This window comes from Pseudomaricurvus alcaniphilus, from assembly GCF_011440395.1.
Classification (GTDB): domain Bacteria; phylum Pseudomonadota; class Gammaproteobacteria; order Pseudomonadales; family Cellvibrionaceae; genus Pseudomaricurvus; species Pseudomaricurvus alcaniphilus.
The window spans coordinates 346,029-403,699 of the sequence record NZ_JAAOIX010000003.1; the positions used below are offsets into that span (position 1 = coordinate 346,029).

30 protein-coding genes (2 of these 30 cut by a window edge) are annotated in these 57,671 nt (G+C 55.7%); 27 read left to right on the forward strand and 3 right to left on the reverse strand.

Features of this window, described 5'->3' with window-relative positions:
• From G8764_RS09875 to G8764_RS09945, 15 genes are all read left to right on the forward strand, one after another.
• On the forward strand, positions 1-3,221 hold the 3' portion of the coding sequence (locus tag G8764_RS09875) for a glycosyltransferase (RefSeq protein WP_166164455.1). Its footprint begins 1,492 nt before the window's first position; 3,221 of the gene's 4,713 nt are visible here — the last part of the coding sequence; its start codon lies beyond the left edge, outside the window; it ends in the stop codon at positions 3,219-3,221.
• Positions 3,222-3,275: 54 nt separating this feature from the next.
• On the forward strand, positions 3,276-4,271 hold the full coding sequence (locus G8764_RS09880; protein WP_166164456.1) for a sulfotransferase family protein: 996 nt from the start codon (positions 3,276-3,278) through the stop codon (positions 4,269-4,271).
• Between the two features lie 56 nt (positions 4,272-4,327).
• Positions 4,328-5,362 carry a hypothetical protein gene (locus G8764_RS09885; RefSeq protein ID WP_166164457.1) on the forward strand — a complete coding sequence of 345 codons (1,035 nt, stop codon included), beginning with the start codon at positions 4,328-4,330 and terminating at the stop codon, positions 5,360-5,362.
• A 47-nt stretch (positions 5,363-5,409) separates the two neighbouring features.
• Positions 5,410-6,138: a hypothetical protein gene (locus G8764_RS09890; RefSeq protein WP_166164458.1), complete on the forward strand. Its 729-nt coding sequence runs from the start codon at positions 5,410-5,412 to the stop codon at positions 6,136-6,138.
• Positions 6,125-7,201 carry a GSCFA domain-containing protein gene (locus G8764_RS09895; protein WP_166164459.1) on the forward strand — a complete coding sequence of 359 codons (1,077 nt, stop codon included), beginning with the start codon at positions 6,125-6,127 and terminating at the stop codon, positions 7,199-7,201. The genes G8764_RS09890 and G8764_RS09895 overlap by 14 nt, the downstream gene beginning before the upstream one ends.
• A 208-nt stretch (positions 7,202-7,409) precedes the next feature.
• Entirely contained in the window at positions 7,410-8,453 is a 1,044-nt protein-coding gene (locus G8764_RS09900) for a hypothetical protein (protein WP_166164460.1), read from the forward strand.
• 72 nt (positions 8,454-8,525) lie between these two features.
• Entirely contained in the window at positions 8,526-10,307 is a 1,782-nt protein-coding gene (locus G8764_RS09905) for a glycosyltransferase family 2 protein (protein ID WP_166164461.1), read from the forward strand.
• Entirely contained in the window at positions 10,294-11,565 is a 1,272-nt protein-coding gene (locus tag G8764_RS09910) for a glycosyltransferase family 4 protein (RefSeq protein ID WP_166164462.1), read from the forward strand. The genes G8764_RS09905 and G8764_RS09910 overlap by 14 nt, the downstream gene beginning before the upstream one ends.
• 21 nt (positions 11,566-11,586) lie before the next feature.
• Complete coding sequence (locus tag G8764_RS09915; RefSeq protein WP_166164463.1) at positions 11,587-12,729, forward strand: polysaccharide pyruvyl transferase family protein; 1,143 nt, start codon at positions 11,587-11,589, stop codon at positions 12,727-12,729.
• 51 nt (positions 12,730-12,780) lie between these two features.
• The gene (locus tag G8764_RS09920) at positions 12,781-14,484 is read left to right on the forward strand and encodes a hypothetical protein (protein WP_166164464.1); all 1,704 of its coding nucleotides are present in this window, start codon (positions 12,781-12,783) and stop codon (positions 14,482-14,484) included.
• A 409-nt stretch (positions 14,485-14,893) separates the two neighbouring features.
• Positions 14,894-20,797 carry a DUF11 domain-containing protein gene (locus G8764_RS09925; protein ID WP_166164465.1) on the forward strand — a complete coding sequence of 1,968 codons (5,904 nt, stop codon included), beginning with the start codon at positions 14,894-14,896 and terminating at the stop codon, positions 20,795-20,797.
• Positions 20,798-21,338: 541 nt separating this feature from the next.
• Positions 21,339-24,506, forward strand: a complete 3,168-nt coding sequence (locus G8764_RS22940) for a thrombospondin type 3 repeat-containing protein (protein ID WP_166164466.1) — start codon at positions 21,339-21,341, stop codon at positions 24,504-24,506.
• A gap of 163 nt (positions 24,507-24,669) precedes the next feature.
• The gene (locus G8764_RS09935; RefSeq protein ID WP_166164467.1) at positions 24,670-29,280 is read left to right on the forward strand and encodes a hypothetical protein; all 4,611 of its coding nucleotides are present in this window, start codon (positions 24,670-24,672) and stop codon (positions 29,278-29,280) included.
• 245 nt (positions 29,281-29,525) lie between these two features.
• The gene (locus G8764_RS09940) at positions 29,526-30,167 is read left to right on the forward strand and encodes a hypothetical protein (RefSeq protein ID WP_166164468.1); all 642 of its coding nucleotides are present in this window, start codon (positions 29,526-29,528) and stop codon (positions 30,165-30,167) included.
• 8 nt (positions 30,168-30,175) lie between these two features.
• Positions 30,176-33,094, forward strand: a complete 2,919-nt coding sequence (locus G8764_RS09945; protein WP_166164469.1) for a matrixin family metalloprotease — start codon at positions 30,176-30,178, stop codon at positions 33,092-33,094.
• A 196-nt stretch (positions 33,095-33,290) separates the two neighbouring features.
• Here the strand turns inward: G8764_RS09945 and G8764_RS09950 are convergent, their stop codons facing one another.
• Together G8764_RS09950 and G8764_RS09955 are read right to left on the reverse strand one after the other, a co-directional pair.
• Positions 33,291-34,445, reverse strand: coding sequence for a glycosyltransferase family 2 protein (locus G8764_RS09950; RefSeq protein ID WP_166164470.1), 1,155 nt, complete (start codon positions 34,443-34,445; stop codon positions 33,291-33,293).
• A gap of 152 nt (positions 34,446-34,597) precedes the next feature.
• Positions 34,598-34,909 (reverse strand): hypothetical protein, encoded by a 312-nt coding sequence (locus G8764_RS09955; protein ID WP_166164471.1) that lies wholly within the window; start codon positions 34,907-34,909, stop codon positions 34,598-34,600.
• A 61-nt stretch (positions 34,910-34,970) separates the two neighbouring features.
• Here G8764_RS09955 and G8764_RS09960 point away from each other — a divergent pair, with 61 nt between their 5' ends.
• The 12 genes from G8764_RS09960 (at position 34,971) to G8764_RS10015 (ending at position 57,135) form a co-directional block, all read left to right on the forward strand.
• Positions 34,971-37,058: a hypothetical protein gene (locus tag G8764_RS09960; RefSeq protein ID WP_166164472.1), complete on the forward strand. Its 2,088-nt coding sequence runs from the start codon at positions 34,971-34,973 to the stop codon at positions 37,056-37,058.
• Between the two features lie 47 nt (positions 37,059-37,105).
• The gene (locus G8764_RS09965) at positions 37,106-38,068 is read left to right on the forward strand and encodes a sulfotransferase family 2 domain-containing protein (RefSeq protein ID WP_166164473.1); all 963 of its coding nucleotides are present in this window, start codon (positions 37,106-37,108) and stop codon (positions 38,066-38,068) included.
• A gap of 92 nt (positions 38,069-38,160) precedes the next feature.
• Positions 38,161-40,440, forward strand: a complete 2,280-nt coding sequence (locus G8764_RS09970; RefSeq protein ID WP_166164474.1) for a glycosyltransferase family 2 protein — start codon at positions 38,161-38,163, stop codon at positions 40,438-40,440.
• Between the two features lie 16 nt (positions 40,441-40,456).
• Positions 40,457-41,374 carry a glycosyltransferase family 4 protein gene (locus G8764_RS09975; protein ID WP_166164475.1) on the forward strand — a complete coding sequence of 306 codons (918 nt, stop codon included), beginning with the start codon at positions 40,457-40,459 and terminating at the stop codon, positions 41,372-41,374.
• Positions 41,371-42,381, forward strand: a complete 1,011-nt coding sequence (locus G8764_RS09980; RefSeq protein WP_207951803.1) for a capsular polysaccharide export protein, LipB/KpsS family — start codon at positions 41,371-41,373, stop codon at positions 42,379-42,381. Before G8764_RS09975 ends, G8764_RS09980 begins: the two co-directional genes overlap by 4 nt.
• 589 nt (positions 42,382-42,970) lie before the next feature.
• The gene (locus G8764_RS09985; protein WP_166164477.1) at positions 42,971-50,461 is read left to right on the forward strand and encodes a type I polyketide synthase; all 7,491 of its coding nucleotides are present in this window, start codon (positions 42,971-42,973) and stop codon (positions 50,459-50,461) included.
• Positions 50,458-51,777: an aminotransferase class I/II-fold pyridoxal phosphate-dependent enzyme gene (locus G8764_RS09990; RefSeq protein WP_166164478.1), complete on the forward strand. Its 1,320-nt coding sequence runs from the start codon at positions 50,458-50,460 to the stop codon at positions 51,775-51,777. Before G8764_RS09985 ends, G8764_RS09990 begins: the two co-directional genes overlap by 4 nt.
• A 77-nt stretch (positions 51,778-51,854) precedes the next feature.
• Complete coding sequence (locus G8764_RS09995; protein ID WP_166164479.1) at positions 51,855-52,640, forward strand: SDR family NAD(P)-dependent oxidoreductase; 786 nt, start codon at positions 51,855-51,857, stop codon at positions 52,638-52,640.
• Positions 52,630-53,721, forward strand: a complete 1,092-nt coding sequence (locus G8764_RS10000) for a capsular polysaccharide export protein, LipB/KpsS family (RefSeq protein WP_166164480.1) — start codon at positions 52,630-52,632, stop codon at positions 53,719-53,721. Before G8764_RS09995 ends, G8764_RS10000 begins: the two co-directional genes overlap by 11 nt.
• Before the next feature lie 111 nt (positions 53,722-53,832).
• Positions 53,833-54,564 carry a sterol desaturase family protein gene (locus tag G8764_RS10005; RefSeq protein ID WP_166164481.1) on the forward strand — a complete coding sequence of 244 codons (732 nt, stop codon included), beginning with the start codon at positions 53,833-53,835 and terminating at the stop codon, positions 54,562-54,564.
• A gap of 37 nt (positions 54,565-54,601) precedes the next feature.
• The gene (locus tag G8764_RS10010) at positions 54,602-55,879 is read left to right on the forward strand and encodes a capsule biosynthesis protein (RefSeq protein WP_166164482.1); all 1,278 of its coding nucleotides are present in this window, start codon (positions 54,602-54,604) and stop codon (positions 55,877-55,879) included.
• Positions 55,880-55,923: 44 nt separating this feature from the next.
• A complete protein-coding gene (locus tag G8764_RS10015; protein ID WP_166164483.1) occupies positions 55,924-57,135 on the forward strand; it encodes a capsule biosynthesis protein in 1,212 nt (403 codons plus the stop codon).
• 9 nt (positions 57,136-57,144) lie between these two features.
• Here G8764_RS10015 and G8764_RS10020 read toward each other — a convergent pair whose 3' ends face one another.
• Positions 57,145-57,671, reverse strand: the 3' portion of a protein-coding gene (locus G8764_RS10020; protein ID WP_166164484.1) for a phosphotransferase. It continues 496 nt past the right edge of the window; the window shows 527 of its 1,023 coding nt (coding positions 497-1,023); the start codon falls outside the window, past its right edge; its stop codon occupies positions 57,145-57,147.

Sequence of the window (57,671 nt, forward strand, 5' to 3'; positions counted from 1 at the left end):
AGCCGGATTGGACGGAGTTGGAGGTCGCCGGATCTACCAGGAAAGTAAAAGTTACTCGCAGCAGTCACGATCGAGAATGCAAGCGTGATGCGGCAATTATCATACTCAACTATGGACACTACGACGATGTCCAGCGTTTAGTGAGCAGTATTGAGACTGGCACAAATAAAAGCTTTGAGCTTTTTCTGGTTGATAATGACTCACCCAATCTTAGCTACTCCGATTTTGTATCTTTTACATCGAAACTTGCTTGTCCTATCACCTATGTACGAGTTGACCATAATGGCGGATATGCGCTAGGTAATAATGTCGGGATAAGTATTGCGCTCCAACAACAGTTTGATTTTATCTGGGTTTTGAACCCGGATATCGTCATGGAAAAGCAGGCTCTGGATATATTGGTCGAAACAGCCGTTGATAACCCGGAGTGTAAAGTTTTTGGTTCGGCGATTTATGTGGGAGGTGTCGATAACAAAGTTTGGTCAGCAGGTGGTCGATTGAACTTTAAAAATGGATTGGATGCTGGCCATTTGTATGGGGGAATGGATAAGAATACGCTCCCGTCGACGCCATATGCAGCAGATTACGTGACAGGCGCCAGCTTATTTTGTCGACCAGAAATATTTTCAAAGGTCGGATTGATTCCCGAGGACTATTTTCTTTACTTTGAAGAAACGGACTGGTGCCAACGAGTACGTGCTTCCGGTGAAGAGATTCTGGTGGAGCCGCGATCCGAACTTTATCACTTTAAGCGCTCGGAAAGCGGCGGTTTACCGTCTCATTATTACTTCTATTACTTTATAAGGAATGCAATTCGGTTTACTAATCAGCATGAACCCGCGGCTCTTGAGATTACGAAAGCTGCATTGAAAAATAATTTTATAACACCTTGGTTGGAAAGGATTGCGAAACGAGCACCCAATAAGCTGGAGGTTTATCAGAAAATATCTGCTGCAGCGCTTGTAGATGCTAGTGATGGTGTGTCGGGCTCGCGGGAGCTATCTGATCTTTTCGCCCCTGAAGACGCCGTAGTACCCTCAACGAGTGCCATGGGTTTTATAGATGCTATTAATAACGGCACGGTCATTGGTTGGGCATACGACGCTTTGAACCCGGAAAAGCACCTGGATTTGGCGGTTTTATTGGACGGTCAGTTCGTTGGCTTTGTTAAGGCTGAACAATACCGCGAGGATCTCGAAGCAGCGGGTTATAAAAATGGTAATTGCGCTTTTCGGTTTAAATTACCCAACCAGATTGATGACGGCGAGCGGCATGTCGTTGAAGTAAGAATGGTTAATGGGGGCTCGATAGCCAAGAGGGTTCTGATTTCTCAGGTTGGCTCCGATTATAAAGGCCGTATGGACGGTGTTTCTGGTTATATGATAAGGGGTTGGTTCTTCAATAAGGCAAACGTGAATGAGCGCCCGGTAGTAGAGGTTGTTTTTGATAACAAGGGCTCTGTTTTAGGGCGAGCAGATTCGTTTAGGGCGGACCTTTTGAAGGCAGGTATTGGTAATGGGAAGCACGGATTCGAAATTCGGCTACCTGCTGAGCTGCTCGACGGCCAGGAGCATGAGTTCAAGCTGAAATTGCCGGGGGACAATAGGGTGCTTGCGCAGCGAAAAATAAAAGCGCTAAACCCGGTTTCAAAGCTCCCGGTGAGCAGTCTTAAAACACAGCTATCCTGGTTGTCCAGGCACAGGGAGTTTGCCTATGACAACGATGAAAGTTTGGAGCTATTAAAATACTTTTGTCAGACCGAGAAATCGTTTGTTGGGCTTGCGCGAAAAATTAAAAGTGAGAAGTTGGTGTCAGTGGTAATGCCAGCTTTTAATCGAGAAACGACCATCGAGGTGTCAATTCGGTCTGTTTTAGAGCAAACCTACGAAAATTTTGAGCTGATTATCGTGGATGATGGTTCGACTGACCAGACGGTTTCGGTAGTGCGGGACTTGGTTGAAGAGCTGGGTGAGTCGCGGATAAAGCTAGTAGTATCGGAAAAGAATGCAGGAGTATCCGCTGCCAGGAACAGAGCTTTGGCCGAAGCCAAGGGTGATTTCATTGCATACCTGGACTCCGACAATACCTGGAAGGCTGATTATCTAAAGGTTATGGTGACGGCTCTATACTTGAGTCCAGAAACCGACAGTGCATACTGCGGGCAAACTGTCTTTCAAGTATTACAAACGCCTGAAGGTCCAGTTGATAATCCAGTCATGATTAGAACAGGACCATTCAGTCTCTCGTTGATGGAAAATAGAAATTATATTGATTTGAATTGTTTTATTCATCGACGGGCCGCATATGAAAAATTAGGCGGCTTCAATGAAAGTATGCGGAGATTGGTTGATTGGGAATTGATATGGCGGTATAGCTATATTAAATCTCCAAAATTTGTTCCGGTTTTGCTTAGTGATTATTTTATGGCTAAGGCAGAAAATCAAATTACCCACCTGGAAAGTTACGAAAGAAATTTTCAGGAAATTCAACGAATTTTTAATGAGGAGAGGCCGCTGCTTGATAAGCATGTGTTCTCTTCAACCTGCCCTGAGTTTGATCTCGATCTGATTATGTTGGCGGATGAGTCAGAAGGTTCATATCTTTTTGACAGTATTACCAGTGCACTACTCGCATTGAATAATAAATCAGGGCGCCTGACAGTCATGGTTCCGGATGGTAGTTCCATTGAAAAAAGTTTACGAATGGCCTTTGGTAGTCAAGATCAATTAGCTATTCGATCTTATGAAGACTCACTGCTTGCAGTTGAATTGGATGCTTTTCTTCAAAAGTGTAAAGGTGATTGTGTGCTTATGAGTGGCACCGCGCGAATTGAGTCCAATACACTGGCGCACTTAAAATATGTGTCGGACATCACTCCATCAAATGGAATGATACTAACGAGAAGGTTAAAAAAGTTAAATGGTCAAGGTTTGGCGAAACTATCACCCTACGCTTCTTGTGTGCTTTCCTATGATCAGGTTGTTACAAGCTCAGTGACTAATAAAGTGCCGTCGCTCTATGTAAACCACATCTATGAGTCGCAGGCGTCGACTTTATTTTGTTCGTTTCTGAGTGCTGAATCACTTAAAAAAATCTCATTGGAGGAATGCCTGGATACTGATCGCGATGGAGTTTATGGGTTTTTGCGTTCTCAATTTCAGTTCATGCATGAATTACCATGTTATCAAGCAGCTCGTGCAGTGGCTTATGATATAGATTGAGCGATCTCTTGACGCTAGGTTGAATTGAAGTTTTCTATATATGGAGTGACGGCAGTGTTTATTGTTAATTTGGGCTGGGGAAAGTGCGGTACGACTTTACTGGATAGATATGTTAGAACAAATCAACTGTTAAATTACCCAGGAGAAAAGAAAGAGCTTAATTTCTTTCGGGGAAATGCTGGGCTCAATATGAAAAACTATAGGGGTATGTTTTCGCAATCGAGGATTAACCCTTCCTCTTATTTTGAGTCAAGTCCATCGTATTTGACTGGTGGTAACCATCTACATAAACGAAAAATATTATCTCGGATAAAGAGTTTTTTTGGTGATAATTTAAAAATTATTATTTGTGTGAGGCATCCTGTATATAGGGCATTTTCACATTATATCCATGATATACAGGTCTTCTCTAGATTCGGCGCATACAAGTATTCGCCTAATAATTTGCAGCGTAATCAGCTTTTTAACAATGTTTACGCTAATAGCTTTCCGGAGGCGATATCTCTGCAGTCAAATGTAAATGTTTCGTATTACGAAGACCTTATGCTTTGTCTTGAGGTGTTTGGAGAAGATAGTATTGATGTTTTTTGCTTGGAAAGGGATGCGTCGAGCGTAGAGCAATATTTTTCAGGTTTAGCTGACAGGTATGGTTTTTTGTTGCCGGAACAGCTAAAAGATGTGGGTAAAGTTCTTGAGGGGGGGCGTCTGCCCACCTATTTCTATTCTGCTGATTGTGATCATATTATTTCCTGTAACAACAAGGAAATGCTCGTAAAGAAGGGCGAGATGGCGGTTGTGACAGGTAAAAATAGCATAGTTTATAGTGAGGTAACGCCCTCAGAGTTTTCACGAGTTATGAAGTCCACTGAAAAGTGGACAAGTAGTCTAAGCGAGTTGGAGTTTTCGGAGATTCATGACAAATACTTTGAGGAAGATTTTGATAGGTCGCTAAAGGTATTTGATTTGTTAGGTACCAATTTGACTGAGTTCTACTCAAGTTTTAGGTTTTCCTCGAAACAAGTTAAGCTTCATGAGTATACTCTGATTTAGTTGATGCATTGTATCGTGATTTTGAAAGCCTATTTTAGAGTAGAGTGAGTTGTTCTATGGAAAAATCTAAGAAGTTAATTTTACATATCGGCTTCCCCAAAACTGGTTCCACAGCAATTCAAAGTGCGCTTGCAAAAGTCGAAGAAGATCTGAGCAAGAATGGAGTCACTTATGCTGGGTTTCCCGAAGAGGCTAAGAAGAACAAGATAACGAGTGGAAATGGTGTCGAGTTAGTGCAGCTGGCTACAGTTGCACGCCGCCCGGCCAGCTTTGATGAAGAGAAGTTCATTAAGAGTTTTGTCGATAGGTATTTTAAAAATAACAATACGGCCATTATTTCTAGCGAGCTTTTAGGAAACCTGAATAAAATGCAAATTCAGGAGTTGAAAAAATTTTTCGATAGTAAGGATTTGCACGTCATTCCTGTTGGGTGTGTAAGGAATATTTACGATCATACTTATTCTTTATACATGCAATCTGTAAAGCGGCATGGCGATAAACGTGCATTTTCGGAGTTTCATGAAGGTTTTTTTTCCCCTCAAATCAGAGCTATCAACGAATGGGGAAGTGTTTTTGATAATTTAAAGTTGATTAGTTATGACGCTGTAAAAGAAAATCTCTTTTTTGAGTTTTTGGCATTGTTAGAAGTTGATGGGTTAGTGGAGAGTATTAATTATGAGGCTCATAGGAAGAAGATAAACAGGAGTCTAACAATTGATGAAACGTTTATATTGACTTATTTGAACAAGCTCCATGATGGCGTTTTTTCACAGCGAATTTCTGATTCGCTTCTATATCGACATCCAGAGAAGCAATATTCCTTTCCTGTCGACCCTTCAGCGCTAGTGGATATGATAAAAAAGTACACTGAATTGCTGAATGATATTAATTTCAAGTATCAGCTAGGTGGCGATTTGAAAATACTGGATCTAATGAAGTTACCTTCTTATGATATTTCTCGGGAAGTTACCAGCATATCTCAAGATGTATTGGATGTATTTGAGGTTCTGGTGCAACTGTGTTTGGATCAGAGACAAGAAATTGTTCGTCTGAAAAGTTTGAAAGTCAAGCCTAAAGTAAAGAGTGATTAATCGCGAAGACACTTGGTTATAAATAATTATTCGGAATGGAGGGGCAGATGAAAAGTAAGGCGCTTGTTGTTGGGCATAGCCATGTAAACTGTATTCAAAAGGCGGTTAATTTAAGTTCATCAAAAGATTTTGAAGTATTAAATATACGCCAACTTCAAAAAGCAAAGGTATTGAATAAGAGCTCGGATGGACTAGTTGACAGGACATTATTAAGAAACCCTAGTCCTGACGTTATTTGCATAAGTCTTAGCGGTAATGAACACAATATTCTTGGTCTTGTTGAAGATCCCAATCCATTTAGTGTTGGTGATTTTGATTTAGGTTCTGTTCCCCATGATAGCTCTAGGTGGCTTATCCCTAGAAATATAATGCTGGAGGTTTTTACCGATAAATTAACGATATTTTTTAATCAGGCTAAGTCTTTGTGTAATTCCTTTCCTGATGCAAAAAAAATGTACTTGAATCCACCTCCTCCAATTTCTGATTGGATGCATATAACACGACACCCGAAGTTTTTTAAGGAGGTTATAGGGCGCGGGCCCGCTCCAGATGATTTAAAGTTGGAGCTTTATAAGATTCAAACAGATGTACTTAAATCATTTGCAAGTGACTTGGGGGCCCATTTCGTCGATGCACCTCCTGCGGCTATAGATGATCGAGGGTTTCTTCGGAGTGAATTTTATAACGATGACCCAACACATGGAAATATTGAATACGGGAAGTTAGTCGTTAAATTAATTGAAGAGATTTTGGAGAAAAGTGATGCATCCCTATAAGAACTTGCCCGATTACCAATTTTGGAAAAAGGAGCCTGGTGTCGGTGATGGAAAACTTTTAGATCCGGTTGGACCGAAGCCACCATTTTTGATATCGGAAGACAATAAAATCGTTACGGCTGGTAGTTGCTTTGCTCAACATGTTGCAAAGTTCTTATCTGGCTCTGGTTTTCTTCATTATATATCCGAAAGGCCACACCCTGTCATTCCTAACCATATAGCAATGCGCAACAACTACGGAAAGTTTTCAGCACGGTACGGAAACGTTTACACAACACGCCAATTGAAGCAACTTATTTACAGGGCGTTCGGCCATTTTGTACCTGTTGCACAAGCATGGAGATCTAAATTTGATCACAATGCTTTTATCGATCCATTTAGACCTCAAATTCAACCCAATGGATTTGTGAGTGAAGCGGAACTGTTAAGTGATCAACAACAGCACTTGTCATATGTGAGAGATGCATTTGAGAATATGGATGTTTTTGTATTTACTTTGGGGTTGACAGAGGCTTGGGAGGATGTGAGTGATGGAGCTATATACCCAATTGCGCCTGGCATAGCCGGTGGTGATTATGATCCGGGAAAAGTGGTTTTTCGTAATTTTGATGTGAGTGAAACCTACGAAGATCTCCGACAATCTATTGAGTTTCTGCGAACTATAAATCCTTCGCTTCGAATTATTCTGACGGTTTCTCCAGTTCCGCTGAATGCGACGTATGAAAATCGTCATGTATTACTCTCAACCACTTGGTCAAAATCAGTGCTACGTATTGCTGCAGAACAAGCGACTTGTAATTTTGATGATTGCGTATACTTTCCATCCTATGAAATTATCACAAGTCCACATGTAAGAGGAAAATATTTTGCAGAAGACTGTCGAGAAGTAACCCCAGAAGGTGTAAAGCATGTGATGAGCTTGTTTTTAAAACACTATACTGCAAGTAATGGAGCGTTAAATCCAGTTCGAAATATGGAAGAAAATAGAGCAGAAAAGCATTCCACAAAAATGCAGAAAATCGTAGATTTGCTTTGTGATGAAGAGCTTATTGATAACGAATAACTTTGAATTCATCAGTATAATTTGATTTTAAAGTTGCCATTTAGTGCTCCCTAGGTTTATTAAAAAAATTTTATACTGCTAAATTGCCAACTTGAGAATGTATGAGCTCAACACTCAAAGTCTGTAATATTGCCGATATGTGGACGGGCAAGGGCTAGATTAATACTGCTTGCGGTGTTTGGGACAATTAATTAGTACGGATCAAATTATGTCAACAGAAAATTCTGATTTCACTTTTTATATTCATGTAGGCTCGGGAAAAGCCGGTAGCACCTCTATCCAGACGCGGTTGAATCAGTCGTCCGCCCTGTTGGAAAAAAGCCGTTTAAAATATATTGGTTTGATGTTTGAAAACGTCGATAAACCCAAATACGGCTGGCAGAAAAGCTACGGTTGGCCGGATTTCCTCAACGTCAGGAACAATGAAGACGGCATTGGCCAACTGCTGACTGTTATAGACAGTGAACTTTCGAAGTTGAAAGCTGCAGGCTATAGGGGAGCGGTGTGGTCGAACGAGTCCCTGTTTCCGTTCCAGGACGTGATCGAGCCGGTGATTGAGCTGGCGCGCAAGATGCAGGTTAAGGTCGTTATTATCGGTTATGTGCGCAATCACTTTTCCTGGGCAGTGTCGGCTTACAAACAATGGGGCATCAAGCACAAAACCTACAGTGGCCCGGTCAAGAGTTTTAAGCAGTGGGTGTCTGAGAGAAACCTGGAATTTATGCCTAACGTCAGGCGCTGGCGACGATTGGCTAAAGGCAATTTTTACCTGCGTAACTTCGATGCCTGCGGAGATGTAGTGGAAGACTTTTTTGGACTGATCGGGCTGGAATACCAGCCGTCCAGCGAGAACTTTCAAAACTCCTCTCCCAATGAAGTAGCCATGGCCCTGTGGGCGATTTACAACAGCCAAATAAAAGGCGAAGTGTTGCCGGCGGAGCTGGAGCCATTACTGGAAAAATCCGGCGTACTGCGGCAAGAGTTTCAAAGCGTCAACTATTCAGCGTTACTGCCCAGCGAAGGTGATCTCGATACCATCAAAAGCCAGTGCAACAATGACCTGAATGAACTGAACCAGTTATTCGGAGAGATGGGCCAGGCGCCGTTGCAATTCAAATCGTCAGTTAAAAAGACCGCTGTTACCAATGAAGATTTGGTTGCCGCGCTGCTGTTGATGATTCAGCGCCTGAATAAGGAGGTAACTGTCTTGCGGCGCCGGGTTAACAAGCTCTCCAGGGACGACCGGCAATAGGTGCCGGGGTGAACGGATAAGATACCTGTTTCACCTGCCTCGGCTACACATTATTTTGCAGTGACAACGCTTATGAAGAGAATTGTTAGAAAGTTTACCTCTGCGGGTAAAAGCAAAGGCTCGTTGCGAGCGACAGTCGATACCCTTTATGAATCCGGCGATACTGCGGTTTTATGGGGCTGGATATTGGTACAGGGCAGTCCTGCGGAACCTTCAGCTTCGCTCACAGATGTGGAAGGTAACCCGATTGACGTGCGCTTTGTCTGGGTGCATCGGCCAGATGTAGAGGCCGCGCTGAAACCGCAAGCCGACAGCGCTTACTGTTCAGGTTTTATCGCCATTGCTGAAAGCCGCTCAAACCGCCTGGGCAAGCTGCATGTGGGCTCGGAATCCGTGGATATCAGCCAGCAGGCCTTTGTTATGGTGGACTCTATGGCGGCCATTATCGGATCCGTACCTGCGGCCAGTAGAGCCCGGGTGACGGAGGCATTGGAATACCTTGATGCCGATGATCCACAGGACGATGCGAATGAAGAAGTAAGCGAAGTATTCAGTGTTTGTGTGGATACAGTAGCGACCATCGTCGATAAGTACGTGTATCTCAATGGCTGGATTGCCGATCCCGGCTCTGATATTGATTTGATTCAGGTAAAGCTCGACGACCAGGTGCTGGATATCACTAACCAGTTAATTCGCTACCCGCGCCACGACCTGCGGGATATGGCCGCTGCCAAGGGTATGACCCACACGGAAATGGGATTTTTTTGTGTGGTGCCCTGTGCCGGGCCGGTGCGCACAGGCAGTTTCAGTTATGGCCGCAGACAGCATAAAAGCAGTCTCAAGAAACTGCCCCTGAAGTTTGGCTCCCTGCCGGCGGATGAGGTCAAGGCAACCCGCTTTTTATTGGCCCCGCTCAACGTCTACAGCGAATCCTTTGCTACCCGGGCAGCACCGTTACTGGCCCAGGTGTTCGAAGCGATTTGGGAGCCGCGCCTGCAGAGCAGGCCAACCGGTGAGGTGCAGCAGTACGGCAAGCGGCCGGAGTCGCCAAAGACATCGGTGATTATTCCCATCTATGGGCGCTACGATTTTATCCAGCACCAGTTATTGCATTTTTCCAGCGACAAGGATTTTGCCAATACCGAAATCATCTACGTGCTGGATGATCCGTCCAAAGCGCGAGAGTTCTTTATTGCCTGCAACGGTGCCTTCCAAACCTTTGGCCAGGCTTTTACCACTGTTTACTGTGGCCGCAACCTGGGCTACGCCGGCGCCAATAATCTCGGTGTGGAGCAGGCCCGTGGCGAGTTCGTACTGTTGTTGAACTCGGACATTATTCCGCGGGAAAAGGGCTGGCTTTCGAAAATGCTGGCCAAGTTTACCACCCTCGACGCGGTGGGGATCCTGGGCGGTAAGCTGGTCTATGAAGACAATTCCATCCAGCATATGGGTATGCGCTTCCAGGAAGACAGCTTTTACCCCGGTGTCTGGATGAACTATCACCCCTATAAAGGCTTTCCCGAGAGTTTGGCACCGGCGTTTACCAGCCAGGAGGTGGAGTCGGTTACCGGGGCTTGCATGCTTATGAAAACCGAGGTGTATCGTCAGGTCGGAGGGTTTGATACTCATTACCTGCTCGGTGATTTTGAGGATTCTGACCTGTGTATGAAAGTGCGCCAACAAGGCCTGAAGATATACGCCGACGGTGAAAACTGCCTCTATCACCTGGAGCGCCAGTCGCAGAACCTGGTGGACGCGGGCGACTGGAAGTTCAAATTGACCTTGATGAACGGTATGCGGCAAAAGAAAAAGTGGGACCAGCAAATTAAGGATTTGAAGAATGAGCTTAACTGATAAGAGAATCCTGATTGTCTCCCACGGCCACCCGGACTTTAACAAGGGCGGGGCGGAACTGGCGGCCTACAATATGTACCAGGCATTGCGCCGGCAGGGGGTAGACGCCTGGTTCCTGGCTCGTACGGATTTGATGCCCCACGGCGGCGCGGCCTTTTCCACCCGCGGCGATGAGCGGGAAATATTGTTCCACACCACTATGGACGACTTTTTCCTGTTCTCTAATATCAATACTCGCCACCTGTGGGCCGATTTCAGGGAGCTGTTGCAGCGTATCCAGCCAGATGTGGTGCATTTTCATCACTACATTCACTTTGGTATCGAAGCCCTCAAGATCGTCAAGACCACGCTGCCAGCCAGCCGCCTGGTGTTGACCCTGCACGAATACCTGGCCATTTGCCGCAACGGCGGGCAGATGATCACTACCGATACCAAGCCCAAACTCTGTTACGGCGCCAGCACCACCGATTGCCATCGCTGTTTTCCCAAGCATTCGCCGGCGGATTTTTATTTGCGCGAGCGATACCTGAAAGCGTTCTTTGGGCTGGTGGATGCGTTTGTATCGCCGTCACAGTTTCTCAAGCAGCGCTATGTGGATTGGGGTATACCGGCGGATGCGATTACCGTGATCGAGAACGGCCAACCGCCGGTCAGTAAGCCGGCGTTCCGCTACCCGGTGGCGACTGAGGGCAAGGTGCACTTGGCGTATTTTGGCCAGATCAACCCCTTCAAGGGCTTGCACGTGCTGTTCTCCGCGCTGGATTTCCTGCCGAAGAAATTGCGTAAAAAGCTGCATATCGATGTGCACGGTGCGAATCTGGAGTCGCAGGAATCCAGCTACCAGAAGGAGTTGATGACTCTGTTTAAAAAGAACAAGGACATCATCGACTTTCACGGCCGCTACGAAGCCAGGGAGCTGTTCGACATCATGAAAGACGTGGATTGGGTGGTGATGACCTCGATCTGGTGGGAAAATTCACCGATGGTGATTCAGGAGGCCTTCAACTACGGTCGCCCGCTGCTGGTCAGTGATATCGGCGGCATGGCGGAAAAAGTTGAGGATGGCCGCACCGGCTTGCACTTCCGCGCGGGCAAGCCGGCGTCGCTGGCCCACGCCCTGGAAAAGATCATCAACAACCCGACCCTGCGCGATGAATTCGCGGCTAATATTACCCCGCCCCTGAGTATTGACGACTGCTTGCAGCGGCACCTGCCACTCTATGAGCAGCGTCCGGCAAGCGCGGAAGTCATTGTTTAACGAAAATTTGAGGTTTATCAATTGGATTCCACGCAAGTAGCAGAGAAAAATGTTTTTGTGGTCGGCAGTGTTGGCCGGGTGGATGGTTGGCCATTTATGGCGACCAATGAAGCATTCAAGAAAACCGGCAATACCGGTAACCTGGCTTTTTTTACCGCGGTCCAGCGTCATTTGGAAAGCTACACTAACATCGACTTTCACAGCCGTGTCGGGGCCAGTGGTGATGTGGCGGTAATTCCCTGCGCCAATCATATCGGTGAGCACGCTGGCAATCGCGCCCGCTATGAGTTTTGCAATGACTTTCCCGGGTCGGTTGTGGCCATCGGCCTGGGGGCGCAGATGGCACTGGGTGGCAAGGCGCCAAAATTGTCCAACGATACGTTGGCATTTATGGAAGCGCTGGCCAGCAAGAGTGCCACTGGCGCCGCCAATATCGCCGTGCGAGGCGAATCCACCCGTCAGGTATTCGAAAAGTACGGTCTGGAAAAGTCAGTCACTGTATTAGGCTGCCCGTCGCTGTTTCTGAACCCGCGCCGGGATCTGGGGCGTTACATCCAGGGGCGGATCAATCCGGAGCCGAAAAAAATTGCTATCGCTGCCGGGTCACCCAATCCCCAGGGCAAGTACGGTACCACTGAGAAGAAGTTGGTGCGTTTGCTGGAGAAGCACAGTGGCCAGTACATCGTGCAGCACCCCATCAATTCTATCAAGCTGGCGCGCGGTGAAGCCGGTCAAGTGCCGGAACCTTTTATTGAAAAGTATCGCGATGCCATCAAGCCGGCCATGCCGCTGAATCGCTTTACCCGCTGGTTTGAGCGCCGCTCCAGGGCCTTTTTCGATATCGACAGTTGGATCGATTTTCTCAGTGGTTATGATCTGCTGGTGGGCACCCGTATCCACGGCTGCATGATGGCGATTCAGGCCGGCAAGCCTGCTTTGTGCCTGGTGCACGACAGTCGCACCAAGGAAATGTGCCAGACCATGAAAATTCCGTTCCTCGAGATTGGCAAGGATGACCTGAGCTGCCTGGACAACGGCGATTTTGGCTTTCTGGCGGAATACGACTGGGCCGGGTTCGATGCCAACAGGGAGGCGATCAGAGCTCGCTACATTGAGTTTCTGCAAACAAATCAAGTGCCTGCATCTCCTTACCTGGCGTCTTGAGCGCTTGTTTCTTGTGGGGTGATGACCGGTTTTTCAAGTTAAGAGTTTGTTATGACCAACAGCCCTGTCGGCCAGCCCGTCATTGTTTGCACCGGCTTTCATCGCAGCGCCACCTCCGCTGTCGCCCGTTACTTGAACCGTGCCGGATTAAATATGGGCAACCACCTGATGGGGGCCGATATTTCCAATCCGGGTGGTCATTTTGAAGATTGGCCAGTGGTGAAGCTGCACGATGCAGCATTGCTGGAGTCTGGTGCCGACTGGCAATACCAGGGGAACGAGGCTCTGTTGGCATTGCCAACAGACTCAATCGCTGGTTATGTGGCCGTTCGCGACCAGGGTGAGAAAGCCTGGGGATTTAAAGACCCCAGGACGATGCTTTATCTCGATAGTTGGGATAAGGCTCTCGGTTCAAGAGGGCGCTACCTTTTTGTAATCAGGCACTGGGCCGAGTGTATCGAGTCACTGTTGCAGCGACATAGTCGGCCACTGGCTTACAATGAATTTTCCCGGCGTAGCTGTCGCTTGCACGCCGCATTTTGGTCTCAGCCGGACCTGGCCGCCAGGATGTGGCTGGCCTATAACCGCAAATTGTTAGAATTTTTAGAGCGACAACACAGTAACAGAATGGTCCTGACTCACAGAGCTGTTCTGGCAAAGCATCCCTTGATAGCCAGCGTGAATGAAAAGTTTAATATGGCGCTGGACGCTACGGTTGATTCGCCTGTCAATACCAAATTGGTCACCGCCAGTGTTGCCGATTCTATCCATGACTCCCTGTCCGAGTCGTTGCGTGTTCAGCTGGATGCCATTTGGCAGCAATTGTTAGAGTATGCTGACTTTCAGGCGGAAGACGAAAATGTTCGCTACTACAAACAAGGGAAAAGTGATCAGCTGCTTTTAAAACAAGTGCAGGGGTTTATTCCTGAAGCCATCGATAACAAAAGTACAGCAGCTACCACCGCCGTGGGATCCATTGAGGATGATTTCGTTAATCGATTGGCCAGTGCTATTGGCGAGGATGTTTTCGCGCAGTTGTTAAAATGGGCAACCAGAAAGGGGCTTCGAGCCGATCGTGAACTTGGTTCACACCTTGTCAATCATGTTGATACACACTTGCCGTTGGTCTCAAAATCCTGCCAGGCGCTAGCGGATTATCTGTACTTCTCGGACCTGCACAGCCTGGCACTGGAGAGCTATAAACACGCAGTTTTGATCAACAAACCCAATGGCCAATTGTACGCATCCATTGGTAAATGTTATTTGAAATTGAAAGATATAAAACTCGCCCAATGCTTTTTCGACAAGGCCATTCAGTTTAACCCAAAGAATGCCATGTTTTATTGTCACAAGGCGTTGTTGCTTGATGAGTTGGGTCAGCGGGAAGAGTCCGTGGTGCTCTATCAGCAGGCGCTTGCACTGGCGCCAACTGACAAGCGTATTGTCAAGGTCGTGGCAGCTGCGCTGGAACAAATGGGCAATATCGAAGGGGCATTGGCGGCAATGGCCCCCATAGCCGAACGCAAGGAAGCAGATGTTCAAAAATTATACGTAAAGTTGCTGTTGGCCAGTGATGTAGAGGCAGGCAAGAAAGCTTATTTTTCCATGGTTAGCACGGCTCTCAAAAGCGTCAATCAGGCTCAATTTTTGGCGCCTGTGTTTGCGTTTGTGGGATCTGCGGCTGCGGAGCAGGATCTGTTGTCCCGAATTGAAAAGCACTGGCGAGCGCTGGAAAAAGAGCAAAAGCAGGATTAGATTCAGGGTTTGGAGCGGGGTGGGTGCCACAGGCTTGTAGTAGCGCTGATTTAGCCTGCCTGAGATTTTCAAAGTTAATTTAATTCTCGAGGTGTACAGTCAGATCGGTTTCGACCATTTGACGTCATTAACATTTTATTCCTTGGCTGGCCGCATATTTTGACCTGATACCTCGGTTTTTTATTGCATTCCTGTGACGAGCATCTAAAAGACCTAATCCTATATTCCACATCAATCTTTTTCTATTCGCTTAAATCGTGATTTACTCTAACGGTTTAATGGTGTCTCCTCGAAAATAACTCCGTTGGTCAATGGCTAGTCCGTGCAACTTGTCAGGTTTATTTTCACTGACGCAAATGTTTTACCGCTCGTCATGCAGCATTGATATAAACGCAGAAGGAATTGTGTAATGATCTCGCTCACTTTCATAGGCTTACGCAGGTTGCTCAAGCCATTTTTCAAACAGTTTTTTCTCCTCTCATTTTTCGCTCTGGTCGCCAATTTCGCGTTAGCGTTGAATATCGTCGCGACGGTGGATGTCGACCAAAAGGGCTCGGATTTTCACTATTACAAGATTCTGGTGTCCAATACCGATTCGGTGACGCGCAGCGATGTCACGGTCACCACCAATGTGCCGGCGGGCCTGCGATTTTATTACACTTATTCACGGCCTGTGGCGAGTGGTTGCGGCACCAGTTATTGCGATGGTGCCGATATCCCAAGCTGGGATTTGGGCGACCTGGCGCCAGGTGATTCACAGATGATCATCGTGCCGGCGCAGCGCAGCGGGGCAACGGACGGGCAGTCGTTCACCTTTGACGCGTCGGTAACATACGCCGGATTGGGCTCGCCGCTTACAGATTCGGTAACCACCCAGTACGACACTACCACCCCGATTGAGCTATCTATTGACGCGGTCAAACAGACCGTCGATGCCGGCAGTGACGTCCAGTACCAGGTGAGCTACGGTAATATCGGCAACGCCAGCCTTACTGCAACAGAAGTGGCGGCGGATATACCGGCCGGCACGACACTGGTTTCGGCCTCGGATGGCGGCACCCAGGTCGGCAGCCAGGTGGTGTGGGATATTGGCATTCTCGGCGTGGGCAGTGGCAGCAAGCGATTTTTTACGGTGTCGATTCCGGACGGTGCCGAGGATGGGGAGATTTACTTAAGTAACGCGCAATTTACCGGTTCCGGCTCACTGGATGTGACTTCTACCGAATCCATTGTGGTCAACTCTGCAGCTGGCCTGACCCTGGATGTCACCCTGGCCAGTGATATTTCCAGTGGCAGTGGCGATTACCTCTATTATCGCTACGTGCTGTCGAATCGCAGCTCGGTGGACTTGGCCGACGTGGTTCTGAATACCATGGTCGCGGATAATACCCGTTTCTACTACACCTATTCACTGCCAACGGCATCTAACTGCGGTACAAGTTACTGTGATCCCGGGGAGTGGAGTTCGCACGAGTACGACTCTCTGCCCGCGGGTGAATCGCGAGTTGTTATCGTACCGCTCAGCCGTGTTAATGCGGTCAATGGCGAGTTGCTCACCAGCCACGCGGTGGCCTCTGACAGCACCGGTAATTATCGCTTGGGCAGTCGAACATCCATCAATCACAGCAGCACCTCGACACTCGAGCTGTCCCTGTCTGCAGAAAAGCAGGTGGCGGCAACGGGTGAAGAAATTACCTATGAATTGAACTTCGGCAATATCAGCGGCAGTGCCTACCAGAACCTGGTATTGGAATTTGATATGCCGGCCGGTGCTACGCTGGTCAGTACCACAGGCGGTGGCAGCGAGTCGGACGGGGTCGTGAGTTGGGACCTGGGTACCTTGAATACCGGTACTGGCAATAAGCGCATGCTAACGTTGACCCTGGCGGATACCCTGGAAGATGGCGATGTAGTCGTTACCACATCGCGCCTGCACACAGGTGGCCAGCGGCTAATCCAGTCCGCTGAGAGTGTGGTGGTACGCAATGACGTCGGAATGACTCTCAGTGTAACGCTCGCCAGTGATATCAGCAGTTCAGGTGGCGACTTTCTCTATTATCGCTATGTTCTGGCCAATCACAGTTCCGTGGATTTGGCGGACGTTTCGCTGCGCACGATGGTGGCGCACCATACCCGTTTTTATTACACCTACAGCTTGCCCACGGCGAGTGGTTGTGGCACCAGCTACTGTGATCCCGGAGTGGACTGGAGTGAACACAGTTATTCGTTGCTGCCTGCAGGGGAGTCTCGGGTCGTTATCGTTCCGGTAGACCGCGTCGGAGCTGTTGACGGCGAAGTGCTGACCAGCCGTGCGGTGGCCTACGATGCCACCGACAGCTTCCGCCTGGGGGCACAGAGCTCGGTCAATTACGATAGTTCGCCGGCTCTGGAGCTGTCCCTATCGGCAGAGAAGCAGGTGGTGGATACCGCGGAGGAAATTACCTACGAATTGAACTTTGGCAATATCAGCGGCAGTGCCTATCAGAACCTGGTGCTGGAATTTGATCTCCCGCCCGGCGCGTCGCTCGTGAGCGCAAGCGACGGTGGCAGTGAGTCCGACGGGGTTGTCAGCTGGAGCCTCGGCACCCTCAATACCGGCAGTGGCAACAAGCGCCTGGTCACCGTCGAATTGGCCGATACACTGGCCGATGGCGAGGTGGTGGTCACGGATGCACGGCTGCACACGGGAGGGCCGCGCTTGATCCAGTCGTCCGAAAGCGTGGTGGTGCGCAACGACGTCGGGCTGTCCCTGACAGTGACGCTGGCCAGCGACACCAGCAGCGCCAGCGGTGATTTTCTCTACTACCGTTATGTCCTGGCCAACCACAGTTCGGTGGATATGGCGGACGTTTCACTGCGTACCATGGTGGCGCACCATACCCGTTTTTATTACACCTACAGCTTGCCTACGGCGGGCGGCTGCGGAAGCAGCTATTGCGATCCGGGGGTGGACTGGAGTGAGCACAGTTACGGTTTGCTACCGGCAGGGGAATCCCGGGTGGTAATCGTGCCGGTAGACCGCAATAGCGCTGTGGATGGCGAAGTTCTGACCAGCCGCGCCGTGGCCTACGATGCGACGGACAGCTTCCGCCTGGGGGCGCAGACTTCAGCCAATTATGATAGTACGGCGTCGCTGGAGTTGTCCCTCGCCGCCGACACACAAGTGGCAGCTACAGGTGCGGAAGTCCTCTATGAACTGAGCTTCGGCAATATCAGCAACAGCGCCTACCAGAATCTGGTGTTGGAGTATGACTTGCCGGCGGGAGCGACACTGGTCAATGCCTCCAACGGTGGCACCTTGAGTGGCGGCGTGGTCAGCTGGGATCTGGGCACCTTAAACACCGGTGCGGCCAATAAACGTTATGTACGGGTAAGCTTGCCGGGCGGTGCGGCAGACGGCGATGTGATTGTCGCCCACTCACGCTTGCACAGCGGCGCGGCGCGCCTGATCCAGGCCTCCGAAAGTGTGGTGGTACGCAACGATGTGGATTTGGGGCTGGATGTCAGTCTGGTCAATGACCAAACCTACGATGACAGTGGTTATATTCTCTATCGCTATGTGCTGACCAATCGCGGTTCGGTAGATTTGGCTGACGTGACCCTGCGCACTATGGTGGCTCACCACACCAGTTTTTATTACACCTACGCGCTGCCTGTCGCGGGTGGTTGCGGTAGCAGTTATTGTAATTCCGGGGTCGAGTGGAGTTTGCACAGCATAGACCAGTTGCGCGCTGGCGAATCCAGGGTAGTGACCATTCCAGTGAGCAAGGAGTCGAGCGCTGTGGATGGTGAGGTGCTCACCAGCCAGGCGGTGGCCTACGACAGCGGTGGTGCTTACTGGCTGGGCAGTAAATCCACGGCACTCTACGCCGATGATCCGACGCCCCAGGTCGCCATGACCGCGCGTCGTTTTGTGCTGGCTGACAACGCTACCCAGGAGGTCGATATCTGGGCCGGCAACCCGCAGTCGAGCGTGGTCAGCAATGCCTATTATGTTCTCAATATCCCGGACGGCTATTCAGTGCAGACGGTATCGAACAATGGCGTGGCCTATACCGTTGCAGGCAGCCCCATCGTGGTCTGGCCGCTGGGTAATATTCCCGCCGGGCAGTGGCTGCATGAATCGGTAACCCTGGTTTCCGACGCAGGTCTTGGTGCGGCCGAGGTGCTGGTACTGCGCGGCAGTTTGCATCGCGGCGCTGATCCCACCAATGCATTGGCCCGGTCGCAATTGCCAACGGTGATAGGCGCAGAGGTGATCGATCTGGATACCGCAGAAACCAATACCGCCGGGGCGCGAGAGTGGGATCTGCTGGCGGAAAATATCAGTTCGCCCGAGGTGGCTGATACCACCCTGTATTTCTGGGTGCCGAGCTATACCTATGCGCTGGAGTCCGGCACCGGTGCGGTGTGTTCGGGCAGTACCTGTAACCCCGACGAGTGGGGTTATTGGGACATTGGAAATTTTGATGCCGGTGCCGCTGAGGCGTTTAATCTGCCGCTCACTGATTCAAACCCGCCCAATGGCTTGTTGCTTGTGGGCCAGGCTCAGCTCAATTGGTCCTCCACTCCCCGCAAGCCAATTTCCCTGCAAAGAGTCTGGGGTGCGGGCAGTGAGTACCAGGTTGACCAGAACCACGACAGCGACGGGGACGGCGCTCCGGACTGGTGGGAAATCGCCAATGGCTTTGACTTCCTCGACGGCACCGATGGTGCGCTGGATGCGGATAATGATGATTTGAGTAACACCGGCGAGTATTTCGCTGGCACACTGCCGTACGTAGCCGATACCGATGCCGATGGTATAACCGACGGCGCTGAAGTGGCAGTGGGTTTAAACCCCCTCTCGGACGCAGACGCCGGCCTCGACCTGGACAGTGATGGTTTGAGCAACCTGACTGAACACCGGCTCGGCACCCTGCTGGATGATGAGGACAGCGACAACGATGGCTGGACTGATTACCAGGAAGCATTATTGGGTAGCGATCCACTGCTCGACAGTGATTACTATATTCCCAATGCGGCCTTTATCTCTGTGCACAAGTTGTGGGATATAAACGGAGACGGAGTTGAGGAGGTCGGGCAGTTTGGCAAGCGTACCAATAACAATAAGCCTCAGTTGATCATCACCGATCCGACCACCGGCTCCACGGTGACCTCCTACACCTGGGAGGATGACTGGTACAACCCGCAACTGGTGCGAGTCTCCGATCGCAACGGCGATGGAGTAGAGGAGCTTGCCCTGTTCGGTCTGGCCAAAGCCGACCTGCGGCCGCAGCTGGTGATTAAAAACGGGGCCAACGCCGCCCAGGTGCTGAATACCTTCAGCTGGCCGGCCAGTTGGACCGGCGTGCAGTTTGTAGAGTTGGATGATTCCACCAGTGACGGAGTGTCTGAGTTGGCCATCTTCGGGTTTGATTATGTCACCTGGCAACCCAAGCTGGTGGTGCGCGACGGCTCCGATCCGGAAGTTGCCAGACCCACCACCAGTTGGCCCTCCATCTGGAACAATGTGCAGTTTGTGCAACTGCCGGATATGAACAGCGACGGGGTTGATGAAGTGGCTATCTTTGGTCAGCGCACTGGCAGTGGTCGCAACCAGCTGGTGATCAAGGACGGCACTGACCCCGATGTACAGATCGAGATCTACAATTGGGGCAACAACTGGGACGACCCGCAGGTGGTGTCGTTGGCCGATCTCAACAATGACCTCAGTAACGAGATCGCGCTGATGGGTGTGCGCAAGGACGACGGCCGAGCCCAGATGATCGTCAAGAGCGGCAGCAATCGCTCCCAGGGCGTGCGCAACTACGGTTGGCCGGAGGAGTTGACCAACCCGATCTATATGTCGGTACCGGATCGCGACAATGACGGCCTGGCGGAACTGGGTATGGTCGGCGTGCGCAGTGACGATGGGCGCACCCAGATCATTGTCAAAAAAGGCAGCAGCCAGCAAACCCTGGAGGTGGTGGGTTGGAATACCACCTGGCTTGACGGAGTGGTGCATATCCTCGCCGATCTCTCGACAGACGCACTGCAGGACTACGCTTTGCTGGGTAACCACTTCAACGCCGGTTATGCCCAGTTGGTGGTGATCAATAGCGCCACTGGCCAGAACCTGCGCACCTTCAGTTGGCCTACCATGGACGCCACCAAAGCTACCCTGATCCAACTGGCGGATATGAACGGCGACAACATTCCGGAGGTGGGACTTTATTCGGCCGAGAGCGGTAGTGGTGTCCTGCAGATCAAGAACGGTGCCAACCAGGCACAGATTCTCTCGACTGTGAACTGGCCGGCGGCCTGGTACTAGACGCGTGTATATGGCTGCATTTTAGCGAAGCAGCCTGCCCAGCCATTTGTCGCTGGGCAGGCTATACAGAGTTTTATTACTTCCCATCAATCCGAAGGTGCATGCCACGCACCGGTCGTCTGCCACCTTGCGAGTCTTCTCCACTGGCGTATACTTCTACCTCAGCCAGTTCGCAAGGACTCCGCCCGCTCCGTGGGTGAGCCCCTTGAAATTGCGCCGGGCTTCCCCTCGCGATCGCTAAAAATTATTCAGGCATGGGGATTTGACAAGGTTTGGTCGCGCTAATGGCGCGAACCTTAAATCGGATTGTGCGATGTTCTCATACGCTAGTCTTAGCTCCTGTTGGCGTTCCTGTTGGCGTTCTTGTTGGTGTTCTTGTTGGTATAGTTGTCCGAGTTTTGGATCAATCCTCCTCACTGCTTTGCTTCTGTGTATTGCCAGTCCTGGCCATGCACTGAACCTGGCAGCCACTATTGATTCCGATCGCAAGGGCAGCAATTACTTTTACTGCAAAATCCTGGTATCAAACCCGGATTCGGTGGTGCGCAATAACGTCACCGTCGCCATCGATGTGCCCGCCAATACCAACTTCAATGAGACCAGTGCGTTGCCGGTTGCCAATTGCAGCGGCAGTAGCTGTGACGCGGGTGAGACCCCGAGCTGGGAGCTTGGCAGTCTGGCCGCGGGCGCGTCCCGGGTAATAATCGTGCCGTTCCAGCAGGTGGGCGCCACTTCCGGGCAGACCTTTACGTTTAACGCGGCCGCCACTTATACCGGTTTAGGCGAACCGGTTAGCGCGACCGCGGAGGCCGAATATGACACCAGTAGCGCAGTGGAGCTGTCACTGGACGCGCGCCGGCAAACCGTAGCCGCTGGCGGCGAGGTCCGGTACGAGCTCGGTTTCGGCAATATCGGTGCGACTCCCTTGCCGGGACTGTCGCTGGAATTTGACCTGCCTGCCGGCGCCAGTCTGGTGGAGGTGTCCGACGGTGGCAGTTTGGCCAACGGCGTAATCAGCTGGGAGCTGGGCACTTTGGCGGCGGGGGCTGCCAGCAAGCACTTTGTGCGAGTGGCGCTGGCGGCGGACCAGGAATCCGGCGACCTGATCACAACAGCAGCTCGTGTGCGTGACAGCGAACAAACCCTGGTCAGCGCTGCGGAGAGTGTAGCGGTGCTCAACCAGGCTGGGCTGGCCCTGGACGCGACCCTGGTCAATGACTTGAGCTTCGCCCTGGGCGGACATTTTTATTATCGCTATGTGCTGACTAATCGGGGTTCGGCAGCCCTGGCAGATGTGGAGCTGCGGGTGCTAACCGCAGAGCACAGCAGCTATATGGAGCTGGGCAGCTTGCCGGCCACAGACTGCAGCGGTGCCAGCTGCGATGCCGGCGAGTGGGGTTACTACAGTTTTGGCCCACTGGAGGCAGGGGAGAGCCGGGTGGTGACCATCCCGGTGCTGAAAACCGACGCCGCCGTGAATGGGGATGTTCTCACCAGCCGGGCCATGGCGCAGGCGGACGGTGGTGCTGAGTGGGCGGGGGTTAAGTCTTCAGTCTTGTATGCGCAAGCTGTGAAACCCCAGGTGGCCATGGCCGGACGGCGTTTTGTGGTGGCCGCGAATGCCACCCAGGAGGTGGATATCCGCGTCGGCAATCCCGGAGCGGCGGCGCTCAATAACGCATTTTTCGTGCTCTCGATCCCGTCGGGCTTTGCGGTGCAGACGGTCTCCGGCAATGGACTGGCACTGGCGGGGGCCGGCAACCCCTATGTGATCTGGCCACTGGGTAATATTCCCGCCGGCGGCTGGGTGCAGCAGAGTGTCACCCTGCAGGCAGACGCGGGGCTGGAGGCGGGGCAGGTGCTGATACTCGAAGGCAGCTTGCGCGGCGGCGGCAATCAACCCGGGTCCCTGGCACGGGCGCAACTGGCGACCGTGATTGGCGCCGAGGTGCTGGATGTGGACTCTGGCCTGGCAGTCAGCGGCAGCACCCTGAACTGGGATTTTCTCGCTGAGAATATCAGCGCGCCGCAACTGACTGATGCCCGCTTGTGGTTCCTGATGCCCAACACCAGTTTCTTTTTCCCGGGGCAGGGCGGGGCGGTGTGCCCGGACAGCGGCTGTTTCCCCGGCGATTGGGGCTACTTCCCGCTGGGTGACTTCGGTAGCGGCGAATCTGCACCCTTTGACCTGGCGGCGACGGTATCCGGCGCCGCCGCCGGCGCACTGCTGGTGGGACACGTCAACCTGGATTGGGCCTCGACGCCGCGCACACCGCTGGCCATTCAAAGACTGTGGGCGCTCGGCAGTGAACACCCGGTCGACCTCGATCACGACAGCGATGGCGACGGCGCTACTGATTTCCAGGAGCTGCAGTACGGCACTGACCCGCTGGACAGCCGCGACGTGCTGCTTGAAGCCAGTAGTTATCTCTCGCTGCACAAACTCTGGGATATGAACGGTGACGGGATTGAGGAAGTGGGCCAGTTTGGTGTACGCCTCAATAACGACAAGCCCCAGCTGATTGTGACTGACCCCAGCACCGGTGCCACAGTCAAATCCTTTACCTGGGAGGCGAGCTGGTACAACCCGCAGCTGGTCAGGCTGTCGGATCGCAATGGCGACGGAGTCGATGAGCTGGCCGTCTTCGGCTTCGCGAAAGCTGATTTGCGCCCCCAGTTATCCATCAAGAACGGGGTCAGCGCGGCGCAGCTGAATACCTTCAGTTGGCCAGCTAACTGGTACGCGGTGCAATTTGAGGAGCTGGACGACTCCACCAACGATGGCATCTCCGAGCTGGCGATCTTCGGTTTTGACAAAGCCAGTGACCAGGCCAAGCTGGTGGTGCGCAATGGCGCCAATCCGGAGCAGCAATTACCCACCACCAGCTGGCCGGCAATTTGGCAGAATGTCCGCTTTTTGCAGACTCCGGATGTCAACGGCGACGGGGTGGAGGAAGTGGCGATTTTCGGCCAGCGCACGGGCAATAACCGCAACCAGCTGGTGATCAAGGATGGCGTCGACCCGAATATCCAGCACGCTATTTATAACTGGGGTGATAACTGGGACCAGCAGCAGATCCTGCGCCTCGCTGACAACACCAACGACGGCATTGAAGAGCTGGGGTTACTGGGTGTGCGCAGGGACGACGGTCGCGCCCAGTTGATCGTCAAGAATGGTGCCAATCGCTCCCAGGGGGTGCGTAATTACGGTTGGCCGGAAGAGTTGACCAGCCCCGAGTATTTGCCGGTTCCGGATCGGGACGGCGATGGCCGGGCGGAGTTGGGGATGGCCGGGGTGCGCAGTGACAATGGCCGCACCCAGATTATCGTCAAGCGCGGCAGCAATCAGCAAACCCTGGAGGCAGTGGGTTGGAATACCACCTGGGTCGATGGCAAGGTGCACGTGCTGGCGGATTTGTCCGGCGATCAATTGCACGACTACGCGCTGCTGGGCAATCACGTCACTGCTGGCTACGCCCAATTGGTGGTCAGCAACAGCGCCAGCGGGCAAACCCTGCGCACTTTTAGCTGGCCCTCTATGGATGCCACGCAATCCACCCTGGTAGAACTTGCAGATATGAATGGCGACGGCATTCCGGAAGTCGGCCTGTATTCTGCCGGCAGTGGCAGTGGTGTATTGGAAATCAAAAACGGCGCCAACCAGACCCAGCTACTGTCCCGGGTAACCTGGCCTGCGGCCTGGTATTAATGTTTGCCGGGCTGCCCGGTGGCAGGTTTTTGCGTTAATTTATGGTTTTTTGGGTCAGGTTAGCTAATATCAAGTGATAACTCATGCCTGTCGCGCAGCTGAGCATTGCAGTTGCTCTCTGCAGTGGCAGTATTTTTTTTCGCTAAGGAAGAGAGAAATAATAATGAATCCTGTCAGCGCTTCTATTCGCGCCTTTCCGCTCGTTAATACCACTCTGTTGGCCACTTCACTGTTGCTCAGTTCCACTGTCGCCGCGGTACCCCAGGGCACTTACCGAGGGCAAAGCTCGGTGGAATTCCTGCTCGATCTGCAGGCTAATGGTGGTGCTGCTGGCCACGCACTGGAGTCCAGCTCTGTGTACGGTATCCAGTGGGTGATCGACGGCAGCGGCAATATTACGCCCAGCGTACTGAGTGAAGACTATGTCTTTGTCGATACCAATAACGACCAGCAGGCCGACAGCTGGGTGTTGCAGAGCACGACCCATCGCTCCAGGCGCCTGGTGGGTAGCAATTATGGTGGTTACTCCCTGCTCCAGGCCCCAGCGGGATTTTCGGCGCCGGCCTTTACCAGTTCATTGACGCAGGCGGGAGTGGGGCTCTATGAGGCGGACATAAACAACACCATTACCTTTTTGAGTGACACCAGTCTCCGTGCCGTAATTACCAGCACGCCGTCGGAAGATCTGTTGGTGAGCAATGTGTTGGTCAATGATTTTCTCAGTGGTGGCAAAAACCTGGTGTCCAGTGTGCTGGGTATCTTCGCCAAAATGGATACTCTTTATCCGACCACAGCGGCGGACCTGAATGGCAAGTCATTCCACGGCGTATTCCGCTCCCGCGAATATGTTGGTATTGATGGCTACGACGCTAAATACACAGAGGCCGTCAGTGGCGGCCTGGCAGCCATTGAATTTACCTCCACCTCTGCTTGCGTGATATCCGCGTTGGAGCGGACGGAGATTCTCCAGTTTACCATTCCCGACCTCGATGGCGACTCCGGCACTGTCGAGGGGGACCAGGATTACCGCAATCGGCTGGCTATCCAAATCCAGGACTCCTCCGGATTTGATTGTACCTATTCTGTAGACAGCAGCGGCCGGATCGAGATTCGCGCCGACCCGGGTGGTGAGGGAGAGTTTCAGTTGTTTGAGTTTTACAGTGACGCCAGCCAGCGCTACCTGGTGTCTACTGACTCTGGCAACTCTCTCGACAGCACTGGAGAACCTGTCGGTGGCGGCGAGGGCACTGAGGGGCAGATCAAGGGCCTGGGCCTGTTTCTGCAGGTTGCGGCCTTCGATGCCGATCAGGACACACGCAACGATGCGGCCGCCGGCACCTTCCTCCTCAATTACATCGCCAGTGATTATGAGAGCGGCCTGCTCAGCAACTGGAGCCCGGAGTTTGACCAGTTCGGCCGTGCGGTGCTGGAATTTTCCAGTGCTGCAGCGGCGGGCCATACGGGGTTTAACCAGTGTTCCTTCCGCGACCGTGGGGTGGAGACCGAGAAAGCCGATTCCGGCACCGAGGCCGGTGGTGATGTCAGTTCCGACCTCAATAAATTCACCTCCCCGTTGGAAGAGGCGCTGGATTGCCGCTTCCGCATCCATCAAAGCGGCGGCTTCGAGCTGGTGTTAACTTTCGAAGACGACGGCGGTGTCGAGGAAGTGAACATTGACGGCAGAATCTCCAACAACTATGAGGCCTTGACGCTCGCCTTGGCGGAGAGCGGTACTGTCATAGTGGAAGGCACTGATGTGGTTGACGAGAGCGGGCTTATTGTCGTTGTTGGGGTGCAGTATTCCGGCGATCTATCCGCCAACCAGGACGACGACGAATTCAGCAACGAGGACGAGTTCTTCGTCTATCGCGGCCAGGATTCCGATGACGACGGCGACCCCAACAGCACCGACCCCGATGACGATAACGACGGTATTTCGGATATTATCGAACTGGCTAATCCTACCTTTTTACACCCCTGGAACGCCGCCGATGGCCAGCGTGACCAGGACGGCGATGGCTTCAGCAATGCCGCTGAGGCTCTGGCAGGCACCAGCATGACTGACCCGGAGGACAAGCCCGGCACGGCCTTCAGGGCGCTGGGCTTCTGGACCCATCTCGCTTTTAACGGCAACTACCACGAGGAACAGGTGTGTCGCGAAGACAGCGGCGGCTACCTCGATAACAGTGGTGACTTTGTGCCCGACCCCTTCTGGGTATCTTACTGCGCTGTGCGGGGCATGGCCTGGTGGAGCGGCAATCTGGACCTGTTTATCTTTGCCGATCAGGAACAAAACCCGAGTTGCGACGAGGGCAGTACCTGTTCCCAGTCGGTAGTGCGCGATGGTAATTACCTGGATGTAGGCGCACGGGGTATGGTGACCGCCGACGATGGCATGTTGTTTGTCAGCCACTACGATTTCAACGGCAATCCGCTGCGCGATGAAAACTGGGACCCCAGTGTCGGCGATATCGAATACGGCGTCAGCATGGTGGTGCAGGTAGCCAGTGGTCTCAGCAACAACGATCTGGTGGGCAAGACCTACGCCGTGGCGGCCATGAGCAAGAGCTTTGCGCAGGGTGATAACGCGCAGTTCTCGGAAACCAACCTGCTGTTGTCCTTTGACTTGTCCATAACCGGTGACGGTACCTGTGTGGTCAGTAGCTGGACCGAGCACAAGCTGGAGCAGTTGGAAGATGGCGACAATGATTTTGACGATCGCACCAACCTGTACCACAGCGAAGCGCCTGTTACGTTCTCCGCTTGCAGCTTCAGCACTGATGCTGCCAGTGGCGAATTGCAGCTGACCCTGACTCCCACCGAGGGCGATCCCGGTGTCTGGGCGCTGCGCGTCACTCCGGACTTCAATTACCTGGCCAGCAGCAACCCGGACGCCAGCCCCGACGAAATTGGATTTGTCCTCGGTGTCAGCAAAGCCACCCCTACTGCAGGCGATAATGCCGCAGTTGCGGGCGCGTTCTTTATTGCCGGTATGGACCTGGACTTCTGGAACCACACCGATACTGCCTTCGTCGGCTATGACGGCGATGGCATCTTCCGGGCGGTGCTTGACTTCAGCGGTGCAGCCCCGGGGCTCGATGGTTTCAGTGACTGCAGTTTATATGTTGCCAGCTCCGGTTCCGGTCGTGGCCTGAGCGGTGACGTGGGAGTCGACGCCGCCGGCTGGGCCTGGATCGAGGGCGAAGTAGACGACATGCAAGCCTGTCGCTATCGGGTCAATGCCGGCGGCGTTGTGGAAGTGGAGGAGACCCTGAGCGGCGAGTCGCCGGAGTCGATTTTCTTCCAGCTGGGTGCCGACGGCAATGCGCTGCTGTTTTCCGAAGGTGGCGCCGATATGGAGGATGTTGGCTTTGAGGAGGCCTACGCAGCACTGGGATTGGGCATCAAATACAGCGGTAGCAATTACATCCCCCTGATCGCGGATTTTCTCGATATCCCGGTCACCCAGGGCGAAGTCAGTGTGCCGTCCAATCTCACCTTTATCGAGCTGTGGGATATGAACGGCGATGGCGTCCAGGAGGTGGGCCAGTTCGGTCTGCGTCTCAACAATAACAAGCCCCAGTTAATCGCTACTGACCCCACCACGGGCTCGACCGTGAGGGCATTTACCTGGGACGACAACTGGGATAACCCCGAGATCGTCCGCCTGGCCGACCGCACCGGTGATGGCGTGGATGAGCTGGCTTTGTTTGGTTTCGCCAAGGCCGACCAACGGCCGCAATTGAGTGTCAAAAATGGTGCCAGCGCGGCTGCAGTGAATACCTTCAGCTGGCCGGCCAACTGGTATGATGTGCAGTTCCAGGAGCTGGACGACTCCACCGGTGACGGTATTTCCGAGGTGGCGATCTTCGGTTTTGCCAACGGCAGTGACCAGGCCAAACTGGTGGTGCGTGACGGCGCTGATCCGGCGGTCTCCCTGCCGACGGCCAGCTGGCCTGCCATCTGGAACAATGTGCGCTTCCTGCAGACGCCGGATCTCAACGGCGACGGCGTCGATGAAGTGGCGATCTACGGCCAGCGGGCCGGCAACGGCCGCAACCAGCTGGTGGTCAAGGATGGCGTCGATCCGAGTATCCTGCACGAGGTGTTCAACTGGGGGAATAACTGGGACGACCAGCAGGTGGTTATCCTCGATGACATGACCGCGGATGGTATTGGTGAAGTGGCACTGGCAGGCGTACGCAAGGACGATGGTCGGGCGCAGATGATTGTGCGTGACGGCAGCGACCGCTCGCAGAATGTGCGCAATTACGGCTGGCCTGCGGAGTTGACTGGCGGTCAGTACTTGAGCGTGCCGGATCGCGACGGCGACGGCATTGCTGAATTGGGTATGGTGGGCGTGCGCAGCGACAACGGTCGCACTCAGGTGATCGTCAAGCGCGGCAGCAGTCGCCAGACCCTGGAGGCGGCCGGTTGGGCCAGCAACTGGACCGATACCGAGGTACATGTGCTCGCAGACCTGTCCTCCGATTCACTGCCGGATTACGCCCTGTTGGGTAATCACGTGTTGGCGGGCTACGCCCAGCTGGTGGTCAACGACAGTGCCACTGGTGGCGTCTTGCGCACGTTCAGTTGGCCCTCCATGGACGCCACCCGCTCGACTCTTGTAGAAGTGGCCGATATGAACGGCGACGGTGTGCCCGAGGTGGGCCTGTACAGTGCCCAGAGCGGGGTCGGCGTGCTGCAGATCAAGAACGGCGCCAACCAGGCCCAGGTGCTGTCCACGGTGACCTGGCCTGCGGCCTGGTATTGAGCACTGCCCTGCCGCGCTGGCGGCAGGGCAGGATAACCGGGAGTGCTTCTCGACGCGCCGATGTCGATGACGATGAGTCAGTGATTTTGTGCGCTGCTGGGGTACCCCGGGTTTAATTATTGATGAATTGGGAGTAAGCTCAAGAGTAGTAAGCGGCAGCTCTGCGATAATCAACTAGCAGCAAGGAGTGGCCAAATACAATGACCAGCGCCCGCCCCACCAGATCAGTGCCTGTATGCAGGTTTATGCAACTCGCTGTTTTCTTTGCCGTATTTCTCGGTAGTCTACTGTTCAATCCGGCCGTCAGGGCCTCGACAGTTATGCAGGTGGACCTCGACTATTTACTGCAACACGCCGAACTGGTTTTTGAGGGCGAAGTCATCGCCAGCAACGCCCGTTGGAATAACACTCGAACCGGCATTTTTACCCACGTCACCTTTCAGGTAAATCACGTCATCAAGGGCGAACACGCCGAGTCAACCCTGGTATTGCAGTTCGCTGGAGGTCAGGTGGGCGATGTGGGCTTGCAGGTGGGGGAGATGGAATACCCCGAGCTGGGCGAAAAAGGCATTTATTTTGTCGAATCCACCACCAGGCAAATGGTTAATCCGCTAGTGGGCTGGACCCAGGGGCATTTTTTGCTGCTGCAAGATGCGGATGGTACAGAGCGGGTGGTGACACGGGGCAGGGCGCCGGTGCAGCAGGTTATGAGCCGCTCTCGCGCTGCTGCTACCAGTGCTGCGGCCGATCGCTTCGCCCCGTTTAGCAAGGGCATGGCCGCCGGGCTGCAATTGGGCCAGCCCGCTGATTTAGATAGTGCACTGGACCGCAAGGCGTTTCGCGACGCGCTGCGGCAGCGTCTCAATGCGCTAGAGCCAGAACTCTAGGTGTCGTTATGAATATTCTAATCGGGCATGTCCAAATTCGCTGGCATGTGCTCTTGCCGCCGGTGCGGCTGCTTGCATTGCTGTTCACAGTGCTGTTTTCACTGGTGTTGCTGGTCGGCAGTGGGCCGGCATACAGTTTTGTGCTGTCGGGCACTTCATGGGCTACGGGCGAGGCTGTTGTGCGGGTGGACATTGGCGCCTCCAATCCACCCGGAGACGATCAGCCCAACGTGGTCAGCGGCGGCCCCAGCACCGCGGAGCTGGACGCCGCCTATATCGAAGCCATGCAGAGTTGGAGTGACAGCTCCACTTTTCGCTATGTGGCGGTAACCGACCAGGGGCACAGTGACCCCTGTGAATCGGATACGATCAATGGCGTTAAGTTTGCCGATACCACCTGTTTCGGCGAATTTGGTGGTGCCACCCTGGCGGTACAGCAGCGCTGGACCTCCGGTGCCACCATCACCAAGACCGGCACCATTTTTAAAAATACCATCGAGTGGGATATTTACAGCGGCAATTGGACCGGGGTGGCCGAGTTCCGTCGGGTCGCCGTGCACGAACTGGGACACGGTTTGGGCCTTGATCACACCCTCGTCACGGGCTCCATCATGGAGGCATTAGCGGGCGATACGGAAACTCCCCAGGCGGATGATATCGCCGGCGCGGCAGCCTACTATGACGTCGACAGTGATGACGTCGGCCTGGCCGACGATAACTGCCCGCTGGATGCCAACAGTGACCAGCTGGATACCGACGAGGATGGCCAGGGTGATGCCTGCGACGCCGACCAGGACGGCGACGGTATATACAGCGAGGCAGCGGTGGACGCCAGCGTCGGTCTTAACCCGCTCGGTTCCAGTTTGTTTGCGGTTGGTCCAAACAGTGGCAACCCCGCTTTCGCCTTTATGGCACAGACCTTCAGCGTCGCCATTGAAGGTGATTTACAGCGCCTCGATCTGCCGGTGTATTGCCCCAGCGGTGACCTGGAGCTGGAAATCCGCAATGTGGTGAGCGGCGAGCCCGGCAGCTCCGTCCTCGGCAGCGCGACGTTCACCGGCGGTGTCGGTGTGCCCACCACCAATTCCGGGGTGGTGGAGTACTCGCTAAGCGCCGCAGGTTTAAGCAGCGGCAGCAGCTACGCGCTGGTACTGGAGGCCGATGGGGAATGTCGCTGGATAACCTCAAGTGAAGGCTATGCCGGCGGCATTGGTTACCTGTCCACCAGTGGCAGTAACTGGCAAGATATCGGCGATTTCGCTTTTCAAACCTTTATCGACCCGTCGCCCACCGACAATTGCCCCACGGTGAGTAACCCCGGCCAGGAGGATACTGACAACAACGGTATCGGCGACGCCTGTGATTTTCCCGATGATGAGGACGGGGATACGGTAGCTGCCGAAGATGACCTGGACGATAATGACCCGTTTGTCTGCCAGGATCTCGATGGGGATTCCTGTGACGATTGTAGTGTCGCCGGTATGCCCGATACTGCCAACGACGGCCCCGATAACGAAAGCGATGGCATTTGCGATGCCGGTGATCCGGACGACGACAACGATGGCTGGAGCGATATCCAGGAAGCGCTGTTGTCTACTGACCCGCTGGATGAACTGAGCTTTTTGACTCTCAACAGTGCCTATATCTCCCTGCACAAACTCTGGGACATGAACGGTGACGGGGTGGAAGAGGTGGGCCAGTTTGGCCTGCGCAATAACAACAACAAGCCGCAACTGGTGGTGACCGACCCGGCCACCGGTGCCACAGTGCGCACCTATACCTGGGAGGATGACTGGTACAACCCCGAGTTTGTGCAGGTGTCCGACCGCAACGGTGATGGCATCGCCGAAGTGGCTATTTTCGGCCTCGCCAAAGCCGACTTGCGACCCCAGCTGACCATCAAGGACGGTACCAATGCCGCGGTGGTGGTGGATACATTCAGTTGGCCCGCCAACTGGAGCAAGGTGCGTATGGTGGAGCTGGACGATTCCAGCGGAGACGGGGTCACGGAGTTGGCCATATTCGGCTTTGATATCAACAGCCAGCAAGCGAAACTGGTGGTGCGCAACGGGGTCGATCCGGATCTGCAGCTGCCTACCACCAGCTGGCCCGCCAACTGGAATAATGTCAGTTTTGTCCAGACTCCGGACGTTAACGCCGATGGTATCGACGAAGTGGCTATCTTTGGCCAGCGGGTCGGCAACAATCGCAACCAGCTGGTGATCAAGGACGGTTTGGACCCGGATATCAAACACGATGTCTACAACTGGGGTGATAACTGGGATGAGCCGCGCTATGTGCGCCTGGATGACCTCAATAGCGACCAGGTCGAGGAAGTGGCCCTGGCCGGTATTCGCAGGGATGACAGTCGGGCCCAGATGATCGTCAAGAACGGCACCAATCGCTCCCAGGGGGTGCGCAATTACGGTTGGCCGGCCGTGTTAACCAATCCGAGTTATATGCGAGTGCCGGATCGCGATGGCGATGGTCGGGCTGAGCTGGGTATGGTGGGCGTGCGCAGTGACAATGGCCGCACCCAGATCATTGTCAAAAAGGGCAGCAGCCAGCAGACCCTGGAGTCGGTGGGCTGGAATACCACCTGGGTGGATGGGGTTGTCTATATTCTCGACGATCTCTCTCTCGACCAGCTGCAAGATTACGCCCTGCTAGGCAACCACTTTAACGCCGGTTACGCCCAGTTGCCGGTAATAGACAGTGCCACTGGCACTATCCTGCGCACCTTCAGCTGGCCTTCCATGGACGCCACCAAGGCGACCCTGGTGCAGCTCAGTGATATGAACGGTGACAATATCCCCGAGGTGGGACTCTACTCAGCCGAGAGCGGCAGCGGGGTGCTGGAAATCAAGAACGGCGCCAACCATGCCCAGCTGTTGTTCCGCGTCACCTGGCCTGCGGCCTGGTATTAATCGGTTGAGATGCCCCGGCTGCGGTTTCGCTGGAGCCGGGGATCGTTCGACGGTTAGAAACGGAGTTTTGAATGCACCGGCGAGGAGTTTTCATAGCCGTGGTTAGTTGATGGTAGTCAAAGTGAGCCCATCAGGGTGCAGCCGCGGTCTTACCGTAAGGCAAAGACAGGTTTAGCCTTTACAATTGCTGCCTGACCTATGCTCTCGGATACACCTGGTGCTCATTGCCCTTGATTTTTAGTATTAGAGACGACTCATCTTTAACTGCAGGCGGAGGCAGCTTAAAGCCAGACTTGATTTGATTGGTTATTTCTTTGCGGATGAGGTCCGGACGTTCAACATTTAATTCAAGTTCCAACTCATTGTTATCGTATTTAAGCAGCAATTTTATCGGCGCTGACGAATCGGATGTCACCCACCCGACAAAATGGTTGTTGGCCTCGTTAAATGCAGATTGAATATAGGCAAAATAATGAGTCTGTTCGCCAAGAGTTTTGACAAGGCTGGCAATCTCCTGGCGTACCAGGGTTGAATGTTTGGACAAATCCAAGCATGAATGATGGCACAAGTCATGGCTCCTGAAATAGCCTTCACCCTTTTCTCGTAATAGTGACCCCGCTGCCGAACCCCGCTTGAACTTCTTTTCAAAGTGCTCTTGCCTGGATTTGATTACAAAGTGAGCGATGTAAAGTTTTGCGTTATTGATCTCGACGGTAAACGGGGATGGTCCATCAGCAATATTATCTTCCCTGTCCAGCATGACTGTAGCGAACCTTGCCGGTTCGAGGTTTTCATTGTAGTAGACGCCGTTGACTAACTCGTTATGATGAATGCTGACTTTATCAATATCTTTAATGCGAGCCAGTGTTTTAATGTGGCAGTTGCGAGGCTCTTCCGGCTTTGAGCAGCGAGTAAATCTCTCAATTACCAGTCCATCGCCGGAAACTTTTCGGCCAGATGAGCCAAAGATGCGCCAGTTTAAGGCCAGCGCCGAGAAATCCTTGCAGCTTTCGGTTTTAGCCAGAAAATCCATAAGCTTGATGCCGGTTTCATTGACCAGGAATTCATCGGCATCGAGGAAGAGAAAATAGTCATAAGCACTGCCGTACTCGCGAATGGCACGCTCATAAGCGGTGTGTTGTACGCCAACCTCAGCGTTGACCCTGGGGTGAAAAAATCGCTTGATCAGGCCGGCTTGATCCAGTGCCTCCAGTAATTCGCTGCCGCCGTCATCACTGACATTATCGGCAATGATAAAGTTGCTGATGCCGATTACAGAGCGATGGTATGCGAGCCACTCCAGGATGTAGTTCGACTCGTTTTTCATGATTGATACTATGGCAACTTTCATTCTTTACCTGGAAAACCTGTTGATGCATATAAAGCTTGGTTAACTGACGGATTGCTATCTCAGCAGTCACTGGCAAGCTGCTTGGGCCATTTACACTTTTCACACATTCCACAATCAAGTTGCTGGCTGCTCTTCAACTGGCTACTTGTGTTTTAACATAGCGTGGATTTCATGGCGTAGATTTGCAGAGCCAATGCCTTGTGGATCAGGCTAGAGCCCTGGAAACTGACAATTTTAACACCAATCAAACTTTCTACACTAACTAAAGAAGGCGTGACCGGCTGGATCGGGTTGGCTACCTGCAGTGCTTTGGTTTGGTGATCATTGGGGCTTGCGGGTGGTTGATTGTCCACCGGTCTGTTGGGTTTGTCAGCGGCTGTGACCCGGGTCACGTGCTGCCAAACAGCCCCGGGTTGCACTGCCTGACCGGTGCCGTATAATCCGTCGATTTGCGGGTCAGGCATATCCCCAAAGCCCGCCATGACTGGTACAGGCTATTTAAATGCTGGTGGATATCTGAGAATCTTGCGCAACCTGCCGTTGATCATTGTCTGGGCACTGTCTTTTGGCCTCACGGTCGCCAGTTCTCCCGGCCTGGCCGATGTTCAGGCACCTGTATCTAGCCCGCAGCAACCTGCAGGGGTAGACGCTGGCCTGGATAATCTGGCCGTATTCGATGGCCGTTTCCCCAAGGCTCTGTATTTTCGTTATGTTGCTCCGGGATCCAGCAGCGTGCCGAGCGCCGATGCCCATTGGGTCAAGCGCTGGCAGTATCTCGACGGCATGATTGTCAGCGCTTTGGATGACTTCACTTTCGATTTCCCGGACAAGGTTATCAGCAAGGTCGAGCTGTACAAGGCCACTTACCCGGACAAGCTGGCGTTATTGCATATCAACGGTAAATCCCGCTTTCCCCAGTTGACCAACCCGCGCCTGTCGCCGTTGCATTTTTTGACCTATGCCGGGGTCACTAGCAATTCCAGGCTGGAGCCGGCGGCGAGCAGTATTCGCCTGGGCAAATCCGGCCGCGCACAGGCGCGCATCTTCCAGGCCAGCACCGGGCGCGGAGGACGAGGCCGCGACGATCTGGTGATCACTGCCCTGACGCCCGCGGGCAAGCCGGATTGGCAACACTTCGAGTATGCCCGCTTGCGTTCAGTCAATGCCAAAACCGGTGAGTTGCTAATTGAAAGGGGGCAATACGGGACCAGCGCACGGCATTTTGACGGCTATTATATTGCGCCGCTGGTGACTTCCGGTCCCTGGCGGCCAAAGTCGGCGCAGATGGATTGGCTCTACAATTATTCATTGCAGAGCGCGACCCTGGCCGGAGTTCAGCCGGTGGCGCAGGTGCTAGCGGATGAAATTGGCGCCTGGTTTGCCAGCGACGGGGTGTTGCGGGCTTTCGATGGCCTGGAATTCGATGTCATGGTAGAAAACCCGGGCAATCCCGGCAGGGGGCGACCCACCGACATCGATTTCAATGGTGACGGCACCATTGACCAGTTGGATGCCAGGGTCAGGTCGGCATACGGTCCCGGGGTGGCAGAGTTCCTAAGACGGGTCCGGGCGGCGCTGGGGGATGGCAAGCTGGTCCTGGCAGATGGCCACAGGACCAATCACCAGCGCTCTGTCGCCGACTTGAATGGCATTGAAAGTGAGGGTTGGCCCCATCACTACGATCTGCAACTCGAGGACTGGTCCGGCGGCTTGAATCGCCACGCATACTGGGCTCAATTTGCCCGCCAGCCCCGCTTCAGTTATGTGCGCATAGGGGAGTTGTATGACAAGCAGCTGCGCAAGGTAGAAATCTCTGCCAATTTGCAGCGCCTGATGATCGCTGGCGCCATTCTTACGGGTTCGGCTATCGTTCCGTCTAATCGCAACGCCGGGTTGCCTTTCCACAAGTGGCCGGAATTGAGTGGCGGCCGCGGCGTCTATTCCAGCTGGCTGGGTAAGCCCCTGGCCGAGCCCGTCTACACTGCCACGCAGACGCCCAATTTGTGGGGCGAGGATGTGGTTGGCAGCGCCGGGCAGTGGCGCCTGAACGGCCGGCTGGGCTATGACAGCCGCGAGCAGGTGCTGCGTATGGGGCGGACAAAGGCTGGTAGCGCCAGGGTAGAAGTGGAACTGGCGATTCCGGCGTTTAGCGGCAGCGACCTGGTAATTGCGTTGGCCGCCTCTAATGCGCCGATCAATACGAATTCAGGGCAGCGGCCGCGCTTGTTAGAGGTAGAATTGAGCAGTGCCTGTAATTCGACCCAATCTATAATGAGTTGGCTGGGCGGCGAAACCTTCTCCTCGCGCTTCTATTTTAGCGACGTTAAATGGTCGAAAGGCTGCAGCGTGACCCTGCGAGCGGAGGGGGAGGGGGATGTTTATCTCCGGCGTGCCACTGTGCATGCCAGTCCGGATGTGGTGAGCCAACAGTTTGAACACGGTTTTTTGGTTGCCAATCCGGCGGACAGTACCCAAGCGGTAACCCTGGACAACGCCTACCCGGGGTGTCGGCTGCGGCCACTGGCCAGCGGTGCCGAGGTTGAGGTCGATGGGAGATCTGTCAGGCCCAAGGTCGCAGCCAAAGACGCGCTCTTCGTACGGGCTGATTGTTGATGGCTGGCCAGGGCGCTTGTTTTTGTTATGTTGAAGAAGATGTGTAAATGAAGTCAGATCATCCAATATTTTTTGTCCATATTCCCAAAACTGCGGGCACCAGTTTTCGCAAGGGGGCAGAGTCATATTTTGGTGGTGGAAACATCTGCTATGACTATTCAGTTAACTCCGCTGAAACCTCGTCACTGGTCAAGGACTTTATTTACGAGAGTAATGATTGCCTGGGCTTTTACCAGCAATTAATGGCAAGCAGTTCTAATTTACTTTCCGGTCACGTCAATGTGCACAAGTATATTCATGGGGTTGGCGCCAGAAATACCGTTACATTCTTACGCGACCCGGTCGAGAGAGTTGTATCGGAATACTGGCATTTCGTGCGCAACAATAATTATCCCGGTCCCCTTGAGTCGTTTTACAGAAAGCCGCAATTTATCAATAGGCAGCGCCGAATCCTGAGCAATATATCTCTGCCGCTGCTGGGAGTAGTAGGAATTACGGAGCAATACAACGAAAGTTTGGAAATCATCAATCACGCCTATAAGGCCGATATTCCCGGGCTTCGGTTGAATACTGGCAGTGAAGAAAAATCCTTTTCTTATGAGTTGACCAAAAAGCAGGAAGTGGAAATCAGGAAGCTGAACAAACCTGATATTCAGTATTACCAGCGAGCCAGGAAATTATTTAATCTGCGGCATGAGTTTTTTCGCAAAAATTTACCCTTTGCACACGGGGCGATCACGCAATCAAGCCCTAAAAGTGTTACAGGTTGGGCCTGGTGGGCGCAGTCCGATGCTGCGGTCGATGTGTTAGTGTATAAAAACGACCAGCTGTGTGGGCAAGCCGTCGCCAGCAGTTTGCGGCCGGGGCAGTTGCGCTACGGGCCGCCAAGAAATGGCTACGTTGGTTTTCATGTGGATTACCAGGCTGAATCCGGTGATGAGATTCGATGTGAGGTAGCCGAGACAGGGCAAGTGCTCGGTCAAGTGACTGTAAATGATGCCAAACTATAGTTGGGGGAGCAGGGTCTCTGGGAGATTGTTGAAGCCCCTCCGGCTTCGGCGCCACACCTGCCACCTGAAAAATAAATGTTGGTATTAGGTTAATGTTAGAGTATTTGTTGCTATTACTCCGGTTGATTCGTAACCCTGCCTGCGTTCCGCTGCGTGGCCTGCGCAAGCTGGAGGCTCGGAGGGACGACGCCAATGCGTTTGCCTGGCAGTCGCTTGACGAAGACCCGCAATTCAAGATCGATACCAGATTCTGGTGGCCCGGCTGGTACATGCTGGAAGTTGCGGTGAGCCACGATCAACCTGCCGGCACGGCATCCCTCTACATCGACTACGGCAATGATTTTAGCGCTGATTCGCGTATCGATTTACCCCTGAAACAGGGTGCCCTGTGTAAACGGCTGGTCTATCTGCCGGTGAAAGCCCGGGCGCTGCGCCTCGATCCGCTGGAGTCGACAGGGCAGTTTACTCTCAAAACCTGTCGCCTGGTGTGGTTGACGCCGAGCTTTGCGCTCAGTCGGTTGCTGCGCCGGCTGGCATACGTGCACCCGGACTATCGTGATTTGCCGACGGAGCTTGTATTTAAGCGCTTGAAGGAGTGTGCGGCGGCGCAAGGAGTGCACTGGCGGAGCTGGGCGCTGCGCAGTTACGAGGATACCTTTCTTTACTTCCTGCCCGAAAACAGCTACCGGCAATGGTTGAGTGAAATTGAAAACGCGGATCTGCAGCTGGATGCAGAAGTGCCGGAGCGACTGGGCGAGTTGGGGCGGCGGCCGTTGATTTCGATACTGTTACCGGTATACAACACCGAGCCCCAGCTGCTGGAGGCCTGTGTGCAATCGGTGTTAGCGCAGAGTTACCCGAACTGGCAATTGTGTATCGCCGACGACGCCTCAACCGATCGGCAATCCCGCGCGGCCCTGCAGCGGCTGGCACAGCTGGACGAGCGCATCGACGTGGTCTGGCGGGAAGAGAACGGCCATATTTGCGCGGCCAGTAATTCTGCCCTGGAGCTGGCTCGTGGCGAATATTGCGCGCTGCTGGATCACGACGATGAGCTCGCCAGGCACGCGTTGTATTACGTCGCTGAGGCGCTCAATGACAATCCTCAAGCCCTGTTGCTGTACAGCGATGAAGACAAGCTGGATCGCCAGGGGCGCCGGTACGATCCGCATTTCAAGTCGGGTTGGGACCCGGACCGCTTGTTGTCGCAAAACTATATCTCTCATCTCGGTGTATACCAGACCCGCCGCTTGCAGCAGATAGGCGGCTTTCGCCGCGGTTACGAGGGCAGCCAGGACCATGACCTGGTATTGCGTTTCAGCGCCGGCCTGGATCGACAACAGGTTGCCCACATTCCCCGGATTCTCTATCACTGGCGTGCGGTTGCCGGTTCTACCGCGTTGGCCAGTGGCGAGAAGGACTACACTGCTGATGCGGGGCTGCGAGCGGTGCAGGATTACCTGGATCAGCAGGCTAGTGGTGCGACGGCGGAGATGGGCATGGTGCCAAACAGTTACCGGGTTATTTGGCCGCTGCCTGAGCCGGCGCCACTGGTCAGTTTGCTGGTGCCTACCCGGGATCGCTGTGAAATTCTGCAGCCCTGTGTCGATGCTATTCTCGAGCGTACAGAATACCGCAACTTCGAACTGATTATTCTCGATAACCAGAGCCGCTGTGCGGAGACGCTTGCCTACATGGAAGAGGTGCGCCAGCGCGACAGCCGTGTGCGCGTCGAACACTGGGATCACCCGTTTAATTATTCTGCCATCAACAATTTCGGGGTGAGCGTGGCGCGGGGTGGGATTATCGGCCTGGTGAACAACGATATCGAGCCCATCAACGCCGGTTGGCTGACCGAGTTGGTTCGCCATGCCTGTCGCCCCGCGGTGGGCTGTGTCGGGGCCAAATTGTACTACCCCAATGACACCATTCAGCACGGCGGGGTAATTCTTGGTATTGGCGGTGTGGCGGGCCATGCCCACAAATACCGGCCGCGGGACGATTACGGCTATTTTTCCAGGCTGCAATTGGTGCAGAGTTACTCGGCGGTAACCGCGGCTTGCCTGCTGGTGCGAAAGTCGGTGTTTGAGCAAGTGGGCGGGTTGAACGAAAAGGACCTCAAAGTTGCCTTCAACGATGTGGACCTGTGCCTCAAGGTACGTGCCGCCGGTTACCGCAACCTGTGGACTCCCTATGCCGAGCTCTACCACCACGAATCGGTCTCCCGCGGCGAAGACAACAGCCCGGAAAAACAGCAGCGCTTCCAGGACGAGATCCGTTATATGCGCAAAACCTGGGGCAGTGAGCTGGATAGCGATCCAGCCTACAACCCCAACCTGACCCTGGCCTTCGAAGATTTTTCCCTGCGCTAAATGACCGGTGACGCTTATGAGTGAGGCCGCGTGGGTTATCGAAGAAAATGACAACTCTTCCAGTCATTTTTTTGTGCGGCCGCAACTGCAGCGCCTGGGACTGGAGTTCCAGAGCCAGCGCTTGCGCCAGTGCCCGCCAGCATCGACAGCGCCGCTGCCAGCCAGCCTGGTGTTTGTGCGCTACCTGACCCCGGCCTGGCGGCGGCTGGTGGAGGCGCGTCGCGACCAGGTTGAGCGTCTGGTGTACTTTATGGACGACGATCTGTTTGACCTGCGTGCCCACGCGGGTTTGCCACTGCGCTATCGCTGGAAGCTGTATAACCTGGCCTGGCGTCACCGGCAGTGGCTGCGCAACATGGGCGCTGAGTTGTGGGTGTCCACCGACTGGCTGGCGCAAAAATACACCGCCTGGCAGCCCGAGGTGGTGCAACCCGGTTCGCCTTATGCCGCAGTTCCGCCGGTAAAGACGGTATTTTATCACGGTTCAGCCTCCCACAGTGCGGAAATACGCTGGCTGTACCCGGTGATCGAGTCGGTATTGGCCCGCGACCCGCAACTGTGCTTTGAAATTATTGGCGACCAGAAAGTGCGGGCCATCTTTGCCGGCCTGCCGCGGGTACACGTAGTGCATCCCATGCGCTGGCCGGCGTACCGGGCGTTTATCAGTCGCAGTGGCCGCACCATTGGCCTGGCCCCGCTGCTGGACCAGGCCTTTAACCGCTCCCGGGCACCGACCAAGTTTTTTGACATCACCCAGGCCGGGGCGGCAGGTATCTACGCCGATCACGCGGTCTATCGAGGGCGAGTCGAGCATCTGCATAACGGCTTGCTGGTGCCGATGCAGGTGGAGGCCTGGGCGGACGCGATTCTCCAGTTGAGTAACGACGAGGCGCTGCGCCAGTCGCTGCTGCAACAGGCGAGGGCAGCGCTGTGAACGCAGGGCCACAGCCGGGCCGAGAGGCGGTCAAGATGATCGGTTACTTTTCCTCAGGTATCGGCCGCCTGCCGCATCTGCAGCAACTGCTCGAAGCCCCCTGCCGCAGGGTCCGTTGGCTGGGGCGCCAGCGTGACCTGACTCACATTATGGGCTGGGGGCGCAAGCCCACCGCGGCGCGGGCGCGCCGTTTCGCCCGCGACCGGGGGTTGCCGTATATTTCCATTGAAGACGGATTCCTGCGCTCGGTGGGGCTGGGGGTTGAGGGTGCTGCCCCACACAGCCTGGCGGTGGATTACAGTGGCATTTATTACGACGCCACAGGCCCCAGTGACCTGGAATCGCTGATTATCAATGGGGATTTTGACGAGGCAGAGCTGGCCCGGGCGGCGCGGGGCATCGAGCTGATGCGCACCCGGCGCCTGTCCAAATACAACAATGCCGCGGATCACTATCGCGATCCCCGTTTGCAGGGCAGGGCGGCGGTGCTGGTGGTGGACCAGACCTTCGCCGATCCATCGGTTGCCTGCGGCCTGGCGGATGGGGCGAGCTTTGCCAATATGCTGGACAGCGCCATCGCCAATCACCCCGAGGCACAGATTCTGGTCAAGGTGCATCCCGATGTGCTGGCGGGAAAGAAGCAGGGCTACCTGGCCGAGCTGGCCCAGCGGCGGGATTGCCTGCTGCTGGATGCCGATATATCGCCCTGGGCAGCCCTCGACCTGGTCGATGAGGTGTATGTAGTGACCAGCCAGATGGGTTTTGAAGCGTTGATGGCGGGTAAAATAGTGCACTGCTTCGGGATGCCGTTCTATGCCGGCTGGGGGCTTACCCGGGATGCGCTGAACTGTCCGCGGCGCGGGTTGAAGCGCCCCCTGGCACAGGTGTTCGCGGCGGCCTATTTACGCTACTGTCGCTACGTCGATCCCCTTACCGGGGAGCGCTGTGAGTTCGAACAGACGGCGCAGCGATTGGTCGCCCTGAGGGAAGGCGGGAAAAGGGGATAAGTGGCTGTCAATTTTTGGTCATTGACTGTGAAAAAGTGATAAACTGGCCGGCTGAATGGCAGGGAGCGCAAAATGTCGCATTTATCTTTCAGCTCTAACAGTAGCAACAGTGGACGTTCTATCAGTAGAAGTACCAGTACAGGGGGATAGCAGCGCCGGTACTGGCGCCAGGAATACCAGGTCCAGGCCGGCCAGCAGCGCGGGCCGGGCCAACCACCAGCAGCAATTTTTAGTGCGCGGTTCGTTATACAGTCGCCGGCGCCAAGGGAGAAGCCGGGCTGGAATGGGCCTGGTGTATTACAGACGATTTCGCAGCAAACGAGAGCCAGGCTCTGGGGACAGAATGTCCCGCAGGTGCCGCTAGCGCACAACCGACGTTGTCTAACGTGACTGACATGCGTTTATGACAGTTGTGCTTGAGAAGTGCTCTCGAGAAACAGGGCTCAGAGTTAGGGCCGACAAGAGGCAGCCGCATTTCCAGGTCACTGCTGGTGCTGGATATGCATTTTATGCCCGGGAAGCGCGCGACGATGGCGCGCAGACGTTGCTGCGGTTTTAGAGGCCAGAATATTGATTTTTGAGTTGGTTAATGCGTAAACAAGTTGCGATTATTGGACATTCTTTTCGGTTCCCCGGCTGCGGCCCGAAAACCTTCTGGCAGTCTTTGCTGGACAAGAAAGATCTCGTTACCGAGGTAGACCCGGAGCGCTGGAGCAAAGAGACCTACCAGCACCCGGAAAAAGGCCACCAGGGCAGCACTTACAGTTTCGCCGCCGGCAGCCTGGGTGATGTGAGTGGTTTCGACGCCGGTTTCTTTGGACTGTCCCCCCGCGAAGTCATGCATATGGACCCCCAGCAGCGCCTGTTGCTGGAAATGAGCTGGGAGGCAATGGAGTCCGCGGGTATCCCGCCTTCACGTCTGCGCGGTAGCAATACCGGGGTATTTATCGGGATCGCCAGTGGCGATTACGGCTATCGGTTTGCCGATGACTGGTGCTCAATTGGTCCCAATACCGGTACCGGTACGGCGCCCAGTATCGCCTCCAACCGCATCTCCTATGTGTTTGACTTGCGCGGCCCGAGCATTTCCATGGACACCGCCTGCTCATCCTCTATGGTGGCGTTTCACCAGGCCTGTCGGTCCATTCTCTCCGGTGAAACCGAGCAGGCATTGACCGGTGGTATCAGCCTGCACCTGCACCCTTACGGCTTTATTGTTTTCGCCCAGGCCACCATGCTCTCGCCCTCCGGTCGCTGCCAGGTGTTTGACGCCGCCGGTGACGGCTATGTGCGCTCCGAGGGTGGCGGGGTGTTCCTGCTCAAGGATTACGCCAAGGCCGTGGCTGACGGCGACCCCATTCTCGCCGTAGTGGCGGCCAGTGCGGTCAATACCGACGGTCACAAGTCTGGCTTGACCGTTCCCAGCATTGAAGCCCAGGCAAACCTGATGCGCCAGGCCTACGCGCAGGCTGGCATCGGTCCGGACGACGTCGATTACCTGGAGGCCCACGGCACCGGTACGCCGGTGGGTGATCCGATCGAGGCCTGCGCCATTGGCCGGGCCCTCGGCCAGCAGCGCAGCCGGCCCTTGCCCATCGGCTCGGTCAAGTCCAATCTCGGTCACCTGGAAACCGCCTCGGGTGTGGCGGGGCTGGCCAAGGCGCTGTATGCCATCAGGCACCGGGCGGTGCCGGCGACCATAGGCATCAAGCAAATCAACCCCAATATTCTCACCGAGGAGTGGAATATTGAAGTCGTCACCGACACCATGCAACTGGATCCGGAAAAACCCCTTTGCATCGGCATCAACTCGTTTGGTTTCGGCGGTGCCAACGCCCACGTGGTGCTGCAGAGCCCGCCGCCAATGCCAAAGGCACCAGTGCGCTCCCGGCGTACCAAGTCGGCGGCCATAAAACAGCCATTGCCGCTGCGACTTTCCGCGCGCTCGCCAGAGGCCCTGCGCGCCCTGGCCGGTGATATGGGGGATCTGATCGGCAGCGCCGGGAGCTCTCTCTACGATATCGCCTGGGCCAGCCACACACAGCGGGATTTACACTGCCAGGCGCTGTTGACGTTTGTCGAAGACCCCGACAGTGCCGCTGCCAGCCTGCACGATTTCGCCCTTAACGGCTCCGCCCCGGGGGTTTATACTGCGGCCGCCAAGTTGCAGGCTGAGGGGCCGGTGTTTGTTTATTCCGGCAATGGTTGCCAGTGGGAGCAGATGGGCAAACTGTTATTGACCCAGTCCCGAGAGTTTCGCCAGTCCATCACCAAGGTGGACAAGATTTTTGCCAAATACGCCGACTTTTCCCTGTTGGAGGAGTTCGAGGGTTTAAATGGGACAGGGCGCTACAGCCGCACCGAAGTTGCCCAGCCCGCCCTGTTTGCCCTGCAGGTGGGCATTACCGAGTGGCTGCGCAGCCGGGGCATCCAGCCCGTGGCAGTGATCGGCCACAGTGTCGGTGAGGCCGCCGCGGCCTGGGCCTCTGGCGCCCTGAGCCTGGAGCAGGCGGTCAAGGTGATCTACTACCGCAGTTACTACCAGGGCAAGACTGCGGGCCTCGGGCAGATGACGGCGGTGGCCTGCAGTGCGGTGGAGATGGAGAGCCTGCTGCAAGAGTTGCAACCGGGTGTGGTCTGCGTGGCGGGCGCCAGTAGCCCGCGGGGAATAACCATCGCCGGGGAAGTGGCGGGGCTGGAGATTGTGGAGGCATTTTTGTCCTTGCATTCCCTGCGCTTTAAACGTCTCGATCTGGACTACGCCTTCCACAGCCCATTAATGGATTCGGTAGAATCTGGCATCAAGGCTGCACTGGCGGATCTGCAACCCAGTGCCACTAAAGTACCTTTTATATCCACAGTGACCGGCGCTGAGTTGTCGGGCACCGAGCTGGTGGCGGACTACTGGTGGCGCAATGTGCGCGAACCGGTAGCGTTTGCCGATGCCCTGGCATTATTGGCAGAGCGCCAGCTGAACACCTTTGTTGAGCTGGGCGGACACCCGGTTCTGCGGGGCTACCTGAATGAAAACCTGCGCGCTAACGAAATCAGTGGCACCGTGATTGCGACCCTGTCGCGCCGTGAAGGCGACCAGGAAAAGTTGGAGCAGGCCTACGCCCAGCTGCTGCTGTGTGGCCTCGGCTTTGAATTGGAGCGCTGGTTCCCGGTGGCCGGCGAGCGAGTAGAGTTACCGGTTTATCCCTGGCAGCGCCAGGAATTCTGGCACCCCACCAGCGCCGAGTCGATCGGCTTGCTGGACCGGCACTACGAGCACCCGCTGCTCGGCTATCGCCTGTCCCGCACCGGATTGACCTGGGAGGCGCACCTGGATACCCAGCGCCAGCCCTGGCTCGCGGATCACCAGGTCGGTGATGGTGTGGTGTTCCCGGGTGCCGGTTTTGTCGAGTTGATCCTCGCCGCGGCGTCCGCCTGGAAGTCATCTACAGTGATCGATATCGAGGATTTTGAAATTCTCGCGCCGCTGTTGCTGGACCAGAGTCACACCAAGGTGGTGCGCACTGAAATCAATCCCGGCAATGGCCAGGTGCGAATCAGTAGCCGCGAACTGGCCAAGCAGGAAGACTGGCGTGAGCACGTAAGGGCGCGCATCTTCAGCGGCACCGTCGGTTTGCAGTTGACGCGCCAGGCGCAACCGCTGCCCACCCGCAAGCCGGATTTTCTGCGCCAGCAGCACCTGCAGGACGCCGCTGAAATTGGTCTCGATTACGGCCCTGCATTCCAGGCGGTGTCCCACGGTTGGCTCGAGGGCGACAGTGTCATCGGCGCCTGCGAATGCCCGCCGGTTATTGCCGAAGCACTGCCAGAAAGCCTGCTCCACCCGGGCATTCTCGACTCCGCCTTGCAATTGTTTATTCAGTTACTGCTGGCCAGGCGGGGCAGCTATCCCGGTGTCGGCTTCGTACCGACACGGGTTGGCCGGGTGCAGTTCGATGCCTACCAGGTTGGGCAGGAACCCAGCTACCTCTGCTTGCGCCAAAAACGGCTCTCTCCCCACTCGCTGTTGGCCGATATCGAAATCTTTGCCAGTGACGGCAGCGCCATAGCGGTACTTACCGATGTGCGCTTCCAGCCGGTGCCCCTGCGCGGAGCCAAGCGCCTAAATATCCAGATGCTGGACTACGAGCTGGTTCCGGCGCCACTGCAAAATCGCATGCCGGCCATCGATATACCGGGTTGGCAGCGCACCCAGCTGGATTACAGCGCCCACCTGCTCGCCGATAGCGCCTACGCGGCGGAGCTGGAGCCGCTGCTGGACACGCTGGTAACCACCTTTATAGCCGCCGCGTTGCAGCAACCGCGCAACCTGCAGGCACTGGATGGCAGCGCCCGCCAGTGGGCCCAGAGTCTGCTGGATGAAGGCAGCCTTGAAGTCAACGAAGGTGGTGACCTGCAGGTTGCGGTGGATGTCCCGGACGTGGAGCCACAGCAGTTCTGGCAAATGCTGGCGCAGGAATATCCGGCCTCCTTCCCGCTGATTCAAGCGGTGGGCCGCTTCGGTTTGCAATTGCAGCACTGGCTCGATGGCGAGTCACTGGAGTTTTTGCCCGATGAACGCCTGTATATGGAACTCAGTCGCACCATCAGCGGCGAGCAGGCACTGGAATCCATCGCCGCCAGTTGGGCCCAGGGTATTGGCGAACTGGTCGGCCACCTCGGCACCGACCAGCGCCTTTCGGTCATGGAGTTTGGCGCCGGCCGGCCGATCCTGGCTCGGGCCGTGTGCAGCGGCCTGGATTTTGATCGCGCGGACTATACATTCCTGTCGGAAAACGCCGACAGCGTTGCCGAAGCCAGTAACCAGCTGGACAGCTTTCCCCAGGCGCGGGTAGAGCGCCTCGATCCGGGCGCGGCCCCGGACCCGGCGATTCCGGCGGCACAGCTGGTCTTTGTGCACCTGGATACCCTGGCCCTGGCGGACGCACGCCAGTTACTGCAAGCCGTTAGGCGCCGCAGTTTACCCGGTGCCCGGGTGTTGCTGCTGGGGCGCTATCCGTCTTTTTGGTTGAACCAGGTGTTTGCCGCCAACCCCGGCTGGTGGCAAGCGGGTGGCCAAACCCGGCAGTTGTCGCTGGAGAATTGGCAAACATTGCTGGCAGAGCAGGGCTTTGCCGTGCAGCAGTCGGTGGCCGGTGATGGCGCCGGCACTTTCTGCCTGGCCTGTGAAGTCGATGCAACCGGCGAGAACGAGGTAGTGCCGGAATCGCTGCCCTCGGCGAGCGCCTGGTTGTTGCTCGGCGCCGAGGGGGATCGCCCGCTGGCGCAGCAACTGCTTGAATCAGCCGCGCAATCCACCTCACAATCCTCCTCACAATCCGCCGCCCAATCGGCAACCCGGACCGAACTTCCCAGCGTTGCTCAATGCGACGACCTGGGTGCCCTGAATAATGAATTGCTGGCGCTGCCAGCCAGTTGCGAAACCGTGCGCATCATCGTGCTCAGCGACCTGTTTGATCGCAGTAGCAGTGCCGCCCAGGTGCAGCACTGTGCTCGCCTCAGGGATGTGCTCAAGTTGATCGAGGCCCAGCCGCGCCAGGTGGAGTGCTGGGTGTTGACCACGGGGGTCGGGGCGCTGCTGACCACCGACAGCAACTTGCTGGCCGGGGGCGCAACTGCGCCCATGGACGCGGCCTGCTGGGGTTTTGTGCGCTCGCTCATGAATGAGGCGTCCCGCACCCAGTTTCGCCTGGTCGACCTGCCGCTCAAACCCGACACCGCAGCACTCACAGCGCTGGCGCAATTGCTGCAACAGGGCACTGACGAAGACGAGCAGGTGCTGTTCGCCGATGGCAGCCGCTTTGTGCCGCGCCTGAAAACAGTACACGAACAGGCAGACTCGCAGTCGGGTAACCGGCGTGAAGCCGTGACCCTGGGGTTCGATCTGCCCGGGCAATTGCGCAACTTGCGCTGGCTGGGCACGCCCCTGGCGGAGCCGGGCGCCGGCGAGGTGGAAGTGGAAGTGGATGCCACCGGCCTCAATTTCCGCGATGTCATGTACGCCCTGGGCATGCTTTCCGATGAAGCCATTGAAAACGGCTTTTCCGGGCCGACCCTGGGGCTGGAATTTGCCGGCCGGGTGGTGGCGACCGGGCCGGATGTGACCGACTTCCGCCCCGGCGATGCCGTGGTCGGCTTTGGTCCCTCCAGTTTCAGCAATCGCATGATTGCACCGGTCAACGCTATCGCTCACATTCCCGCCGAACTGTCGGCGGAGTCTGCGGCCACTATTCCGACGACGTTTTTTACGGTCTATTATGCTCTCAAGCACCTCGCCCAGCTGCAGCCGGGTGAGCGTATTTTGATCCACGGGGCTGCCGGCGGTGTCGGTTTGGCGGCGATCCAGGTGGCGAGCTGGCTGGGTGCCGAAATCTTTGCCACGGTCGGTTCGCCCGCCAAGCGCGACGTGGTGCGGCTACTGGGTGTGGACAACATTTACGATTCCCGCTCGTTGAGCTTTGGCGAAGAAATCCTGGCCGCGACCCCCGATGGCAAGGGGGTCGACGTAGTCCTCAACTCCCTCGCCGGTGAGGCCATCAACCAGAATCTGCGGGTGCTGAAACCCTTTGGCCGGTTTCTGGAGCTGGGCAAGCGGGACTTCTACGAAAATACGGCCATTGGCCTGCGGCCTTTCCGCAACAACATCAGTTATTTCGGCATCGATTCCGACCAGTTAATGAGCGAGCGCCCGCAGCTTACCGCGACCCTGTTCCGGGAGATGATGGCGCTGTTTGCCGATGGCACCTTCTACCCGCTGCCCTACACCAGCTTTTCCGCCGACAAGGTGGTGGAGGCGTTTCGGTTTATGCAGCAGGCTCGCCAGATTGGCAAGGTGGTGGTCAACTATCGTCAGCTGCCCCGGGCCGAGGTTCGCAATGGCACAGCGGAAACGTCCGCGGCACTGCAGCTCGACGCCGACGCGACTTACCTGGTCACCGGTGGTTTGGCGGGCTTCGGCCTGCGCACTGCGGCCTGGTTGGTGGAGAAGGGCGCTCGCCAGTTGGTGTTACTGAGTCGCAGTGGCCTCAAGGGTGAGGCTGCCAAAGCCGGGGTCGCCGAACTCGAGGCGCGGGGCGCGGCGGTAACCGCGGTGGCTTGCGATATCGCCGACCGCGCTGCGGTCAAGGCGCTGCTGAGCCAGATTGCCCGGGACTTGCCGCCGTTAAAAGGTGTGGTTCACGCCGCCTGCGTGTTTGACGATGCCCTGGCGATTAATATGTCCGACAGCCAGATCGCCGCGGTCATGGCGCCCAAAGTAGAGGGTGCCCAGGTGCTGCACGAGCTGACCCGCAGTCTCGAGCTGGATTTGTTTGTCTTGTTTTCCTCCGCCACCACCTGTTTCGGCAATCCCGGGCAGAGTAATTACGTGGCGGCTAACCACTGGCTGGAAGGCCTGGCGGTGACGCGCAAGGCACAGGGGCTGGCGGCTACATGCGTGCGTTTTGGCGCCATTGACGATGTCGGGTACCTGGCCCGCAATGAAGCTATCAAGGGCGCGCTGGAAAGTCGTATGGGCGGGCGGGCCCTGAGCTCGGATCTGGCCCTGGCGATGCTGGAAAAAATGCTGCTCGACGGCGTAACCTTGCGCGCGGTGCTGGAATTGGAGTGGTCCTCCATGGCGCGCTTCCTGCCCAATGCCTTGGCGCCGAAGTTTCGCCAGCTGGCGCTGCTGGCTGGCGACAGTGGCGATATGTTAGGCTCAGCGGCAGAACTGTTGATGTTCCTGGAGGGCCTGGCCCCGGAGGAGCAACACGCGGAAGTGGTGGCCATGCTCCGCAAGAACCTGAGCCAGATCCTGATGTTGCCGGAGGAACAAATCGGAGCTGATGCATCGGTCTTCGACCTGGGTTTCGATTCCCTTATGGGGGTAGAATTGATGGTGGCCATCGAGGAGCGCTTCGGTGTGCAGCTGCCGGCCATGACCTTGAGCGAAGCCACAACGCTCAATAAACTGGCGGCCAAGCTGCTGTCGAAACTGTTCGCGGACGGTGCTGATGACGACGCTGGCACCATTGAGTATATGGCGATTCAACACGGCGTCAGCGATGAGGATATGACTGGATGAAACTCGATAAGTCGTTGAAAAACAAACTGATCGAGCAGTCTCTCAAGGGTAAGTTGAAGCGCAATGAGCAGCTGGCGGGCAAGGGTCTGGGGTTGTCGTTCGACGCCGCCGATGACCGCGCTCGCTACACCGATTTCCGCAGCCACCCGGCCTACAAGCAAATTGAAATCATGCGCGAGGGTTCGGCCTCGCTGGGGATCGAAGACCCGTTTTTCCGCCTGCACGAAGGTTGCAGCGGCGCCACGGCGGTGATCGGCGGCAAAACCTACGTCAATTACGCCAGCTACAATTATTTGGGCCTGGCGGGGCACCCGGAGGTGATCAAGGCATCGGCGGAAGCTGCGGCCCGCTACGGCACCTCGGTATCTGCCAGCCGTATTGTCTCCGGCGAGCGACCGGTGCACCAGCAACTGGAGCGCGAGCTGGCAGCACTGTATCAAGCAGATGATGCCCTGGCGCTGGTCAGCGGCCACGCCACCAATGTGTCGGTAATCGGCTACTTGATGGGCCCTAAAGACCTGGTGCTGCACGATGAGTACATTCACAACAGCAGCCTGGTGGGGGCGCAGCTGTCCGGGGCGCGGCGCATGCCGTTCAAGCACAATAGCGTCGAGGCGCTGGAACAACTGCTGGTCCAGCACCGCGGTCAGTTCGAGCGGGTATTGATCGTCACCGAGGGCCTGTTCAGTATGGACGGCGACGTGCCGGATTTGCGCGCCATGGTAAACCTCAAACAGCGCCACCAGGCCTGGCTGATGGTGGATGAAGCCCATGCGCTGGGCGTACTGGGTGAAAAAGGGCTGGGCAGCTTTGAGCTCACCGGGGTAAATCCCACCGATGTCGATATCTGGATGGGTACCCTGAGCAAGACCTTGTCGGGCTGTGGCGGCTATATCGCCGGAGTACAGCCGTTGATCGATATCTTGCGCAACCTGGCGCCGGGCTTTCTCTACAGTGTGGGCATGCCGGCACCGACTGCGGCGGCGTCGCTGCAGGCCTTGCAAATCTTTCTGCGCGAGCCGGAGCGGGTGAGCCGCAACCAGCGCAATTCAGAGGTGTTTTTGCAACGCGCCAGGGCGCTGGGGCTGGATACCGGCAGCAGTGTTGGCCGGGCGGTGGTGCCGGTAATCCTCGGCGGCTCAGTCAAGGCTGCGCGCCTGTCGGCGGAGCTGTTTCGCAACGGCATCAATGTGCAGCCGATTCTCTACCCGGCGGTGCCGGAAAAAAGTGCCCGCCTGCGCTTTTTTATCTCCAGCGAGCACACTGACAGCCAGTTGACGGAAACCTGTGCCGTCCTGCAAGCCTACATGGATTGAGCCGGGCGCGATCTGTTCCGCAGTAGAGGTCGCAAAACAGCCTCCAGAATTAATGGATTATTGACAGGGCCCTGGCATTGACCCAGCATTCGACACATACCCTTGACAAGACCGTACTGATTACCGGCGCCTCCGGCGCGATCGGCCAGGCTCTGGCTGTCTGTTACGCGCAGCCGGGTACGACCCTGATTCTGCAGGGCCGGGACCAAGCCAGGCTGGAGCAGACCGCTGCCGCCTGCACTGGCGCCGGTGCCGAGGTCCGGCAGCAGGCGTTGGACCTGACCGATACCGAGGCCACTCTCGCCTGGCTGGAGACCGTCTGCGCCGAGCGAGTGCCGGATGTGTTTATCGCCAACGCCGGCATGAATATCGGCATTGGCAAGGGCTTTGAGGGGGAGCGGCTGGAGCAGGTTGCCGCGCTGCTCGACCTGAATGTGCGCTCAACCCTGTTGATGACCACCTTTATCGCCGCGCGTATGCGCAGGGCAGGGGCCGGTCAAATTGCCCTGGTCAGTTCGCTGGCGGCCTTCTATGGCCTGCCGGTGACGCCCAGCTACTCTGCCAGTAAAGCGGCAGTCAAGGCCTACGGTGAAGGCTTGCGGGGAGCGCTGGCGCGGTTTGGGGTGGGGGTTAGTGTCATTATGCCGGGCTACGTGGATTCGGCCATGTGCCGGGGCATGGCCGGGCCGAAGCCGTTTTTGTGGCAACCGCAGCGAGCCGCCGAAAAAATACGCGCCGCCATCGATGCCAATCGGGCGCGGCTGAGCTTTCCGTTTCCGCTCAACCTCGGCTGCTGGTTTCTGGCGGTCTTGCCAGCAGCGCTTTCACAGCGAATCTTGCGTTGGCTCGACTATGGCGGCTGAACAAATGTCGGCGGTTGCGGCCCAGGTCTGTGGCGTAAAATTCTGGAACCAGCGCTGGCTGTCGGTGTTAATTGCGGAAAAGTTTGGCGCGGCGCCGGTTTTTCACGACTCCTTTGACCTGGCTTTGGCAGCCTCTCGGGAGCGGGCCGCACCACTGATCCTGTGGGCCTCGTCCCTGTCGGAAGAGCAGCGGGCCCAGGCGCGCCAGCTGGACTGCTATTTTCTCGAGGACGGCTTTATCCGCTCGGTGGGCCTGGGGGCGGGCTTGAATGCCGGTTTGTCCTATGTCTTCGACCGGCGCGGGATCTATTACAATGCCGCCCGGGCCAGCGACCTCGAGCACTTGCTGCAACATATGGAGCTGACTCCCGCCCAGTTGCAGCGGGGCGAGCGCCTGCGCCAATTGCTGGTCGCCAATGAGATTTCCAAGTACAACCTGAAGAAATCGACTACATTTACACTTGGGCCGGACAGCCGGCGTCGTATTCTTGTGGTGGGCCAGGTGCAAAACGACGCCTCCATTACCACCAATCCGGCGCCGCAACTGGCGACGATGGCGGGCGATAATATCAATCTCAGCTTGATTCGCTGGTGTCGGCAGGAAAACCCGGAGGCTTGCATTGTCTACAAGCCGCACCCGGATGTGGCCGCCGATTTGCGCCCCGGCAAGATCGATACCGGCAGTCTTGCCGGACTGGTGGATGGGGTAGTGGTGGAGCGCGACATCCTGGCGCTGATCGACTGGTGTGACGAGCTGCACACCATCTCTTCGCTGGCTGGTTTTGAAGCGCTGATTCGGGGCAAGGCGGTGGTTACTCACGGTGGTCCGTTTTATGCGGGTTGGGGGCTGACCCGGGATTTCGACAGCTTTCCCCGTCGCAATCGGCCGCTGTCGCTGGCGGCGTTGGTGTACATTTTGCTGGTGGAGTACGGCCATTACGTCGACCCGGTTGGCGCGCGCCAATGTTCGCCGGAGGTGCTGATTGAGCACCTGGCGCAACGCAAGGGGAGCCGCTATGCCCACCTCAAGGCCAGTGTGCTGACGGGAATATCCTGGGCGGCGAGAAAAGTGGGTCTGTAACCGCGCTGCTCAACGGTGCTGGTATGCCTGACATGTAAATTGATAGGGCCGGGTTTGCGGCGGCGCTGGCTACAATCACAGTCGGCGTCAAAAAATACGATGGTAATGCACATGGTTTTACAATTGCTTGAGTACTGGTTTTACTGCTACTCAATGCTGGTGGCGATATACGTGCTGCTGGGCCTGGCGGTGGTGCAGCTCAACCGGCGCCTGGGGCAGCAGAAAAAAATCCAGCGGCGCGAGCCTCGCGCCGGTGATGTGCGCCGGGATGTGCGCCAAAGCCTGCTTTCCCTGCTGACGTTATCCCTGTTTCTGGGGGCGGCCATCACCTTGCAGCAGGCCGGTTATGGCTGGCGCCCGCTGGCACCCGGGTGGCTCAATAACGGCTTGATGTTTCTTCTCTCCCTGGTGGTATTCGATACCTGGTTTTACTGGGGCCACCGGCTGCTGCACTGGCGGCCTCTGTATCGGCGTATTCACGCCTGGCATCATCGCTCCGTGACTCCGACCGTGTGGAGCAATAACAGTGACACATTTCTCGATAATTGCATTATTCAGTCGTATTTCCTGCTGGCTATCTTTATCCTGCCAATAGCGGCGCCGGTGCTGGTGGCCCACAAAATCTTCGACCAGGTGACCGGCATGGTGGGTCACTCCGGCTATGAGTATTCGCCCGGGCCGCTGTCGCGTTTTCCCTGGCCACTGCTGGGCGTGACGTTTCACGACCAGCACCATCAAAAATTTCATTGCAATTACGCCACCCACTTCTCCTGGTGGGACCGGTTGATGGGTACCCTGGACCCCGATTACGACAGTAAATTAAAGGCTTTCAGCCAGCAGTGAATGATCGCTCTGGACTTATGTTTTACGGTGGATGATTTTGGAATTAGTTAAGGAAAAGGTGTTTTTATTGTTGCAGGGACCGCCGTGTCGCTTCGCCTATCGGCTGGCCACTTGCATTGAACAGCAGGGTCACCGCTGTTATCGGATCAACTTGTGCCTCGGTGACTGGCTCTTCTGGCTGGGCAAAAAGGCGCACAATTACCGCGGCAATATCCAGCACTGGCCACTGTTCCTGAAAGAGTTTGTCCTTCAGCACGGCATTACCGATATTATCTATTACGCCGACCGATTGCCCTACCACAAGGCGGCCCGGGACCTGGCAAACAACCTCGGCATCAATGCCGTCGCCTACGAGCACGGTTACCTGCGGCCCAACTGGATCACCGTGGAGCGCGGTGGGATGTCGCGGTTCTCCCATTTTCCCGATAGTGGTGAACACATCAAGGAAGTGGGGATGAATTATCCCAAGCCCACGTCCCTGCCGGGCTTGTCCCATGACTTCTGGAAGGAAGCGGTGCAGGAGGTGGTGTTCAACCTGGCCAACTTCTTTGATTTTATCTTCTTCCCGCACTACCTGCCGGATAAGATTTACAACCCGCTGGTGGAGTACCTGAATTACATACCGCGCTTCCTGGGAGCGGGCAAAAAGCACAAGCGCACAGCCCAGGTGTTTGATTCGTTGCGGCGCTCGGGCCAGAAATACTTTGTCTTTCCCCTGCAAATGCAAAATGATTACCAGTTGCGGGATAACTCGCCCTTCAATCACCAGCTCGAAGCCATTGCTATGGTGGTGGAGGAGTTCAGCCAGCACGCGCCGGCGGACACGGTGCTGCTGTTCAAGATCCATCCGCTGGACAACGGCATTGAGCCCTGGGATAAGATGATCGCGCGGCTGGGGCAGGAACATGACGTCGCCGACCGGCTGTTACTGGTGGACGGTGGCATTTTGAAGAACATGCTGGCGCACAGCAGCGGGGTTATCACGGTCAACAGCACGGTGGGGGTACAGGCGCTGGAGCAGGGTAAGCCGGTCAAGGTATTGGGTTACGCCATTTACGATATCGACGGCATGACCTGCCAGAGAAGCATGGGCGAATTTTTCGCCGCGCCGGAGGTACCGGATAAAGAACTGGTGGATTGCTTCCTGCGCTTGCTGGGCGGCACCATCCAGGTACACGGCAACTTTTACTCCCAGCAGGGCCAGTTGACCGGTGCCAGCGAGGTTACCAACTGGCTGTTGACCGGCTCGGTCAAATACTCGGATGCGTTTTTTGATCAGCCGCCGCGGCTGTTGAAAGACAAGGCTTACGGGTGAGCGCAGCAGCAACACAGCGATCTGTACTTTTCTTGCAGGGCCCATTGTCACCGCTCTATCGCCTGCTGGGGCTCGAGCTGCGGCGCCGTGGCTGCCCGGTCAGTCGGATCAACTTGTCCTTTGGCGATTGGCTGCACTGGCACGGGCAGGGCTGTTACTCCTACCGTGGCAGCCGAGCCAAGTGGCGCGGCTATTTACAGCGAGTGATTCGGGAGCAGCGCATCACCACCCTGGTACTGCACGGCGACTGCCGCTGGTACCATCGGCAGGCGATCGACGTGGCCCGGGCGCTGGACCTGGAAGTGATTGTCACCGAATTAGGGGCGCTGCGGCCCGGTTGGCTCACCCTGGAGTGGGGCGGCTTGTCACTCAACTCCTTCTTTCCGGCATCGGCAGAGCAGATTTGTGTTCAGGCTCAGGGGCTTGACGCTCCCGCCGGCCAACGCTTTGACTATCCGTTCTGGAAAATGGCGCTCTACGATGTCTCCTATAACCTGCTGAATTACTTTCTCTGCTTTCTGTACCCGTTCTTTCGCCGGCACACACCGCACAACCCGGTAATCGAATACCTCAGCTGGATTCCGCGCCTGGGTAGCGAGCAGCGCCGCAATGCAGCGGCCCAGCAGCTGAGCCGACGGCTGGCGGCGGAGCACACTGACTATTTTTTGTTTCCTCTGCAGTTAAACGGGGATTTCCAGATTCGGGTGCACTCGCCGTTTCACTCCCTGCACCAGGCCATAGACCTGGTGCTGCATTCCTTTGCCCGCTGCGCGCCAGCCGTAAGTCGCCTGGTGCTGAAGCAGCACCCACTGGATTGTGGCCTCGATGGGCTGCAGCAGTACGCCCGGGCGGTGGCGGCCAGGCTGGGCATCAGTGAACGGCTGGATTATATCGACGGCGGTGATCTGGGTGAATTGTTGCGACACACTCGCGGGGTGGTCACGGTAAACAGCACCGTCGGTATTGAGGCGCTGCAGGCCGGCAAGCCGGTCAAAGTACTGGGTGGCGCCTTCTACGATATGGCGAAAATTACAAGCCAGGACTCACTCGATAACTTCTGGAGTGCCCCCACTGCGCCGCAACCGGATTGTGTGGATGCGTTGCTGCGATTGCTGGTTCAGCAAACCCAGGTGCCGGGCGCGCTCTACGGCGCGGCGGGATTGCAGAGCGCGGTGGACAATATGGCCGCGGCAATTCTGGCGCGGCCGTACACCCCCCTCAGCGCGCTGGGTACGCCGCCGCGGCAGGCGTATTAGCCGGTTTGATCAATCGATCAGCGCCACTGCCATGGTCGCCAGCGGTGCCACCAGGGCGCCCATCTGCGTAGCCTTGTCGCTGGAGGCGTTGCCATCCAGGGCGCGCTTCTTTACCCCCTGCAGGATGGCGGCAAAGCGGAACATGCTGAACACCATGTAGAAGTTCCAGTTGGGTATCTCATCGAGCCCCATGCGGCGGCAGTATTGGGCCACGTATTCTTCCTCACTGGGAATGCCCAGCGCCGCGCGGTCAATACCCCCGAGGCCGGCCAGCACACTGTCGTTGCTGAGGCGCAACTGCATGCACTGGTAGGCGAGGTCGGCAAAGGGATGGCCCAGGGTAGACAGTTCCCAGTCCACCAGCGCCAGCACCCGTGCCTGGGTAGGGTGAAACATCATATTGTCGAGGCGGAAGTCGCCGTGAGCCAGCACCACCCGACCGTCGTCCTGGGGCTGGTTGGCGGGGAGCCAGTCAATCAGCCGGTCCATTTCAGCGATAGTGCCGGTTTCCGCGGCCCGGTACTGGGTGGTCCAGC

Excerpts from the sequence above, each read along its gene's own strand:
- G8764_RS09885 (WP_166164457.1), top strand. The coding sequence starts at position 4,328 with ATGGAAAAATCTAAGAAGTTAATTTTACATATCGGCTTCCCCAAAACT.
- G8764_RS09890 (WP_166164458.1), top strand. The coding sequence starts at position 5,410 with ATGAAAAGTAAGGCGCTTGTTGTTGGGCATAGCCATGTAAACTGTATT.
- G8764_RS09895 (WP_166164459.1), top strand. The coding sequence starts at position 6,125 with ATGCATCCCTATAAGAACTTGCCCGATTACCAATTTTGGAAAAAGGAG.
- G8764_RS09900 (WP_166164460.1), top strand. The coding sequence starts at position 7,410 with ATGTCAACAGAAAATTCTGATTTCACTTTTTATATTCATGTAGGCTCG.
- G8764_RS09905 (WP_166164461.1), top strand. The coding sequence starts at position 8,526 with ATGAAGAGAATTGTTAGAAAGTTTACCTCTGCGGGTAAAAGCAAAGGC.
- G8764_RS09910 (WP_166164462.1), top strand. The coding sequence starts at position 10,294 with ATGAGCTTAACTGATAAGAGAATCCTGATTGTCTCCCACGGCCACCCG.
- G8764_RS09920 (WP_166164464.1), top strand. The coding sequence starts at position 12,781 with ATGACCAACAGCCCTGTCGGCCAGCCCGTCATTGTTTGCACCGGCTTT.
- G8764_RS09925 (WP_166164465.1), top strand. The coding sequence starts at position 14,894 with ATGATCTCGCTCACTTTCATAGGCTTACGCAGGTTGCTCAAGCCATTT.
- G8764_RS09935 (WP_166164467.1), top strand. The coding sequence starts at position 24,670 with ATGAATCCTGTCAGCGCTTCTATTCGCGCCTTTCCGCTCGTTAATACC.
- G8764_RS09940 (WP_166164468.1), top strand. The coding sequence starts at position 29,526 with ATGCAACTCGCTGTTTTCTTTGCCGTATTTCTCGGTAGTCTACTGTTC.
- G8764_RS09945 (WP_166164469.1), top strand. The coding sequence starts at position 30,176 with ATGAATATTCTAATCGGGCATGTCCAAATTCGCTGGCATGTGCTCTTG.
- G8764_RS09950 (WP_166164470.1), bottom strand. The coding sequence starts at position 34,445 with ATGAAAGTTGCCATAGTATCAATCATGAAAAACGAGTCGAACTACATC.
- G8764_RS09955 (WP_166164471.1), bottom strand. The coding sequence starts at position 34,909 with ATGCCTGACCCGCAAATCGACGGATTATACGGCACCGGTCAGGCAGTG.
- G8764_RS09965 (WP_166164473.1), top strand. The coding sequence starts at position 37,106 with ATGAAGTCAGATCATCCAATATTTTTTGTCCATATTCCCAAAACTGCG.
- G8764_RS09970 (WP_166164474.1), top strand. The coding sequence starts at position 38,161 with ATGTTAGAGTATTTGTTGCTATTACTCCGGTTGATTCGTAACCCTGCC.
- G8764_RS09975 (WP_166164475.1), top strand. The coding sequence starts at position 40,457 with ATGAGTGAGGCCGCGTGGGTTATCGAAGAAAATGACAACTCTTCCAGT.
- G8764_RS09985 (WP_166164477.1), top strand. The coding sequence starts at position 42,971 with ATGCGTAAACAAGTTGCGATTATTGGACATTCTTTTCGGTTCCCCGGC.
- G8764_RS09990 (WP_166164478.1), top strand. The coding sequence starts at position 50,458 with ATGAAACTCGATAAGTCGTTGAAAAACAAACTGATCGAGCAGTCTCTC.
- G8764_RS10000 (WP_166164480.1), top strand. The coding sequence starts at position 52,630 with ATGGCGGCTGAACAAATGTCGGCGGTTGCGGCCCAGGTCTGTGGCGTA.
- G8764_RS10005 (WP_166164481.1), top strand. The coding sequence starts at position 53,833 with ATGGTTTTACAATTGCTTGAGTACTGGTTTTACTGCTACTCAATGCTG.